43 protein-coding genes are annotated in these 50,022 nt (G+C 68.3%); 17 read left to right on the plus strand and 26 right to left on the minus strand.

Annotated features, from left to right (window positions below):
* Positions 1-164: 164 nt before the first annotated feature.
* The 10 genes from ACIIOY_RS24105 to ACIIOY_RS24150 form a co-directional block, all read right to left on the minus strand.
* Positions 165-1,106, minus strand: a complete 942-nt coding sequence (locus ACIIOY_RS24105; RefSeq protein ID WP_411037220.1) for a D-ribose ABC transporter substrate-binding protein — start codon at positions 1,104-1,106, stop codon at positions 165-167.
* 93 nt (positions 1,107-1,199) lie between these two features.
* Positions 1,200-2,027: a phosphogluconate dehydrogenase C-terminal domain-containing protein gene (locus ACIIOY_RS24110; protein WP_411037221.1), complete on the minus strand. Its 828-nt coding sequence runs from the start codon at positions 2,025-2,027 to the stop codon at positions 1,200-1,202.
* A 238-nt stretch (positions 2,028-2,265) separates the two neighbouring features.
* Positions 2,266-3,966, minus strand: coding sequence for a dihydroxyacetone kinase family protein (locus tag ACIIOY_RS24115; protein WP_411037222.1), 1,701 nt, complete (start codon positions 3,964-3,966; stop codon positions 2,266-2,268).
* Positions 3,967-4,107: 141 nt separating this feature from the next.
* Positions 4,108-5,781 (minus strand): glycerol-3-phosphate dehydrogenase/oxidase, encoded by a 1,674-nt coding sequence (locus ACIIOY_RS24120; RefSeq protein ID WP_411037223.1) that lies wholly within the window; start codon positions 5,779-5,781, stop codon positions 4,108-4,110.
* A 14-nt stretch (positions 5,782-5,795) separates the two neighbouring features.
* Positions 5,796-7,319: an FGGY-family carbohydrate kinase gene (locus ACIIOY_RS24125; RefSeq protein ID WP_411037224.1), complete on the minus strand. Its 1,524-nt coding sequence runs from the start codon at positions 7,317-7,319 to the stop codon at positions 5,796-5,798.
* Between the two features lie 67 nt (positions 7,320-7,386).
* Complete coding sequence (locus ACIIOY_RS24130; RefSeq protein WP_411037225.1) at positions 7,387-8,241, minus strand: DeoR/GlpR family DNA-binding transcription regulator; 855 nt, start codon at positions 8,239-8,241, stop codon at positions 7,387-7,389.
* 105 nt (positions 8,242-8,346) lie between these two features.
* Positions 8,347-9,294: a D-ribose ABC transporter substrate-binding protein gene (locus ACIIOY_RS24135; protein ID WP_411037226.1), complete on the minus strand. Its 948-nt coding sequence runs from the start codon at positions 9,292-9,294 to the stop codon at positions 8,347-8,349.
* Positions 9,295-9,411: 117 nt separating this feature from the next.
* Positions 9,412-10,452, minus strand: coding sequence for an ABC transporter permease (locus ACIIOY_RS24140; RefSeq protein WP_411037227.1), 1,041 nt, complete (start codon positions 10,450-10,452; stop codon positions 9,412-9,414).
* A gap of 12 nt (positions 10,453-10,464) precedes the next feature.
* The gene (locus ACIIOY_RS24145) at positions 10,465-12,006 is read right to left on the minus strand and encodes a sugar ABC transporter ATP-binding protein (protein WP_411037228.1); all 1,542 of its coding nucleotides are present in this window, start codon (positions 12,004-12,006) and stop codon (positions 10,465-10,467) included.
* On the minus strand, positions 12,003-12,653 hold the full coding sequence (locus ACIIOY_RS24150; RefSeq protein ID WP_411037229.1) for a DUF2291 family protein: 651 nt from the start codon (positions 12,651-12,653) through the stop codon (positions 12,003-12,005). The genes ACIIOY_RS24145 and ACIIOY_RS24150 overlap by 4 nt, the downstream gene beginning before the upstream one ends.
* Positions 12,654-13,430: 777 nt before the next feature.
* Here ACIIOY_RS24150 and ACIIOY_RS24155 point away from each other — a divergent pair.
* The 7 genes from ACIIOY_RS24155 to derI all read left to right on the plus strand — a co-directional run bounded on the left by ACIIOY_RS24155 (position 13,431) and on the right by derI (position 20,576).
* Positions 13,431-14,981: an FGGY-family carbohydrate kinase gene (locus ACIIOY_RS24155; RefSeq protein ID WP_411037230.1), complete on the plus strand. Its 1,551-nt coding sequence runs from the start codon at positions 13,431-13,433 to the stop codon at positions 14,979-14,981.
* Positions 14,982-15,006: 25 nt separating this feature from the next.
* A complete protein-coding gene (locus tag ACIIOY_RS24160) occupies positions 15,007-16,518 on the plus strand; it encodes a glycerol-3-phosphate dehydrogenase (protein WP_411037231.1) in 1,512 nt (503 codons plus the stop codon).
* Between the two features lie 8 nt (positions 16,519-16,526).
* Positions 16,527-17,462, plus strand: coding sequence for a sugar phosphate isomerase/epimerase family protein (locus tag ACIIOY_RS24165; RefSeq protein ID WP_411037232.1), 936 nt, complete (start codon positions 16,527-16,529; stop codon positions 17,460-17,462).
* A gap of 74 nt (positions 17,463-17,536) precedes the next feature.
* Positions 17,537-18,481 carry a sugar-binding transcriptional regulator gene (locus ACIIOY_RS24170; protein ID WP_411037233.1) on the plus strand — a complete coding sequence of 315 codons (945 nt, stop codon included), beginning with the start codon at positions 17,537-17,539 and terminating at the stop codon, positions 18,479-18,481.
* Between the two features lie 80 nt (positions 18,482-18,561).
* Positions 18,562-19,335, plus strand: a complete 774-nt coding sequence (locus tag ACIIOY_RS24175) for a DeoR/GlpR family DNA-binding transcription regulator (protein ID WP_411037234.1) — start codon at positions 18,562-18,564, stop codon at positions 19,333-19,335.
* Positions 19,332-20,102 carry a triose-phosphate isomerase gene (locus ACIIOY_RS24180; protein ID WP_411037235.1) on the plus strand — a complete coding sequence of 257 codons (771 nt, stop codon included), beginning with the start codon at positions 19,332-19,334 and terminating at the stop codon, positions 20,100-20,102. The genes ACIIOY_RS24175 and ACIIOY_RS24180 overlap by 4 nt, the downstream gene beginning before the upstream one ends.
* A 12-nt stretch (positions 20,103-20,114) precedes the next feature.
* Entirely contained in the window at positions 20,115-20,576 is a 462-nt protein-coding gene (derI, locus tag ACIIOY_RS24185) for a D-erythrulose-4-phosphate isomerase (RefSeq protein WP_411037236.1), read from the plus strand.
* Positions 20,577-20,660: 84 nt separating this feature from the next.
* Here the strand turns inward: derI and ACIIOY_RS24190 are convergent, their stop codons facing one another.
* The 9 genes from ACIIOY_RS24190 to ACIIOY_RS24230 form a co-directional block, all read right to left on the minus strand.
* Positions 20,661-21,083 (minus strand): hypothetical protein, encoded by a 423-nt coding sequence (locus ACIIOY_RS24190; protein ID WP_411037237.1) that lies wholly within the window; start codon positions 21,081-21,083, stop codon positions 20,661-20,663.
* 187 nt (positions 21,084-21,270) lie between these two features.
* Entirely contained in the window at positions 21,271-22,158 is an 888-nt protein-coding gene (mmsB, locus tag ACIIOY_RS24195; RefSeq protein WP_411037238.1) for a 3-hydroxyisobutyrate dehydrogenase, read from the minus strand.
* Between the two features lie 7 nt (positions 22,159-22,165).
* Positions 22,166-23,224 (minus strand): enoyl-CoA hydratase/isomerase family protein, encoded by a 1,059-nt coding sequence (locus ACIIOY_RS24200; protein WP_411037239.1) that lies wholly within the window; start codon positions 23,222-23,224, stop codon positions 22,166-22,168.
* A gap of 14 nt (positions 23,225-23,238) precedes the next feature.
* Positions 23,239-24,834, minus strand: coding sequence for a GMC family oxidoreductase (locus tag ACIIOY_RS24205; RefSeq protein WP_411037240.1), 1,596 nt, complete (start codon positions 24,832-24,834; stop codon positions 23,239-23,241).
* Between the two features lie 103 nt (positions 24,835-24,937).
* On the minus strand, positions 24,938-25,942 hold the full coding sequence (locus tag ACIIOY_RS24210; RefSeq protein WP_411037241.1) for a branched-chain amino acid ABC transporter permease: 1,005 nt from the start codon (positions 25,940-25,942) through the stop codon (positions 24,938-24,940).
* Between the two features lies 1 nt (position 25,943).
* Positions 25,944-26,831: a branched-chain amino acid ABC transporter permease gene (locus tag ACIIOY_RS24215; RefSeq protein WP_411037242.1), complete on the minus strand. Its 888-nt coding sequence runs from the start codon at positions 26,829-26,831 to the stop codon at positions 25,944-25,946.
* Between the two features lie 4 nt (positions 26,832-26,835).
* On the minus strand, positions 26,836-27,537 hold the full coding sequence (locus tag ACIIOY_RS24220; RefSeq protein ID WP_411037243.1) for an ABC transporter ATP-binding protein: 702 nt from the start codon (positions 27,535-27,537) through the stop codon (positions 26,836-26,838).
* A gap of 1 nt (position 27,538) precedes the next feature.
* Positions 27,539-28,324 (minus strand): ABC transporter ATP-binding protein, encoded by a 786-nt coding sequence (locus ACIIOY_RS24225; protein WP_411037244.1) that lies wholly within the window; start codon positions 28,322-28,324, stop codon positions 27,539-27,541.
* Positions 28,325-28,340: 16 nt separating this feature from the next.
* Positions 28,341-29,546, minus strand: coding sequence for an ABC transporter substrate-binding protein (locus ACIIOY_RS24230; protein ID WP_411037245.1), 1,206 nt, complete (start codon positions 29,544-29,546; stop codon positions 28,341-28,343).
* 176 nt (positions 29,547-29,722) lie between these two features.
* Between ACIIOY_RS24230 and ACIIOY_RS24235 the strand changes: the two genes are divergently transcribed.
* Positions 29,723-30,709 (plus strand): LysR family transcriptional regulator, encoded by a 987-nt coding sequence (locus ACIIOY_RS24235; RefSeq protein WP_411037246.1) that lies wholly within the window; start codon positions 29,723-29,725, stop codon positions 30,707-30,709.
* A gap of 83 nt (positions 30,710-30,792) precedes the next feature.
* Here ACIIOY_RS24235 and ACIIOY_RS24240 read toward each other — a convergent pair whose 3' ends face one another.
* From ACIIOY_RS24240 to ACIIOY_RS24270, 7 genes are all read right to left on the minus strand, one after another.
* Positions 30,793-31,476: a type 1 glutamine amidotransferase domain-containing protein gene (locus ACIIOY_RS24240; protein ID WP_411037247.1), complete on the minus strand. Its 684-nt coding sequence runs from the start codon at positions 31,474-31,476 to the stop codon at positions 30,793-30,795.
* Positions 31,477-31,606: 130 nt separating this feature from the next.
* A complete protein-coding gene (locus ACIIOY_RS24245) occupies positions 31,607-32,422 on the minus strand; it encodes a siderophore-interacting protein (protein ID WP_411037248.1) in 816 nt (271 codons plus the stop codon).
* Positions 32,419-34,425 (minus strand): Fe(3+)-hydroxamate ABC transporter permease FhuB, encoded by a 2,007-nt coding sequence (fhuB, locus tag ACIIOY_RS24250; RefSeq protein WP_411037249.1) that lies wholly within the window; start codon positions 34,423-34,425, stop codon positions 32,419-32,421. Before fhuB (ACIIOY_RS24250) ends, ACIIOY_RS24245 begins: the two co-directional genes overlap by 4 nt.
* On the minus strand, positions 34,415-35,281 hold the full coding sequence (locus ACIIOY_RS24255) for an ABC transporter substrate-binding protein (RefSeq protein ID WP_411037250.1): 867 nt from the start codon (positions 35,279-35,281) through the stop codon (positions 34,415-34,417). Before ACIIOY_RS24255 ends, fhuB (ACIIOY_RS24250) begins: the two co-directional genes overlap by 11 nt.
* A 47-nt stretch (positions 35,282-35,328) precedes the next feature.
* On the minus strand, positions 35,329-37,722 hold the full coding sequence (locus ACIIOY_RS24260; protein ID WP_411037251.1) for a TonB-dependent siderophore receptor: 2,394 nt from the start codon (positions 37,720-37,722) through the stop codon (positions 35,329-35,331).
* A 216-nt stretch (positions 37,723-37,938) separates the two neighbouring features.
* Complete coding sequence (locus tag ACIIOY_RS24265; RefSeq protein WP_411037252.1) at positions 37,939-38,910, minus strand: FecR family protein; 972 nt, start codon at positions 38,908-38,910, stop codon at positions 37,939-37,941.
* Between the two features lie 96 nt (positions 38,911-39,006).
* Entirely contained in the window at positions 39,007-39,519 is a 513-nt protein-coding gene (locus tag ACIIOY_RS24270; RefSeq protein WP_411037253.1) for an RNA polymerase sigma factor, read from the minus strand.
* A gap of 493 nt (positions 39,520-40,012) precedes the next feature.
* Between ACIIOY_RS24270 and tolA the strand changes: the two genes are divergently transcribed.
* The 9 genes from tolA to ACIIOY_RS24315 form a co-directional block, all read left to right on the plus strand.
* On the plus strand, positions 40,013-40,795 hold the full coding sequence (gene tolA / locus ACIIOY_RS24275; RefSeq protein ID WP_411037254.1) for a cell envelope integrity protein TolA: 783 nt from the start codon (positions 40,013-40,015) through the stop codon (positions 40,793-40,795).
* 341 nt (positions 40,796-41,136) lie between these two features.
* Positions 41,137-41,640, plus strand: a complete 504-nt coding sequence (locus ACIIOY_RS24280; protein ID WP_411037255.1) for an RNA polymerase sigma factor — start codon at positions 41,137-41,139, stop codon at positions 41,638-41,640.
* Positions 41,641-41,727: 87 nt separating this feature from the next.
* Positions 41,728-42,684 (plus strand): FecR family protein, encoded by a 957-nt coding sequence (locus ACIIOY_RS24285; RefSeq protein ID WP_411037256.1) that lies wholly within the window; start codon positions 41,728-41,730, stop codon positions 42,682-42,684.
* Between the two features lie 157 nt (positions 42,685-42,841).
* A complete protein-coding gene (locus ACIIOY_RS24290) occupies positions 42,842-45,247 on the plus strand; it encodes a TonB-dependent siderophore receptor (protein ID WP_411037257.1) in 2,406 nt (801 codons plus the stop codon).
* Positions 45,248-45,260: 13 nt separating this feature from the next.
* On the plus strand, positions 45,261-46,145 hold the full coding sequence (locus ACIIOY_RS24295; RefSeq protein WP_411037258.1) for an ABC transporter substrate-binding protein: 885 nt from the start codon (positions 45,261-45,263) through the stop codon (positions 46,143-46,145).
* A complete protein-coding gene (gene fhuB, locus ACIIOY_RS24300) occupies positions 46,145-48,127 on the plus strand; it encodes a Fe(3+)-hydroxamate ABC transporter permease FhuB (RefSeq protein ID WP_411037259.1) in 1,983 nt (660 codons plus the stop codon). Before ACIIOY_RS24295 ends, fhuB (ACIIOY_RS24300) begins: the two co-directional genes overlap by 1 nt.
* Positions 48,124-48,840, plus strand: a complete 717-nt coding sequence (gene fhuF / locus ACIIOY_RS24305; RefSeq protein ID WP_411037260.1) for a siderophore-iron reductase FhuF — start codon at positions 48,124-48,126, stop codon at positions 48,838-48,840. The genes fhuB (ACIIOY_RS24300) and fhuF overlap by 4 nt, the downstream gene beginning before the upstream one ends.
* Positions 48,841-48,880: 40 nt before the next feature.
* Positions 48,881-49,681: an ATP-binding cassette domain-containing protein gene (locus tag ACIIOY_RS24310; RefSeq protein ID WP_411037261.1), complete on the plus strand. Its 801-nt coding sequence runs from the start codon at positions 48,881-48,883 to the stop codon at positions 49,679-49,681.
* Positions 49,682-49,737: 56 nt separating this feature from the next.
* On the plus strand, positions 49,738-50,022 hold a 285-nt coding region (locus tag ACIIOY_RS24315; protein WP_411037262.1), incomplete at its 3' end, for a hypothetical protein.

The following is a 50,022-nucleotide window of genomic DNA, read 5'->3' on the forward strand; positions in this document are numbered from 1 at the left end:
GGGGGGGGGGGGGGGGGGGGGGGGGGGGGGGGGGGGGGGGGGGGGGGGGGGGGGGGGGGGGGGGGGGGGGGGGGGGGGTGTGGGGGGGGGGGGGGGGGGGGAGGGGGGGGGGGGGGGGGGGAGGGCCCCCCCCCCCCCCCCCCCGCGCCCGCGGTCCTCGAAGACTATTCCTTCAGCGCGAAGGTCTCGAGCTTGTCGGCATTGTCGGCGGTGATCAGCACGCAGTCCATCAGCTGCTTTTCCTCGGCCGGCGCCTTGCCGGTCGTGATGTAGTCGTGCGCCTGCTGGACGGCGAGCTGCGCCTGGGCGTAGGCGGGCTGCAGGACGGTCGCCTTGATGCCGCCGGCCTTGATCGAGTCGCGCACGTCGTTCGAGCCGTCGAAGCCGACGACGATCACGTCCTTCTTGCCGGCCGCCTGCAGGGCCGCGATGGCGCCCATGGCCATTGTGTCGTTGCCGGCGATCACGCCCTGGATGTCCGGATTGGCCTGGAGGATGGTCTCCATCTTGGAATAGGCCTCCGTCTGGCTCCAGTTGGCCGACTGCTGGGCAACCATCTTCATGTCCGGATATTCGTCAATGACGTCGTGGTAGCCCTTGGAGCGGATGCCGGCATTGGTGTCGGATTCCTTGCCGACCAGCTCGACATAGTTGCCCTTCTCGCCCATCAGCCGGACGAACTCCTCGGCGCCGAGCTGCGCGCCTTGATAGTTGTTCGAGACGATCTGCGAGACGGCGACGCCGCTGGCGTTGATCTCGCGGTCGATCAGGAAGGACGGGATGCCGGCGTCCTTGGCCTTCTGGACGGCCGCAACGGACGCGTCCGCACCGGCATTGTCGAGGATGATCGCCTTGGCGCCGCGGCCGATGGCCGTGTCGATCAGCTGCGACTGCTTGTTGGCGTCGTCGTCGTGGACGAGCACCAGCGCCTCGTAGCCCAGCTCCTTGGCCTTTGCCTCCGCGCCGACGGCCTCCGCCTTGAAGAACGGATTGTCGTGGCTAGGCGTTATGATGGCGATGAGATCGGCGGCGAAAGCCGGCATGGCGACGCCTGCGGCCATGACGGCGGCAAAACCGATCGTGATCAGTCTACGGGTAACCTTCATCTTTTCCTCCCGGTTAGGCACCGGTCCCGGCCATTCCTCCATTGAACATGGCCGGCCCGGTGCAATCTCTCGTGCGGCGCCCGGCGCCGCGCATCAGGTGATGCGGCGGATGCTCGCCGCGATTTCCTCGGGCTCGAAGACGCGCTTCCAGTCGTCCTTCATGAGCACCGGCTTGCCGAACTCGATCGCCTTGTTGCAGGCATCGGAGAAGACGCCCGGCGTCTCCTCGAAGATCACCGCGCCGAGCACGTTCATGTGGCCGAGCAGGAAGTCGCGGGCGGCTTCCTTCGGCACGCCGCGCCTGACGCATTCGTCCATCGCCTCGCGCATGACGACGAGCAGCGAGGCGCAGACCGTCTCGGAAAGACCCGGCTCCAGCAGCGCCATCTGCTCGACCGTGACGCGGTGCGAGCGCATGACCGGCGCCCAGATGATCCTGGCGATCTCCTCGCCGAGGGCATAGGCCTCCTCGGGGCCTTGCATGAGAGCCGACACGATGTGCTGCCTGGCGGCGATGCCGCCGAAGAAGTCGCGCTTGGCGGACGGATCGGTCTCGTCGTTGAAGATCGGCGGATGGCAGGGATGCGTGACGAAATAGGTGAGGTCCGCGCGCTCCGGCAGGTGGCCGGCGAAGGGGGCCGCGGCATCGAGCGCGACGACCATCGTGCCGGGCTTCAGCCTGTCGGCGATGCCGGCCGCGACCTTGCCTATCGCCGTATCCGGGACCGCGAGGATGACGACGTCGGCGCCGTCAAGGCCGGCTTCGGCCGACACGCATTCTATGCCGAGATCGTCGGCAAGGCGCGCCCTGCCCGCCTCGCTCACCTCGATATGCCGGACATCGAAGCGCGAATCCTTGAGATTCCTGGCGAGCCGATAGCCCATTTTGCCACCGGCACCGAACAGCGCGATCGATGTCATCGAGACCTCCCTGAATGCGGCGGCCGGACCCAACGTCGCCCAGCCGGAAACTTTCCTCGCCGGTCGGCCGGCGTGGGCCTATATTTCCTAACTGGTATGACATGTCAATAATTATCTGATCGTCACAGTGTGGATGTCCAGGCGGAACTGAAAACGTTCCGCTCTGCGGGCACGGGGTGTCCGGGCCGGGGAACGACCATGGAAAGATGTGCTCGATTGTCGGCGGCTTCGGTGGATGTCAGAGCCGGTCGGCGACCGTCCTGGCGATCAGGGCGAGCGAGACGGCGCCGGCGTCGGGATGGCCGATGCTGCGCTCGGCCAGCGGGCGGGCGCGGCCGAGCCGCGGCGCGAGCGGCGCCGTCGCCTGCGCGGCCGCCTCGCAGACGGCGCTCGCCCTCCGCCAGGCCTCCTTCAGGGAGAAGCCGTCCGCCCGCGCGGTCTCCAGCGCGGCGACGAAGGGCACGAAGGCATCGACCAGCGTCTTGTCGCCGGGCCTGGCCCCGCCGAGACGCATGACGTCGTCGAGCGCGGCGCGCGCGCCGCGGACGACGGCGGCGTCGTCCAGGGCCCTTTCGTCGGAAAGGGCCGAACTCCAGGACCGGAGCAGCAGGCCCCAGATGGCGCCCGAGGTCCCGCCGGCCCGGTCGGCCCAGGCATCGCCTGCCGCCGCCAGCGCGCTCCGGGCGCCGGCGCCCTCCGCGACGGCCCGGCGGATCGCCTCGCGGGCGGCACTCGCGCCGCGCCGCATGCCCTGGCCGTGGTCGCCGTCGCCGGCGACGGCATCGATCCGGCCGAGATCGTCTTCCGCCTCGCCAAGGGCCGAGACCATGGCGTCGAGGATGCCCGCAAGGCAGCGGGCGCCCTCCCGCGCGGCGGGCGACGCGGCCCCGAAGACCGGTGCCTCGTCCCCGTCGCCCGCCGTGACGGCCGCCGGCTCCGTGCGGAAGGTCTCGCCGCGGCGGAAGACGGGCGTGTCGCAGGGAGCGAGCCAATAGCGCTCCAGTTCCTCGTCGAGCCACATGACCGTCAGCGAGCAGCCCTGCATGTCGAGGCTGGTGACATATTCGCCGACCTCCGGCGCGGCGGGCTCCACGCCGGCGCCCTGAAGCTCGCGTTCGACCGCGCCCCAGAGCACGAAGAGCTCCTCGTACTTGGTGGCGCCGAGGCCGTTGAGCAGCACGGCTGCGCGGCGCGCGCCGGCCGGCCGCTCGGCGAGCACGGTTTCCACCAGCAGCCTGGCGAGATCGCTCGCCGGCACGATCTGCGCGTCGCGGATGCCGGGCTCGCCGTGGATGCCGAGGCCGAGCGCCATCTGCCCCCTCGGCACGGTGAAGAGCGGTTCGCGCGCGCCCGGCAGCGTGCAGCCGCCGAAGGCGACGCCAAAGGAGAAGGTGCGGGCGTTGGCATGCCGCGTCACGCGCTCGACCGCGTCGATCGGCAGGCCCGCCTCTGCCGCCGCGCCCGCCACCTTGAAGACGACGAAATCGCCGGCGATGCCGCGGCGCTGGAGCTGCCGGTCCGCCGGGGCGCTCGCCACGTCGTCCGTCACGGTGACGATGCGCACGTCGATGCCCTCGGCCCGCAGCCGCTCGGCCGCGACTCCGAAGTTGAGCACGTCGCCGGCATAGTTGCCGAAGCCGAGCAGGATCCCGCCGCCATGGTCGGCGTTGCGGCAGACGCGGGCGACCGCCGCCGTCGAGGGCGAGGCGAAGATCTCGCCGGCCACCGCCGCATCGGCCATGCCCGGGCCGACATAGCCGGCAAAGGCCGGATAGTGGCCGGAGCCGCCGCCGACGATGACCGACACCTTGCCGCGCGGCACCGCGGTGGCGCGCACCACGCCGCCCTTCACCAGCCGCACATACCGGCCGTAGACCCGGGAAAAGCCCGCCAACGCGGACGACGCGAAGGTTTCGGCATCATCGACGATCTTGGTCATGGCTTTCCTCCCAGGGCGATGCGCCTGGGAAGATGCAACATGGATCGGGCCGAGAAAAGGGCAAAGGTTTGCCGCCCGATCCAGATATGCAGCGCGTCCCTTGCGCGTCCGTGCGGGCACGCGGCGCTCCTGCGAAAGGCATCAAAGGCTCGCGCGGTGGAAGGCCGTCAGCTGCGCGGCGACGGCGGCGACCTCCTCCGCCCGCCGCGCCTCGTCCCAGCCGAGCGCCGCCGCGGCGACGGCGGCGATCTCGTCAAGGCCCGCAGCCGTCAGCCTGCCCTCGATGGCGAGCGTCGTGCGGCGCATGACGATGTCGGAAAGATGCTCGACCATTTCGTTGCGCGCGATCCAGTCGATCTCGGCACGGCCGTAGCCCTCGACATGGGCGAGCGGCGCATCGCCGCCTGCCTCGATGTGGGCGAGGATGGCATCGGCGGTCGTCCCGTAGCGGGCAAGAAGCGCCTCGACGCGAGCTGCGGGCAGGCCGCTCTTCGCCGCCCGCTCCGTGACCCAGGCGCGCCTTGCCGCCGCGTCCGCCGGAAAGTCCCGCCCGCCGCCGATCGGCAGCATCTGCGTGCTCGTCCTGCGGCTGCGCCCCATGCGGGAGAGGATCGTGTCGGCCACCTCCTCGGCAAAGCCGCGGAAGGTCGTCCACTTGCCGCCGACGAGCGAGATGACCGGGAACGGCCGGCCTTCAGCGGGCTCGGCCACGGGCGCGGAATGGTCGCGGCTGATGAGGCCCGGCTGGCTGGCGTCAGAGGCCGGCAGCGGGCGGATGCCGCTATAAGCATAGACGATCTGGCCGCGGTCGAATGCAAGGCCCGGCAGGAGCGAGCGGAGGCTGGCGAGGAAATAGTCGATCTCCTCCTCCTCGCAGCGCACCGTCTCCGGATCGTCGGCCTTGATGTCCGTGGAGCCGACCAGCGCGAGGCCGAGATAGTCGTAGACGAGGCAGATGCGCCCGTCGTCCGCCTCGAAGTAGATCATGCGGCCCTTGAGGCTTTCGACGAGTTCGGGATGCCGCAGCAGGATATGCGAGCCCTTCGTGCCGCCGATCAGCCTGCCGGGAACGCCGAGCGTGGCGTTGACGCGGTCGATCCAGGGGCCGGCGCCGTTGACCACGATGCCGGCGCGGACCGGCCGTTCGGCCCCGCGCGGGCCGCGCAGGCGCAGCACCCCCTCCTCCCGGCCGAGCAGCGTCGTGCCGTTCATGGCGCGCGATTGCGGGCTGGCGTCGAGGCCGTCGCGCACCAGCTCGAAGACCAGCCGTTCGGGCCGGCTGATCCTGGCGTCGTAGTAGATGCCGCCGGCGACGATGCGGGGCGTGATCGCCGGCATCTCCCGGAGCGCCTTGCGACGGAACATGAAGCGGTGCTTCGGCATCACCCGGTGGCGCGCGCCGTAGAGGTCGTAGAGCGCAAGGCCGATCTTGATGAGCACCGCGCCGCGGCTGCGGGGCGCCGTTGTGGAGCCGAACAGCGTGCGAAGCGCCGCGAAAGCGCCCTTCATCAGCGAGAAGGAGGGGATGAAGGTCGGCAGCGGCTCGACGCAGTGCGGCGCATTGCGCAGGAGCAGGTTGCGCTCCAGCGTCGACTGGGCGACGAGGCCGAGCTCGCCGGTTTCCAGATACTTGATGCCGCCGTGGATGAGGCGCGAGGGCGCGGCGCTGGTGCCGGAGCCGAAATCGGCCTTGTCGACGATCAGGCATTTCAGGCCCTGGAGGCAGAGATCGCGGAAGAGCCCCGCCCCGTTGATGCCCGCGCCGAGGATGATGACGTCGAAGGTCTCGACGGTGCCGGCTGTCGCTTCTGTCATGGGAGATATTCCTGCTATTGCGCCGCGCCGCCGAGACGCCGGAGCGCCGGCCAGAGCGGTTTCATGGCCTCGGCGAGATCGAGGAAGACCCGGTACTTCTCGTCATAGGCGCGCTGCCGGTCGGGGTCCGGCCGGTAGGTGGCCTCGATCGACGCGAGGTCGCGCGGATCGTCGGTGGGCGATGCGAAGAGGCCCGCGCCCGCCCCGGCGCACAGCGCCGCGCCCCAGGCGGCCGCCTCCTCCGTGCGCGTGACGGTGACCGGCAGGCCGAGGATGTCGGCGAACAGGCCGGCCATGGCCGGGTTGCGCGAGACGCCGCCCGTCAGGCGTGCGGCGGCCGGGGCGAAGCCGTCGCGCAGCGCATCGACATGGACGCGGTGGTTGAAGGCGATGCCCTCCAGCACCGCGCGCACCAGGTCGCCCCGGTCGTGCCAGGCGTTGAGGCCGTAGAAGCCGGCGCTGGAGGCCCCGCCGAAGGGCGAGCCGAAGAGATAGGGATGGAAGAAGACGCCGGAGGCACGCCGGCGCGCGGCCTCGAACGCGCGGCCGACGATCGCGTGGATGCTCTCGCCGGAGGCCTCGGCCTGCCGCGCCTCGCCGGCGCAGAACTGGTCGATGAACCAGTCGTAATTGGCGGTCGAGGCGGGCGAGATGGACATGTTGTTCCATTCGCCGGGAAGGATGCCGTTGCGGCAGAACCAGCGGCCGTCGACCCTGGGCGCGCGCGACACCGTCTCGTTGATCGAATAGGTGCCGGCGATGACCGCCACCACGCCCTCGCCGTAGCCGCCCATGCCGAGCGCGGAGGCGGTGACGTCGTGCAGGCCCGCCATCACCGGCGTGCCTTCGACAAGGCCGGTGAGGCGCGCGGTTCCGGCCGTCACCCCGCCGACGGCCTCGGTCGATCCCGCCATCGGCGGCTGGCGGCCGGCGAGCCGCTCCAGCCCGAAGAGGCGGAAGGCGTCCCCGGCATAGTCCTGCGTCCTCACATCGGTGAAGGAGGTGCTCGCCTCCGTGCGGTCCGTGCCGATCGTGCCGCAGAGGCAGAAGCGCAGCCAGTCCTTCGCCGCGATGAAATGGGCGATGCGGTCATAGCGCTCCGGCTGGTGGTCACGGACCCAGCGCAGGATGGCGGAGGGCGCGGAGGCGTGCGGCCGCTGGCCGGTCAGTTCCAGCGACAGCGCGCCGACCTCGTCCGCGTTCCAGGCGTCGGCGATCGCGTCCGCCCTGGTATCGAGCGAGACGATGGCGGGGCCGAGGGGCCTCTTGGCCCCGTCGAGCAGGTAGATGCCGTCGCCGTGGGCCGTCGCGGCAATCGCGGCGATGTCCGATGCCGGGCGGCCGCAGGCGGCGACGGCCTCGCGGATGGCGTCGGCCGTCGCGGCCCAGAGGCCGTCCATGTCGCGCTCGACATGCTGCGGCGCCGGGATCAGCTGGGGAACGCGCCGGCGCGCGATGGAGAGCACCGTTCCGTCCGCGTCGAAGATGACGGCCTTTGTCACCGTCAGGCCGCTGTCTATACCCATGATGCAGGGCATTCCTGCCTCCATTCTCGGGCGAATGGCGACCGGAACCGGCATCGGGGCATCCGCGGCGGCGGAAGCCTCAGCCGGACCGCTCCCCGTCCGCCACAACCACGTTGATCCCCTTCGAGCGCATGCGCGACAGGTGGGAGATCGGAATATCCTCGTCGACGACGACCGCGTCGAACTCGCCGAGCGTCGCGAAGTGGTGCAGCGCGCGCCGCTCGAACTTGGTGTGGTCCGCCAGAAGCACGCGCCTCGCGGAGCTTTCGAACATCGCCCGCTTGGTCGCCACCGTCTCCGGCGACTGGTGATAGACGACGTCGTCGACGATCGCCGACAGCGACATGAACACGGTGTCGGCCCTGAGGCGGCGGATCTCGTTGGTGGTGATGTGCCCCATGAAGGCGTTGCACCAATTGTAGAACTGCCCTCCGAGACAGATGAGGTTGAGGTCGCTCACCTCCTTCAGCTCGTTGATGAGGACAAGCGAGTTGGTGATGACCGTCAGCGGCACCTTGGCCGGCAGGAACCTCGTCATCTCGTGCACGGTCGTGGCGTCGTCCATGAAGATCGCCTGGCCCGGCTCGACGAACTGCATGGCCGCCCTGGCGATCGCCTTCTTCTCCTTCGCCTGCCGCGTGGCGCGGTAGGCGTCGGAGGATTCGATGAGGCTCGTCGGCGCCGCCGAGACGATGCCGCGCGTCTTGCGGAAGAGGCCGCGGCTGACGAGCTCGTCGACATCGCGGTGCGCCGTCATAAGGCTGATGCCGAAACGCTCGGTCAGGTCCTCTATGCGGATCGATCCTTCGGCGATCACCGTCTCGGCGATCATCTGGCGGCGCACGAGCTGGCGCGCATGCCGGCTGTCGCTCGGCAATTCTTCCGAAAGCAAATCCTTGACGTCGACTTTCCTGTTCACGTGAGACCCTGCCATGCTTCGAGGATAGAGGTTTCGTATCTCGTATCGGGCGGCAAGGAAAATGCCAAGCTGGACCGGGTTGAGGTCGGGAGCGCCCTCGACGGGCGCCCCCGGTCTTGCTTACTCGCTGAGAACGAACGGCGCGGTGTACTTGTCGACATTGTCCTTGGTGATCAGAAGGCAATCGAAGAGCTGCTTTTCGCTCGCCGCTCCCGTGCTGCCCGTCTTGATGACGTTGTCGGCCTGCTTGACCGCCTCTTCCGAGAACACGGCGACCGGCTGGAGAACGGTGTACTGCAATTCGCCCGCCTTGATGGCGGCGACCGCATCCGGCGAACCGTCGAAGCCGCCGACCTTCACCTGGTCGAGCTTGCCGGCCTCCTTGAGGGCGGCGATGGCGCCGAGCGCCATTTCGTCGTTGCCGCTGATCACGCCGATGATGTCGGGATTCGCCTGGAGCAGGGACTGCATCTTGGCATGGCCCTTGGTGCGGTCCCAGTCGGCCACTTCGCGGCCGACCTTCTCGAGGTCCGGATACTGCGTCAGGACGGTCTCGTAGCCGTTCGAGCGCGTCGCCGCGTTATTGTCGGCCGGCGCGCCGAAGAGCTCGACATACTTGCCCTTGTCGCCGACCGCCTCGACCCACTGCTGCGCGCCGAGCGCGGCGCCCTGGGCATTGTTCGAGACGAGCTGCGCCTTGGCAAGGCCTTCCTGGTTGATCTCGGCGTTGACGAGAAGGACCGGGATTCCGGCGGCGACGGCCTTCTTGACCGCGCCGATGGAACCGTCGGCATTGGCCGGATCGAGGATGATGGCGACCGACTTGTTGGTGATCGCCGTATCGATCAGGTTGCTTTCGGTGTTGGTGTCGCCCTTGTGCGCCGCGACGTTCGCCGTATAGCCGAGCTTCTCGGCGGTGGCCTTGGCGACCTCGCCTTCCGTGAACCAGTACGGGTTGGACGGATCGTTGACGATGATCGTCATCAGGCCTTCGGCCCACGCCGAGCTGAACAGCAGCGGCACGACCGCGGTTGCAGCGAAGAGTACACGCATTCCTTTTTTGAACATGATCTCACTCCCTTTGTTGAGTCCGGTTGCGCCGATTGTCGGCAATACTTTCCGCTGCCGGGCCACTCGATGGTCCGCCTCTCCCGGCCGCAGTCAGTTCCAGTCGGTCGCCGCTTCTCAGCGGCGGCCGTATTTGATGCTGTTCAACAGAACGGCGGTCACGATCACGGCGCCGGTGAAGACCGTCTGCCAGTAGGCCGAGACGCCGATGATCACGAGGCCGTCCGACAGGAAGCCGATGACGAAGGCGCCGAGCATGGTGCCGATCACCGTGCCGCGCCCGCCCGTCAGCGCCGCCCCGCCGATGACGACGGCGGCGATCGCCGTCAGCTCGTAGGTGGTGCCCGCGGTGGGGCCGGCCGAGGTGAGCTGCGAGGAGAGCACGAGGCCCGCGACCGCCGCGCAGATGCCGGAAAGCACGTAGACGGTGATCTTCACGCGCTTGACCGGCACGCCGGAGAGCTCGGCCGCGCGCTCGTTGCCGCCCGAGGCATAGAGCCATCGGCCGAACGCCGTGCGCGTCAGCAGGACATGGCAGGCGAGCGCGAAGACGAGGAGCACGATGACGCCGATCGGGATGCCGGCCAGCCGGTTGAAGCCGAGCCAGTCGAAGCCCGTGTTGCCGAGCTCCGGCCGGCCGCCGAGGTTGTTGTAGGTGAGGCCGTTGGTCATCAGGAGCGCGATGCCGCGGGCGACATAGAGCACACCGAGCGTGGCGACGAAGGCCGGCACGCGCAGATAGGCGATCAGGACGCCGTTGACCGCGCCGACGACGGCGCCGAGCAGGCAGGTCAGCACCACCACGACCCAGACCGACGGATAGAGGATCACGCCGAGCTGCGGCAGCGTGACGCCCTGCATGAGGAAGCCGGCGACGACGCCGGCAAGGCCGAGCGTCGAGCCGACGGAAAGATCGATGCCGCCGTTGAGGATGACCAGCAGCATGCCGATGGCCAAGAGGCCGAAGATCGCGACATGCGAGGCCATGATCAGGAAGTTGTTCACCGTGAAGTAGTTCGGCGACATCAGCGAGAAGACGACGACGATGGCGATCAGCGCGAAGAAGGCGCGGCCTTCGAACAGAAGCTCGACAAAGCTCTTCTTGCGCTTGCCGCCGCTCGCCGCTGCCTTCGTGTCGATTGCGGGTGTGACTGACATGCTTCAGCGCTCCTAATGGGCATGCACGGCTTCGCCCGAGGCGGCCATGATCTGTTCCTTGGTCGCGTCGGGACCGAATTCCGCGGAGATGCGGCCGCGCCGCATGACGACGATGCGGTGGGCGATGCTGAGGCACTCGCCGACCTCGGAGGTGGTGTATACGACGGCGAGCCCCTGCCTTGCGCCCTCGGCGAGCAGCCGGAAGACCTCGGCCTTCGCGCCGATGTCGATGCCGCGGCTCGGCTCGTCGAGCAGGATGACCTGCGGCTTGGTGGCCAGCATCTTGCCGATGACCACCTTCTGCTGGTTGCCGCCGGAGAGCGAGCCGATCGGCGCGCCGCCGCCGTCCGTCTTGATATGCACCGTGCGGATCGCCTCGCCGACGAGCCCCGCCTCGCGCGAGGCGGAGGTGAAGAGGCCGCGCGTGAAGGCGCTAAGGCTGGCGAGCGACAGGTTGCGGCCGACGGTCATGGTCTGCACGAGGCCGTCGCGCTGCCGGTCCTCCGGCACGAGCACGAGGCCGTCGCGGATGCAATCGGCGATCGACTGGCCGGTGATGTCCCTGCCCTTCAGCACGACCTTGCCGGCGGAGGGCTTGAGGCGGCCGGCGACCGTTTCCAGGAGCTCCGTGCGCCCTGCCCCCATGAGGCCGTAGATGCAGACGATCTCGCCGGAGCGCACCGAGAGCGAGAGGCCGTCGACCACCGAATAGCCGGCGCCGGCGGGATCGGGCACCGTCAGCCCTTCGATCGACAGCGCGACGTCGCCCTTCCCGTAGCCCACGGGCGGCGAGCCGAGGTCGAAATTGTCGCCGACCATGTGGCGGACGATCCATTCGAGGTCGATGTCCTTGCGCTCGGCATAGGCCGTCATGGTGCCGTCGCGCAGCACCACCGCGTGGTTGGTGATCTGCAGGGCCTCCTCGAGGTGGTGCGAGATGTAGACGATCGACACGCCGCGGGCGGTGAGGTCGCGGATGACCTTGAACAGCACCTCGACCTCGGAGGCGCTCAACGCCGAAGTCGGCTCGTCCATGATCAGGATGCGCGAATTGACCGACAGCGCGCGGGCGATCTCGACGATCTGCTGCTGGCCGAGGCGCAGGTCCTCGACGGGGGTGAGAGGATCGATGTCCTCTTCGAGTTCCTCCATCAGGAGGCGCGTCTGGCGCTCTTCCTCGGCGAAGTCCACGCCCGTCGCCGTCATGATCTCGCGACCCATGAAGATGTTGTCGCGGACGTTCATGTTCGGCGCGAGGCTGAGCTCCTGATGGATGATGGAGATACCGCGATCGCGTGCTTGGGAGGATGACGCGAACACGATGGGCTCTCCATCGAGGATGATTTCGCCGGAGGTCGGCTGCACCACGCCGGACAGGATCTTCATCAGCGTCGACTTGCCGGCGCCGTTCTCGCCGAACAGCGTCGTCACCTGGCCGCGATGAATGTCGAAGTTGACGCCCTTCAGCGCATGGATGCTGCCGTAGGACTTCGCCACGTTGCGCGCGGCGAGCACGACTTCCCCCTTCTGACCGGAGCCGGGATGCACGTTCATTGGACGTCGAGCCTCACGGGGGTGACGATCCAGCTCTTCGGGTTGACGAGCTTGAAGACGCCGACGACCGTCACGGTCTTGCCGGAAAGCGCCGCCGGGTCGATGCCGCCGAGGACGACCTTCTTGACCTCGTTGTTGATGGCCGAGCCGGCGTCCTGGTACTCGATCTGGTTCTTGAACTGGCCGAACTCGATCTGGCCGGTCGCATCGCGCAGGTCCGTGCCGTTGAGCGCCGGGCCGGTCTGCACGCGCACGGTCAGCTCCTCCGGCAGCCCCTCGACGGCGACGACGTTGTAGTTCGCCTTGCGCTCGCCGACGACGCCGGTGAACTTGACCGGGATGACCGGGCCGGCGGAGGTCGCTACGCCGTATTTCTCGCTCGCCGCCTTCCTGTCGGCCGCAATCGCCTGCGCCAGTTCGGCCGCATCGACGGCGCGCGCCTCGACGCTCTGCCTGATGACCGGGAACTGCTCGGCGCCGTAGGCTTCCGGCGAGAACTTCTGGACGCGCACGTCGTTCTCCGAGCCGATGCGCACGATCGTCGTGTCGAGCGCCATGGCGCCGACCAGCACGACGGCGGCGGCCACGCCGATCCAGCGATAGGACCGCGCGGGCTGGGGCGACTTCGATAGCGTGATGTCGGTCATGTCTGTTGGCCTTGCGATTGAACGGGGAAAGCTTCAGCGGGAGCGCCGGCAGGGAGCCGGCGAGGCGGGCACGCCCGCGGATCTCGGCACGCTGCCGCCGAGGGGCGCCGCTGCCTTCCGCACAGAACTTGTCATGACGACCTCCCATGGATCGCGCCGGCACCGGTCTCCTCACCTGCTGGCGCTGCATTGCACACATCTTCGCAATTGCGATATAAGCGTGTTATATGTCCCAACATATATGTTAAATTAACACGGGCTGTCAATCGACCTTTTTTCCTCGTGCAGGCCTCTTCCCGCACCTTTCCATTCCGATCCGACTGCAACCGACAGAAAGAAATCCCGCCCGGCCGTTTAAGTCTCCACGTGTACCGGCAACCTGAACAGCGGACGAAGATTTATATTAAGCATATGCCTTTAAATGATAAATTGTGAGATGCACTTTGCGCGCCGACCCGTAAAAGCTCGCCTCGCGGCCACAGCGGCGCAAGAACACCGCAGACGGCATCGCTTAAAACGGGTTTTCATCCCGGCCCATGCACAACACCATCATATCTGAAAAAAAATTCTTGGTGCGAAAAATTTTTCGAGACATGCGATAACTTTGTGTTATGTTCTTTCGTGCTTTTCGGGAGGTCCGTGTGCAGGTTCAGAAAAGGCTCGCCGCGGCGGTCCGGATCATGCACGCTTTCGAGAGAGGCTGTCGGGAGGATCGAATGCTCTGTTTCGGGTCAGGCAACGTGGCGCGGGCCGGCGCGGCAGCCGCGGGGGCGCGCGATGGCTGAGACGGCCGACCTGATCATCGGCATCGACGCCGGCACGTCGGTGATGAAGGCGGTCGCCTTCACGCTGTCCGGACGGCAGATCGCCAGCGCGGCCGTACGCAACACCTACAGGACCGGCGACGACGGCTCCGTCACCCAATCCCTCGACCAGACCTGGCTCGACTGCACGCGCGCGCTTGGCGGGCTCGCGGAAAAAGTGGACGGCCTTGCCGGCCGCACGGCCGCCATCGCCGTCACCGGCCAGGGCGATGGCACCTGGCTCGTCGGCTCGGGCAACCGGCCGGCGGCCGATGCCTGGCTGTGGCTCGACGCCCGCGCGGCGCCGACCGTCGAGCGGCTTGCAGCCTCCGAGGCCGACCGCAAGCGTTTCGAGGCGACCGGCACCGGCCTCAACACCTGCCAGCAGGGCGCGCAGCTCGCCCATATGGACCGGCATTTCCCGGACGTGCTCGCCGGCGCCGAGACGGCCATGCACTGCAAGGACTGGCTCTACCTGAACCTGACGGGCATCCGCGCCACCGACCCGTCCGAGGTAAGCTTCACCTTCGGCAATTTCCGCACCCGCCGCTATGACGACGACGTGCTCGCCGCCCTCGGCCTCACGCACCGGCGCGCCCTCCTGCCGGAGGTGATCGAGGGCACGCAGACCGTCCACCCGCTGACGGCGGAGGCCGCCGCGGCCTGCCGCCTCAGGGCCGGCACGCCCGTCTGCCTCGGCTATGTCGACATGGTCATGACGGCGCTCGGCGCCGGCGTGCGCAGCGAGGGCCGCAACGCCGCCTGCTCGGCCATCGGCTCGACCGGCGTCCACCTGCTCGCCAAGCCCGTTTCCGACGTGGTGCTGAACGCCGAGCGCACCGGCTACGTCATCGCCCTGCCCATCCCCGGCATCGTCACGCAGGTCCAGACGAACATGGGCGCGACGATCAACCTCGACTGGCTGCTGCAGCTCGGCGCGGACCTCCTCGGCGAATTCGGCGTCTCCGTCAGGCTCGACGAGATGATCGCCCGCGTCGACCAATGGTTCGCCGCCAGCAAGCCCGGCAACGTCCTCTACCATCCCTACATCTCCGAGGCGGGCGAGCGCGGCCCCTTCGTCAACGCGCGGGCGCGCGCCAACATCACCGGCCTTTCCAGCCGCCACCGCTACCCGGACCTCGTGCGCGCCGTCGTCGAGGGCCTCGGCATGGCGACGCGCGACTGCTACGCCGCCATGGGCGCCCTGCCGCCGGAACTGCGGGTCAGCGGCGGCGCGGCCCGCTCGGCGGCGCTGCGCGGCACGCTCGCCGCCGCGCTCGGCGCGCCTGTCCGCGTCAGCAGCCGCGAGGAGGCCGGCGCCGCCGGCGCCTCGATGATGGCCGCGGTCGCGATCGGCGCCTACCGCACGATGGACGACTGCATCGCCGACTGGGTGACGCCCGGGCTCGGCGCGGCCGAACACCCCGAGCCCGAAGACATCGACCGCATGACGCGCCTCTTTGCCGCCTATTCGGATGTCCGCCGGGGCATCGCGCCCGCCTGGGACATCCTGGCCGCGCGCTGAGGAAACGAATGCGAAGGAGATTGAGATGAACCAGCCCGAGCCCATTGACCTTTTCGTGATCGGCGGCGGCATCAACGGCGCGGGCATCGCGCGCGATGCGACCGGGCGCGGCCTTTCCGTCGTCCTCAGCGAGAAGGACGACCTGGCCGAGGGCACCTCCTCGCGCTCCGGCAAGCTGGTGCACGGGGGCCTGCGCTATCTCGAATACTACGAGTTCCGGCTGGTGCGCGAGGCGCTGATCGAGCGCGAGGTGCTGCTCAATGCCGCCCCGCACATCATCTGGCCGATGCGCTTCGTGCTGCCGCACAGCCCCGAGGACCGCCCGGCCTGGCTGGTCCGGCTCGGACTCTTCCTCTACGACCATCTCGGCGGGCGCAAGCGGCTGCCGGGCACGCGCACGCTGGACCTTGCCCGCGACCCCGAAGGCACGCCGATCCTCGACCGGTACACGCGCGGCTTCGAATATTCCGACTGCTGGGTGGACGATGCCCGCCTCGTCACGCTCAATGCGCTCGATGCCGCGGAAAAGGGCGCCGTGGTGCTGACCCGCTCGCCGACGGTCTCCGCCCGCCGCGAGGACGGCGCCTGGATAGTCACGACGAAGAACAGCGTGACGGGCGAGACGCGGACCTTCCGCGCCAGATGCGTCGTCAACTGCGCCGGCCCCTGGGTCTCGGACGTCATCAACCGCGTCGCCGGCTCCAACTCCACGCGCAACGTGCGCCTCGTCAAGGGCAGCCACATCATCGTGCCGAAGTTCTGGACGGGCGCCAACGCCTACCTGGTGCAGAACCACGACAAGCGCGTCATCTTCATCAATCCCTACGAGGGCGACAAGGCGCTGATCGGCACCACCGACATCGCCTATGAGGGCCGGGCCGAGGACGTCTCGGCCGACGAGGCGGAAATCGAATACCTCCTGAAGGCGGTGAACCGCTACTTCAAGGAGAAGCTGCGCCGGCAGGACGTCTTGCATTCCTTTTCCGGCGTGCGGCCGCTCTTCGACGACGGCAAGGGCAATCCCTCCGCCGTCACCCGCGACTACGTGTTCGATCTCGACGAGACCGGCGGCGCGCCGCTGCTCAACGTCTTCGGCGGCAAGATCACCACCTTCCGCGAGCTTGCCGAGCGCGGCCTGCAGCGCCTCAGGCATGTCTTCCCCGCGATGGGCGGCGACTGGACGGAGACGGCGCCGCTTCCCGGCGGCGACATGCCGAACGCCGACTACGAGACCTTCGCCAACGGCCTGCGCGACACCTATCCCTGGATGCCGCGCAAGCTGGTGCATCACTACGGCCGGCTCTACGGCACGCGCACGAGGAATGTCGTCGCCGGCGCAACGGGTCTCGAAGGGCTCGGCCGGCATTTCGGCGGACAGTTCTACGAGGCGGAGGCCCGCTATCTCGTCGCCACCGAATGGGCCGAGACGCCGGAGGACATCCTCTACCGCCGCACCAAGCACTACCTGCACCTGACGGACGCCGAGCGCGCCGCCTTCGCCGACTGGTTCAACGCCGCCCGCCTTGCCGCCGCCTGAGGACGACCATGCCGCTGACGCTCTCGCTCAACACCAATCCGCTGGTCAACCGCTTCGCCGATCCCGACGACCTGATCGAGACCGTCGCGCGGGACCTCAGCCTGCGCGACCTCCAGCTCACGCACGAGTTCATCAATCCGAGCTGGAACGCCGCGACGATCCGCCGGCTGACGCGGCAGATGGAAAGGGCGCTCCAGCGCACCGGCGTGCGCGTCACCTCCGGCATGACGGGCCCCTACGGCCGCCTCAATCATTTCGGCCATCCGGACGCGGACGTGCGGCGCTACTATGTCGACTGGTTCAAGACCTTCGCCGACATCATCGGCGACCTCGGCGGCGCCGCCGTCGGCACCCAGTTCGCCATCTTCACCTACAGGGACTACGACGACCCGGTCCGCCGCGAGGACCTGATCCGGATCGCCATCGACTGCTGGGCGGAGGTGGCCGAGCACGCCAGGGATGCGGGCCTCTCCTACGTCTTCTGGGAGCCGATGAGCATCGGCCGGGAGTTCGGCGAGACCATCGAGTCCTGCCTTGCGCTCCAGGACCGGCTGACGGCCGCGGACATGGCCATCCCCATGTGGATGATGGCCGACATCGATCACGGCGACGTCACCTCCGAAAACCCGGACGACTACGACCCCTATGCCTGGGCGCGCGCCGTGCCGAAGGTCTCGCCGATCATCCACATCAAGCAGAGCCTGATGGACAAGGGCGGACACCGGCCGTTCACCGCCGAGTTCAACGCCAGGGGCCGCATCCAGCCGGAACCCCTGCTCAAGGCCTTCGCCGAGGGCGGCGCGGTGGACAACGAGATCTGCCTGGAACTCTCCTTCAAGGAGCGCGAGCCGAACGACCGCGAGGTCATACCGCAGATCGCCGAGAGCATCGCCTTCTGGGCGCCGCATATCGATACCGGTGCGTCCGACCTCAAGCCGGGCTGACCGTCGCACGGCCCCTTGCTAAGACTTGGCGCGAAAGACCGCTTCCGGTTGCAGATGAGGACAGGACATCGCCGATGATCGACAACGAAGCTTCCCTCGCCGTGCGCGCCGCCTGGCTGCACTATGTCGGGGGGTTCACCCAGTCCGCCGTCGCCAAGCGGCTCGGCATCCCCTCGGTGAAGGCGCACCGGCTGATCGCGCGCGCGGTCGCCGAGGGCGTGGTGAAGGTCAGCATCGACGGCGAGATCGCCGAATGCGCCAACCTGGAGGTGGAACTGTCGACCCGCTACGGGCTCGACTATTGCGAGGTGGCGCCCGATACCGACGACGACCCGCTGGCGCTGACGACGCTCGGCCATGCGGGTGCGAGCTTCCTCCGGCGGGAACTGGAACGGGGCGAGGCTTCCGTCATCGGCTTCGGCCACGGCCGCACGCTTTCGGCCGCCGTCCGCCACCTGCCGAGGATCGGCGCGGGCCGCGCGCGCTTCGTCTCGCTGCTCGGCGGCCTTACCCGCAACTATGCGGCCAACCCCTACGACGTCATGCACCGTCTCGCGGAGAAGACCGGAACGCAGGCCTATGTGATGCCCGTGCCCTTCTTCGCCAACACGGAGGAGGACCGCGAGGTGCTGCTTTCCCAGCGCGGCGTCAGCGAGGTGTTCGACCTCGCCCGCAGCGCTGACCTCAAGATCGTCGGCATCGGCACCGTCGACAACCAGGCCCATCTCGTCAAATCGGGCATGCTCCAGCCGGACGAGCTTGAGGAGATCGCCGCGCTCGGCGGCGTCGGCGAACTGCTCGGCCACTTCTTCGACCGCAAGGGCCGCATCCTCGAGACAGCCGTGACCGCCCGCACGCTCGCCGCCTCCTTCTCGGAGAACGGAACGGACCGGATCGTCGCGATCGCCGGCGGCCCGGTGAAGACCGAAGCCATCCGCGCCGTGCTGCACAGCCACAAGCTCCACGGGCTGATCACCGACGAGCGAACCGCGCGGCAGCTCCTGCAAAGCTCCACATGAGGAAAATCACAAAATCACATATTTCATGTTATAATTCGCGGAGAATGATGTTATAGGCCGTCCGTGAGATGGAGGACGCGGTGAAACGGGAAGAGCGCAGGCAGGAGATCATCAATCTTCTGGTCGAAAGCCGGGCCGTCGAGCTCGACGACATCGCCGCGCGCTTCGGCGTCTCCAAGATGACCATCCACCGCGACCTCGACGACCTGGAGCGGGCGGGCGTGCTGCGCAAGGTGCGCGGCGGCGCGACGATCGACGCAGGCACCCGGTTCGAGAGCGATTTCCGCTTCCGCGTGCTGCAGGAGGCCGACGTGAAGCGCGCGCTGGCCGAGACGGCGGCGGACCTGGTCGAGCCCGGCATGACGGTGATGATCAACGACGGCTCGATGGCCTCCGTGCTCGGCGACGTGCTTGCGGAAAAGAAGCCGATCACCGTCATCACCAACAATGCGGCGATCATGGAGCGCGCCAGGGGCGTGTCCGGCGTGACGCTGATCGGCCTCGGCGGCGTCTATTCGGCCAAGTTCAACGCCTATTTCGGCATCGTCACGGAGGAGGCGCTGTCGCGGCTGCGCGCCGACATCGCCTTCATCTCGGCGCCGGCCGCCGAGGGCCGCCTCGCCTACCACATGGACGAGGCGGTGGTGCGCGTGAAGCGGGCGATGATGGCGGCGAGCCGCCAGACCTGCCTTCTCGTCAACAGCCGCCGCTTCGGCCACACGGCGCTGCACGTGCTCGCCGACCTTGCCGAATTCGACACGGTCATATCCGACAAACCCCTGCCCCACGACACGTCCGCCGAGCTTGCCGGCGGCAGGACCGCGGTGCGGATCGCAAAGGAGACGACGCCATGAGCCAAGCCCGGACGTTCTGGGTCGGCACGAGCTGGAAGATGAACAAGACGCTTGCCGAGGCGAAGGTCTTCGCCGAGGGCCTGAAGGCAGCCGACGGCGGGCGCGATCCCCGCATCCAGCGCTTCGTCATCCCGCCGTTCACCGCCGTGCGCGAGGTCAAGGCGCTGCTTGCCGGCACCTCCGTCAAGGTCGGCGCGCAGAACATGCACTGGGCCGACGAGGGCGCCTGGACGGGCGAGATCTCGCCGGTGATGCTGAAGGACTGCGGCCTCGACCTCGTCGAGCTCGGCCATTCCGAGCGGCGCGAGCATTTCGGCGAGACGGACGAGACGGTCGGCCTCAAGACGGAAGCCGCCGTGCGCCACGGCCTCGTGCCGCTGATCTGCATCGGGGAGACGCTGGCCGACCGCGAAGGCGGCCGCGCCACGGAGGTCCTCGCCCGGCAGGTGCGCGGCGCGCTCTCCCGGCTCGACGACGCGCAGAAGAAGGCCGGGATCCTGCTCGCCTACGAGCCCGTCTGGGCGATCGGCGAAAGGGGCATTCCGGCGACCGCGGACTATGCGGATGCGCGCCATGCCGAGATCGCCGAGGTGGCGGGCGATATTCTCGGCCGCCGCATTCCCTGCCTCTACGGCGGATCGGTCAACCCGCAGAACTGCGCGGAACTGATCGCCTGCCCGCACATCGACGGGCTCTTCATCGGCCGTTCAGCCTGGAAGGTTGAAGGCTATCTGGACATCCTGGTGCGATGCGCCGCCACGATCTGAAAGGAGATTTCCATGAAACTCGCCATTGCCGGTGACAGCGCGGGCGAAGGCCTCGCAAAGGTCCTCGCCGACCACCTGAAGGACCGCCACGAGGTGCACGAGGTCTCGCGCACCGACGCCGGCCCGGACGCCTTCTACGCCAACCTCTCCGACCGCGTCGCCTCGGCCGTCGCTGCCGGCGAATACGACCGGGCGATCCTCGTCTGCGGCACGGGCATCGGCGTGTCCATCGCCGCCAACAAGGTGCCGGGCATCCGCGCCGCGCTGACGCACGACACCTATTCGGCCGAACGCGCCGCCCTTTCCAACAATGCCCAGATCATCACCATGGGCGCCCGCGTCATCGGCCCGGAACTCGCCAAGGCCATCGCCGACGCCTTCCTCGCCCAGACCTTCGACGAGAACGGCCGCTCTGCCGGCAACGTCAAGGCGATCGACGAGGTCGACGCGAAGTACAACGCGGCCGGCAAGTAACGCCGGTCGCGTCCGGTCGCCTGGAAGCGGCCTGAAAAACGTGCTCTCTCCAATCCGGGGAGAGCCCCGGATTGAGCCTTTGCCTTATGGGCAGATGCCCCGCGCCTGGAGGCGCCGGTGATAGGCCATGCCCTGCTGGCGGGCATAGGCGATGGCCGCCACACGGCCACGCGTCCTCATTATCCGGCTCGCCTCGGCCTGCATTCTGCGGCGTTCGGCCGCCGGCAACGAATCCGCGGAACAGGCGACCCGCTTCTGCCGGACTTTCTTCTTCTGTTTCGGCTGCGCCTTCTTCTCCTCCGTGCGCGGCTTGACGACACGTTCCTTGGCGGACGATTCCGGCCTCTTGGCGACGCCCTTCTCGTTGGGAGCATGGTGTCCAGGCCCCTCCACGATCGTCGGAACCGACGATTGCGCAAGCGCCGCATGATCGGCTGCCAGGAGACAACCGCCCAGAACCGCCGCGCACACGGCGAGCGGAAAACGGAATGGCCTTTCGTACCCCATGCCTCGACTCCTTTGGTCTTCGTCGCGCCGGCGATCTATGCTCGAGAAGCACGCCGCACGAAACGCGGGCCAAAGACATGGCCCCGACGCCTGGTAGCTGATGTGGTCCGTTTCGCCGCAAGGTCAATCCCTGACCGAAGGCGCAGGGCGCCGTCCGGCATAGCACGTGGCCGCATGCGCGAGGGTATCAGGCTTCTTCCAGCCCGCGCAGCATCTCGATGATCGCCGAGAAGTCGCGGCCGCCCTGCCCCTGCCTGTCGAAAAGCCCGTAGAGCTGCGCCGCCAGGCCGCCGAGCGGCGTCGCCGCACCGGTCGAAAGAGCCGCCTCCTGCGCGAGCGTCAGGTCCTTCAGCATCAGCGCGGCGGCAAAGCCCGGCTTGTAGCCGCTGTTGGCGGGCGAGGCCGGAACGGGACCCGGCACGGGGCAATAGCTGGTCAGCGACCAGCATTGCCCCGACGAGGTGGAGGCGACGTCGAAGAGGGCCTGGTGCGAGAGCCCGAGCTTTTCGCCGAGCGCGAAGGCCTCGCAGACGCCGATCATCGAGATGCCGAGGATCATGTTGTTGCAGATCTTCGCGGCCTGGCCCGCGCCGGGGCCGCCGCAATGCACGATCCTGCGGCCCATGGCGGCAAGGATGGGCTGGGCTTGCGCGAATGCCGCCTCCGTTCCGCCGGCCATGAAGGTGAGCGTCGCCGCCGCCGCTCCGCCGGTGCCGCCGGAGACCGGCGCGTCGAGGGACGGGCAGCCGCGCCCGGCGGCGAGCGCATGCGCCCTGCGCGCGTTTTCCACGTCGATGGTGGAGCTGTCGACCAGCAGCGTGCCCGCCTCGACGAGGCCGCAAAGCTCGCCCCATACGGAGAGCACATGCGTCCCCTTCGGCAGCATGGTGACGACGCATTCGGCGCCGTCGACCGCCTCGGCAAGCGTCGCGGCGGCCGAAACGCCGGTCGCGGCCGCCGCCGCGCGCGAGGTTTCGGAAAGGTCGAAGCCGGCCACGGCATGGCCGGCCTTCACCAGGTTGGCCGCCATGGGGCCGCCCATATTGCCGAGGCCAACAAATGCGATCTTCGTCATGTCTTCCTCACCTCGTCCGGAACAGGGGTTCGCTCTCCGCAAGATAGGCCTCGATCGCCGCGTCGGGGACCGCATCGAGGCTTGCCGGCGACCATTTCGGGTCGCGGTCCTTGTCGACCAGAGCGGCACGCACGCCCTCGTAGAAATCGTGCTGCGTGAGCACATGCGCCGCGGCGGCGAACTCGCGCTCGAGGCATGCCTCCAGGCTGCGGCTCGCCCGGCCGAGCCGCAGCAGCCTCAGCGCCAGCTTGAGGCTGGTCGGCGAGCGGCGGCGCAGGACGGCGAGCGTCTCGGCCGCGAAGGGGTCGTGCTCGGCCTCAAGCGCCGCGACGATCTGCGCCACGGCGTCGAACCGGAACGTCCGGTCGATCAGCGCGCCGTTCGCCGCAAGCACGCCACCTTCGGCCGGCATTGCGAAGCCTGCGGCGGTCGCGACGACACGCTCGCGCGCCGCACCGGCCGGCAGCGCCGCAAGCGCCTCCATGAGGTCGGCGAGCCGCGCGGAGGGCACCAGATGATCGGCGAGCCCGGCGTGGATCGCGTCCGCAGCCCCCACCTCGTTTCCGGTGAGGCCCATCCACGTGCCCGCCTCCCCCGGCGCGCGGGGCAGGAGCCAGGTCGCGCCGACATCCGGGAAATAGCCGATGCCGGTCTCCGGCATGGCAAGGCGCGTGCGCTCGGTGACGATGCGCACGCTGCCATGGGCGGCGATGCCGACGCCCCCGCCCATGGTGATGCCGTCCATCAGCGCCACATAGGGTTTCGGATAGCGGGCGATCGCGGCGTTCAGCGGGAATTCCTCGCGCCAGAAGCGCAGCGCCTCCGGATCGCCGCGCCGGCCGAGGTCATGGATGATGCGCACGTCGCCGCCCGCGCACAGGCCGCGCTCGCCCTCGCCCGTCAGCACCACGCAGGTGACGGAGGCGTCCCCGGCATAAAGGGCGAGCGCATCCTTCATCGCGCGCACCATCGGCAGGGTCAGGCTGTTCAGCGCGCGCGGCCGGTCGAGGCGGACGATCGCCGCCGATCCCCTGCGCTCGAAGCGGATGTCCTCGTGTCGCTCCATCCTGCTCCCCTCCTTTACCGGTTGTCGGCGAGGATCATGTCCGCCGCCTTCTCGGCGATCATGACGGTCGGCGAGTTCGTGTTGCCGGAGGTGATCCGCGGCATGATCGAGGCGTCCGCGACGCGCAGGCGGCCGAGCGCGCGCAGCCTGAGCCGCGGGTCGACGACGCTCTCCGCGTCGCCGCCCATCCGCAGCGTGCCGACCGGATGGAAGATGGTGGTGCCGATGTCGCCGGCCGCCCGCTTCAGCTCCTCGTCGGTCTCGTAGGACGGGCCGGGCTTGTATTCCTCCGGCCGGAAGCAGGCGAAAGCCGGCTTGGCGACGATCTCGCGCGTCAGGCGGATGGCGCGCACGGCGATGGCGCGGTCGCCCTCGGTGGAAAGGTAGTTCGGGCGGATCTGCGGCTGCAGGGAGAAATCGGGACCCTTCAGGTGAACCGAGCCGCGGCTTTCCGGCCTGAGGTTGCACACGCTCGCTGTCATGGCCGGGAACGCGTGGACGGGATCGCCGAACTTGTCGAGCGAGACGGGCTGGACGTGATATTGCAGGTCCGGCGTCTCCTTGTCCGGGCCCGAGCGGGTGAAGATGCCGAGCTGGCTCGGCGCCATGGACATCGGACCGGAACGGCGCAGCGCATATTCCAGGCCGATCGACGCCTTGCCGAGAAGGCTGCTCGCCTTCTCGTTCAGCGTCGGCACGCCCGTCACCTTGTAGACGAGGCGAAGCTGGAGATGGTCCTGCAGGTTCTCGCCGACCCCCTTCGCCTCGGCGACGACCGGCACGCCAGCCTTTTGCAGCACGTCGCCCGGCCCGACGCCGGAAAGCTCGAGGATGTGCGGCGAGCCGATCGCCCCGGCGCTGAGGATCGTCTCCCGGCGCGCGCGGGCTTTCCGGGCGACGCCGTCGCGGTGGAACTCGACGCCCGTCACCTCCCCGCCCTCGATCAGCAGGCGGCTCACCTGCGCCCTGGTGACGACCTTCAGGTTGCCGCGGCTTCTCGCGGGCTTGAGGAACGCCTTGGCCGTGTTCCAGCGGATGCCCGAGCGCTGGTTGACGTCGAAATAGGCCGAGCCCTCGTTGTCGCCGCGGTTGAAGTCCTTCGTCGGCGGGATGCCGGCCTCTTCCGCGGCCTTGCGGAAGGCGTCGAGCACGGCCCAGCGCACGCGCGAGGTCTCGACCCGCCATTCGCCGCCGGCGCCGTGCATCTCGTCGGCGCCGCCATAGTGGTCCTCCGACTTGCGGAAATAGGGCAGCACGTCGTCCCAGCCCCAGCCATCGCAGCCCGCCTGGCGCCAGAGGTCGTAGTCGCGCGCCTGCCCGCGCATGTAGATCATGCCGTTGATCGAGGAGCAGCCGCCAAGCACCTTGCCGCGCGGATAGCCGAGCGCCCGGCCGTTCAGGCCCTCCTCCGGCTCCGTGCGGAAGCACCAGTCGGTGCGCGGGTTGTTGATGCAGTAGAGATAGCCGACGGGGATATGGATCCAGTGGTAGTTGTCGCTGCCGCCGGCCTCCAGGAGCAGGACGCGGTTGGCGCTGTCGGCCGAAAGGCGGTTTGCCAGCACGCATCCCGCGCTGCCCGCCCCGACGACGATGTAATCGAATTCCTCCATACCGGTCTCCATCCTTCGCCGTTCCCGCGCTCGACGGGAGCCGCAGGCCGTCACGGTCCTGATTGTCGCAAGCGGGGCCGGCCGACCGGCGGCCCCGGCACCCTTATCGCCTGTGCTCGAAGCCCAGCCGCCGCCCGAGGCGGGAAGCATAGAACTCTCCGACGAGGCCGCGGCGGAAGAGCAGCACGCACACCATGAAGACCACCCCCGTCACGATCGTCACGGGGAAGTCGGAGGTGGCGAGATAGTTCTGCAGCGTCACGACAAGCCCGGCGCCGAAGACGGGACCGACGAGCGTGCCGATGCCGCCGAGCAATGTCATCAGGATCACCTCGCCGGACATCTGCCAGGTGACGTCGGTCAGCGTGGCGAACTGGAAGACCAGCGCCTTGACGCCGCCGGCAAGCCCGGCAAGCGCCGCCGACATCACGAAGGCGCCGAGCTTGTAGTACTGCACCGAGTAGCCGAGCGAGACGGCGCGCTGCTCGTTCTCGCGGATCGACTTCAGGATCATGCCGAAGGGCGAGTTGACGAAGCGCCAGATGACGAGGAGGCCGATCACGAAGACGGCGAGCGTGAAATAGTACATGTTGGTGGAGACCGAGAGGTCCACGAGGCCGAACAGGTGGCCGCGCGGCACGCCCTGGATGCCGTCCTCGCCCTTGGTGAACTCCGCCTGCAGGCAGAAGAAATAGAACATCTGCGAGAGCGCCAGGGTGATCATCGCGAAATAGATGCCCTGCCGGCGGATGGCGAAGAAGCCGATGACGAGGCCGAGCGCGGCCGCGCCGGCGACGCCGAGGAGAACGCCGAGCTCCGGGGTCCAGTGCCATTCCTTGACGGCATGCGCCGTGAAATACGCCGCGCCCCCGAAGAAGGCCGCATGGCCGAAGGAGAGCAGCCCCGTATAGCCGATCAGGAGATTGAAGGCGCAGGCGAAGAGGGCGAAGCACAGGAGCTTCATCAGGAAGACCGGATAGAGGAAGAGCGGCGCGACGGCGAGCGCCGCAAGCCCCGCCACCAGGAAGCCGATCCGGATCGCGTGCGCCGTGGCGCTGCGGGCCCCGGCCCGTTCGCTGCGGTCGGTCGTTTCAACCATGTCCGCCATGTCAGGCATCCTTCCCGAAGAGGCCGGCCGGCCGGAGCAGGAGCACGATGGCCATGATGACGAAGATCACGATGTTCGAGGCTTCCGGATAGAAGACCTTCGTCAGCCCCTCGGCGATCCCCAACACGTAGCCGGTGACGATCGCGCCGAGGATCGAGCCCATGCCGCCCACGACGACGACCGCGAAGACCACGATGATGAGGTTCGTGCCCATCAGCGGCGAGACCTGGTAGATCGGCGCGGCGAGCACGCCGGCAAAAGCGGCGAGCGCCGCCCCGAGGCCGTAGGTCAGGGTCAGAAGCAGCGGCACGTTGATGCCGAAGGCCTGCACGAGCATGGTGTTCTCGGTCGCCGCCCGCAGATAGGAGCCGAGCTTGGTCTTCTCGATCAGGAGCCAGGTGCCGAGGCAGGTGGCGAGCGAAACGGCGACGACCCAGCCGCGATAGTTCGGCAGGAACATGAAGCCGAGATTGGTGCCGCCCGCCAGCAACGGCGGCACCGAATAGGGCTGGCCCGCCGCGCCGTAGAGGTAGCGGAACGTGCCTTCGATGGTCAGCGCCAGGCCGAAGGTGAAGAGAAGCCCGTAGAGCGGGTCGAGGTCGTAGAGCCGGCTCAGCATCGTGCGCTCGACCAACGCCCCGAAGAGGCCGACGACAAGCGGCGCGACGAGGAGCGCCACCCAGTAGTTGACGCCGAGATATTGCAGGAGCAGCAGCGCCGCGAAGGCGCCCAGCATGTATTGCGCGCCGTGCGCGAAGTTGATGACGCGCAGGAGGCCGAAGATGACGGCAAGGCCGAGGCTCAGCATCGCATAGAACGAACCGTTGATCAGCCCGATCAGCAACTGGCCGAGGAACGCCTGAAGGGGAATGCCGAAGATCGTCGTCATGGCATCAGACTCCCAGCACCTTGTGAAGCATGGTCATGCGGTCCGGCAGCTCCGACACCGGGAAATCCGCCACCATCCGCCCATGGTCCATCAGATAGAAGCGGTCGGCGACCTTGCTGGCGAAGCGGAAGTTCTGCTCGACGAGCAGGACGGTCATGCCGCGCGCCTTGAGTTTTCTAAGCACCTCGCCGATGCGCTGCACGATCACCGGCGCAAGGCCCTCCGTCGGCTCGTCGAGGATCAGGAGACGCACGCCGGTGCGCAGGATGCGCGCGATCGCCAGCATCTGCTGCTCGCCGCCGGAGAGCTTCGTGCCGGGGCTCGTCCGCCGTTCCAGGAGGTTGGGGAAGAGCTCGTAGATCTCGTCGAGCGGCATGCCGCCGTCCGCCACCACCGGCGGCAGCAAAAGGTTCTCCTCGACGGTGAGGCTGGCGAAGATGCCGCGCTCCTCCGGCACGAAGCCGATGCCGGCATGGGCGGTGCGGTGAAGGGGGACGGAGAGCATGTCGCGGCCGGCAAAGCGGATCTCGCCGCGGCGCTCGCGGATGATGCCCATGATCGTGCGAAGCGTCGTCGTCTTGCCGACGCCGTTGCGGCCGAGGATGGTGATCGTCTCTCCCTCTCCCACCACCATGTCGACGCCGTGCAGGACATGGCTCTCGCCGTACCAGGCATGCAGGTCGGCGACCTGAAGAAGCGCTCCCATGTCAGGCTTCCTCCGTGCCCATGTAGGCGGCGCGCACCCGCGGGTCCTCGCTCACCGTCCGGTAATCGCCTTCCGCGAGGATTTCCCCGCGCTGGAGGACGGTCACGTGGTCGCAGATGTCGGCGACGACCTTCAGGTTGTGCTCCACCATCAGCACGGCCCGCTCGCGCGCCACGGCGCGGATGATGCGCGCCACGACGGCGACGTCCTCCCCGCCCATGCCGGCCATCGGCTCGTCGAGCAGCAGGACCTTCGGGTCGAGCGCCAGCGTGGTCGCGATCTCCAGCACGCGCTTGCGCCCGTAGGAGAGGTCCGCCGCCATCACGTCGCGCGCCTCGGAAAGGCCGACGGCGGATATAAGCTGGTCCGCGCGCTCGTTCAGCCGGTCGAGCGCCGAAAGCGGCAGCCAGAACTGCGTGGCGAGCCCGTTCGGCCGCTGCAGGGCGACGCGCACGTTGTCCAGCACGGAAAGATGCGGGAAGACGGCGGAAATCTGGAACGACCGCACGAGGCCCATGCGGGCGACGCGGTCCGGAGCCATGCCCGTTATGTCGGTCCCGAGCAGGGTGATCGTGCCGCTCGTCGGGGTCAGGAACTTGGTCAGGAGGTTGAAGACCGTCGTCTTGCCCGCGCCGTTCGGCCCGATCAGGGCATGGACGCGCGCATGGTGCACGTCGAGGTCCACGTTGCTCACGGCCTTGAAGGCGCCGAAGTTCATGCCGAGGCCGCGGGCGGACAGCACCACCCGCGGATCCTCGTTGCTCTGTTGCGCGGCGAGCGTCGTCACTGTCGCGGGCCGCCGCTTACTGCGAGACCAGCGGGCAGCCGCTCTTGGCCGGATCAATGAAGGCCTCGTCGCCCGGAATGGTCGCGAGCACCTTGTAGTAGTCCCATGCCACGTCGCTCTCGCCGGGCTTCTTCACCTCCATGAGGTACATGTCGTGGATCATGCGGCCGTTGGCGCCGACCTTGCCGTTCTCGGCGAAGACGTCGTTGACCGGCATTTCGTGCAGGGCCTTGGCGACGGCCTCCGTCTCGTCGGTTCCGGCCTTCTCGATCGCCTTGAGATATTGCGTGACGGCGGAATAGGTGCCGGCATGCACCATGTTGGGCATGGCGCCGGTGCGGTCGAAGAAGCGCTTGCCGAACTCGGCCGCCTCGGGCGTGCGGTTCCAGTAGAAGCCTTCCGTCAGCGTCAGGCCCTGGGCCGCCTCCAGGCCGAGGCCGTGCACCTCGGCGAGCGTGAAGAGCAGCGCGGCGAGCCGCTGGCCGCCGGCGACGATGCCGAACTCGGCCGCCTGCTTGATCGAGTTGGACGTGTCGAGGCCGGCATTGGCAAGGCCGATCACCTTGGCGCCCGAGGACTGCGCCTGGAGCAGGAAGGACGAATAGTCCGTGGTCGCCAGCGGATGGCGCACGGAGCCGGAGACCGTGCCGCCGTTCGCCTTGACGAAGTTGGCGGTGTTCTCCTCGAGCGAATAGCCGAAGGCATAGTCCGCGGTCAGGAAGAACCAGGTGTCGCCGCCTTCCTTCACCAGCGCCCCGCCCGTGCCGACGGCGAGCGAATAGGTGTCGTAGGCCCAGTGGAAGCCGTAGGGGCTGCATTGGGCGCCCGTCAGCTCGGTCGTGGCCGCGCCGGTGACGATGTCGATCTTCTTCTTCTCCTTGGAGATCGCCTGGACCGCGAGCGCGACGGAGGACGTCGTCAGCTCCATGATCGCGTCCACCTGCTCGGTGTCGTACCACTGGCGCGCGATGTTCGAGGCGATGTCCGGCTTGTTCTGATGGTCGGCGGTGATGACCTCGACGGACGCGCCGAGCACCTTGCCGCCATAGTCCTCGACCGCCATCCTGGCCGCCTCGAAGGAATACTTGCCGCCGAAATTGGCGTAGACGCCCGACTGGTCGTTCAGGATGCCGATCTTGACCACGCCGTCGGAAACGTCGGCATGGGCCGCCGTCGAGCCTGCGAGCAGCACGGCCATGGATGCAATCAATCTGGTGCGCATGGTTTCTCCTCCCAGAGAATATGAAAAGTGCAATCTGTTCAAAAATGCCCGGACGCTCTCCTCAAAGCATCTGGCCTGCCGTGCAGTTTCCGGAATTTCGACGTTGACACAAGGGCGGACGGCTGGCTATTTGCGAACAAAGCCTGTTCATTTTTGAACAGACGGAGCCATAAGCCGTGCATCCGCAGTTTACCTGGGACGACCTGCAGTTCTTCCTTGCCGTGGCGCGGACCGGACACCTCTCGGCGGCGGCGCGGCAGCTGCGCACGAGCCACGCCACGGTCTCGCGCCGCATCGACCGGCTGGAATTCGCCCTCAAGGTCAAGCTCTTCGAGCGCAATGCGCGCGGTTACATCCTCACGCAGATGGGGCAGCGCTTCGTCGAGACCGCCGAGCGCATCGAGGGCGAGACGGAGCGGCTGCAGGCCGACATCGCCTCGGGCGCGACCTCGCAGCGGGGCGTCGTGCGGCTGAGCGCGCCGGAGGGCTTTTCCAACTTCTTCTTCGCCGAGCGGCTGCCGGCCTTCGTGCGGCAATATCCGGCGATCTCGCTGGAACTGGTGACGATCCAGCAGATCATGTCGCTGTCGCGCAAGGAGGCCGACGTCGCCGTCACACTCGATCCGCCGAAGGCCGGACCCTACTTCGCCGAGAAGATCCTGGACTACAGCCTGCATGTCTACGGCGCCCGCCCTTACCTTGCCGCGATGCCGCCGATCCTGACGCGCGACGACCTCCTCGCCCATCCCTTCATCGGCTATATCGAGGACATGATCTTCGCCCCGGGCCTCGATTATCTCGGGGACGTGCACCGCGGCATCAAGCCCGCGTTCCAGAGCTCCAGCATCTTCGCCCAGCTGACGGCGACGCGCAACGGGCTCGGCCTGTGCGTGCTGCCGCACTTCATCGCCGCGCGCTACCCGGAGCTCGAGATCGTGCTGCCGCAGGCCGTGGAGCTCAGGCGCAGCTACTGGCTGCTCTGCCACAGGGACATGCGCGACGTTCCGCGCATCCGCAGCGTCATCAGCTATATCGGAAACACCGTCCGCTCCAACGCCTCCCTCTTCATGCGCAACCTACGGGCCGAATCCGCGGCAGGCGTGCAAGATGCAGGCCCCACGGAGCCCCGCACGGCCGCTTCGGGACCATTGCCTGCCGAATAGCGTGCCGGCGCGGCCTACCGCCGATCGGCCTGCTTCATCGCCTGCACGGCAAGCTTGGGCGCGAGGATGCGCGTATCGCGGCTCTAGAGGAGCGCGGCCACCCTCTCGGCCGTCGCCCTGGCCGAGAAGGGGTTCTGGCCCGTGACCAGGCGCCCGTCCGCGACGACATGGGAAACGAAAGGCAGGAGCGCCTTCGCGTACAGGGCGCCGCGCCGCTTCATCTGCTCTTGCGCATTGTAGGGCATCTTGCGTGCGACCCCGGCCAGGACCTCCTCCGTCCAGGAAAAGCCCGTTATCCGCCGCCCCGCAACCAGCAGCCTGCCGTCGGAAAGCCGGGTGTTCAACAGGCCGCAATAGCCGTGGCAGACCGAGGAGACGATCCCGCCCTGCTCCCAGATGGCGCGCGTGATCCGCTGCAATCCCTCGTCGTCGGGAAAATCCCACATGACCGCATGCCCGCCCGTGAAATAGATGGCGTCGTAATCCGCCGGGGCGATCTCGTCGGGCCGCGCGGTCGAGGACAGCAACGCCATCCGCGCGGGATCGTCGAGCCAGGCCTTCGCCGAGGCGTCGAGAAGCGGCCATTTGAGGGCGCGCGGCTCCAGCGGCGACACGCCGCCTTTGGGGCTGACGATGTGCTGCTCATAGCCGTGCGCCTCGAACACGTCCCATGCATGCGTCAGCTCCGACAGCCAGAGGCCGGTCGGATGCGACGGATCGTCATAGTGGGCGACGTTGCTGACAATGTGGAGAACACGTTTCGCCATGCTCAGGACCTCCTCGCGCTGGAACCGCGAGCAGTCTTACCCTTGAAGCAGACTTCAAGGTCAAGGCAAATCGAGGCCGCCGACGAAACGAGCCGACCCCGTGATCTCGAAACGGGCCTCCGCCGCCCTCCTACTCCCCATGGTCATAGCTGCCTTCGGCCATGCCGCGCTTCCAATAGTTCAGGATATAGGCCCTTTCGGCAGGAAGACCGCATTCGCGCCTCGCGAACGCGCGGATGCGGCGCGAGATCGCGGCCTCCGCGCCGACCCAGAGATAGGCGTCGCGAAGGGCCTGCGCGCCCAGCGCCAGCACGGCCGGCGCCAGGAGATCCTGCGAGGCGTCTCCATGGAGCCAGGTCAGCGTCATGGCAGGCGGCACGCGCAGCGCCTGCTCCTCCCAGGCATCGGGGACCATGATGAGCAGATCGCCGGCGGCTGTCTGCGGGAGGCGATCCAGTATGAACGCGATCGCGGGCAGCGCCGTATGGTCGCCCGCAAGCACATATCGCTTCGGCTCGGCCTCCAGGATGCGCGCGTGCGGCCGCCAGAGGCCGACTTCCTCTCCGATGCGCGCCGCCGCCGCCCATCGCGACGCGACGCCCTCGTCGCCATGCAGCACGAAGTCGATGTCCATGCTGTTTTCGGCATAATCGAACTTGCGGACGCTGTAGGTGCGCACATAGGGGCGGCGCTCCGGGGGCGGATAGACCGCATGCCCGCGCGCATCGGCCGTCGGCCACTCCTGCCTGTCGAGGTCGCCGCGCGGGATCAGCGCATGGACATGCGGCCCCATGGAGCGCGGATGGCAATCGAACCGCGACAGGTCGTCGACCTGGACCGAGACCCGCTGCATGCGCGGCGTGACGCGCTCGCTGCGGAGCACGGTGGCGATACGGAAGTTCTCCGGCCGGACGATCGGCGCGGCGCTGGTTTCGTCGTTGGTCAACGCTCCCTCCTCAGGAGAAGCAGAAAGAAAGGGCCGGCCAGGAAGGAGGCGAAGAGCCCGGCGGGTATCTGGTAGGGAAAGATCACCGAGCGCCCCGCCCAATCCGCCGCGATCATGACGACCGCGCCGGCAAGGCTGCTGGCGAGGAGATGGTCGGCCGGGCGGTTAAAGCCGGCAAGGCGCGTCAGGTGCGGGGCGAGCAGCCCGACGAATGTCAGCGGCCCCACGGCAAGCGTCGCCGCCGCCGTCAGCCCGGCGGTGACGGCCAGCAGGCCCAGCCTGACGGCGGCGACGCGCATTCCCAGCGACGATGCCACGCCTTCCCCGAGGGGCAGGATGCCGAGCGGGCGAACCGCCAGCGCGAGAAGCGCCAGCAGCAGCACGCCGACCCCGGCCGTGACGACGGCGCGCATCTGCGTGACCGCATAGGTCGAACCGACCATCCAGCCCAGCAGCATGGCCATCCTCGGATCGCCGCTCGCCATCAGCACGGCCGCCAGGGCGCTCAGCAGCGTGCCGAAGGCGATGCCGACGAGAAGGAGGCGATCGGGCGCGAACCGTGTCCGCCGCCCCGATGCAAGGATTGCAAGAAGGCTGAGGAAGGCGCCGCAGGTCGTCGCCGCAAGCTGCCAGGCGTGGGAGGGTGCCGGCACGAGGAACAGGAGGGCGATGAGGCCGAGCGCCGCGCCCGAGGAGACGCCCAGGATCTCGGGGCTCGCCAGCGGGTTGGCGGTCATGCGCTGGATCACCACGCCGGCGGCCGCCAGCATGGCCCCCGCCATGCCCGCCGAAACGACGCGCGGCCACCGCCAGGGCAGCATGTCCTTCAGGGCCTGCCCCGTCAGCCACGCCCATCCGCCAGGCCCCCGGCCGAACGCGAGGGCGCAAAGGAATAGCAGGACGGCGAGGACAAGAAGGGCGGCAAGGGCCAGGTCCGGCCGGTGAAGCCGGCGAGGTCCCTCGGCCTGTTGCGCCCGGGGCAGGCCCTCGGCCCCCATGCGCGGAAGCAGCCAGAGAAGCAGCGGCGCACCGAGGAGCGCCGTGGCCGCGCCGGTCGGTATTTCCCGCGGAAGCGGCGCAAGCTGCACCATCTGGTCCGTCACCCAGAGCAGGCCGGCCCCGACGAGAGGAGCCGCCCGCAGCTGGGCGGCCATGGTGCGCGCGCCGGCGGCCCGGGCGATGGCGGGCGCGGCAAGGCCGATGAAGGCGATCATGCCCGCGGCGCTCACGACGGCCGCCGAAAGGCCGGTCGCGACCAGCAGCGTGGCCACCCGGAGCGGCGCGACGCCGATGCCCAGCGAACGGGCGCTCTCGTCGCCGATCGACAGGAGGCGGAGCGGGCGCAGGAGCGCGGCGGCAAGAAGCCCGGCGATCGAAAGGCGCAGCAGGAGACCGCCCGACGCCTCCCAGCCGTTCTGGACGAGCGAGCCCGAACCCCAGAGGAAGACGCCCGTCAGGTAGTGCTGGTTGAAGAGAACGAGGACGCCTGACGCCGCGCCGGCATAAAGGCTCGCGAACACGCCGGCGATGATCACCCGTGTCGGCGAAAACTGCCGGCTCCAGCCCACCGCCATGACGAGGAGGAGAGCGGCAAGCGATCCTGCGAACGCCACGCCCTCCGCCCCGACGGTGCCGGCCGCCGCCGGATACCAGAGCGTCACCACGACGAGCGCCAGTTGGGCGCCGGCAGCCACGCCAAGCGTGCTCGGCTCTGCAAGCGGGTTGCGCAGCACCGCCTGGTAGAGCACCCCGGCAAGGGCGAGCCCCGCCCCGGCCAGCAGGCTGATCGCCATGCGGGGAAACAGGCTGTCCCGCGCAAGCAGCACCGCGATGTCGCCGGAGCCATCCGGATCCGGCAGCCGTCCCCATTCCGCGACAGGCAGCAGGCGCGCGAGCGTAGCGACCGACAGAGCCGCACCGAGCGCCATCAGGGCGGCGGCAAGCACGATGGACCGATCGAGGGCCGGCTTGCCGGGACGACGAAGCACGCTCTCAACCCGCATCGAGCGCGCCCCGGTCGATAAGGCCGTCCACGATGCCGGCGAAGCGGTGGGCGGTCGGCAACGCGCCGTACATCTCGAGATAGGGAACCGGAAGGACGCGCGCCGCGCGCACGAAGGGAAGGCTGCGCCAGATCGCGCTTTTCTCGAGGGTGCCGATCGCCGTCTTGGCGATGGGGCTTTCGATATAGAGGAAAACGCCGTCCGGCATGCCGGCAAGGCTGTCGATCCCCTTGCTGGCGATGCCCCAGGGGCTCGTCTCGCCGCCATAGGCGTTGCGAAGGCCGACACGGCGCATCACGCCATCGAAAAGGCTGTTGCGGCCGTAGAGGATGACGTGCCGCCCGTCGAGGAGCGGGCTCGCCAGGAACACCGGGCGCAGGCGCCTTGCCGCAACCTGTGCCGCGAGCCGGTCGAGGCGGGAGCGATGGGCGGCGAGGAACGCCTCCGCGGCCGCGCCCGTGCCGGTGAGGCCGGCGATCTGCCTGAAGGAGGACGCGGCGCCCTCCTCCGTCGAGCCCGCCACGCCGTAGACCGGCGCCGAAATCACCGGCGCGATCCTCTCCAGGAGTTCGACGGACGGGCCTATGCCGAAAGAGCGGACCATGACGTCGGGTTTCAGGGCCTGCAGCATCTCCAGGTTCGGTTCATAGTAGAAGCCGACGTCCACGGCGTGGCGCAGGAGCGGCAGGTCGCCCTCGACCTTCCTGTAGCCGTCGAGGCCGGCGACGCCCGCCGGCGCGATGCCGAGCGTCGTCAGCATCTCCGTCGAGGGCGCATCGAGCGCGACGATCCGCCGGGGCGCCGGCGCGGCGCGGGCCCCGCCCGCCGTCGCAAGGACGCCGCCAAGCCATGCCAATGCCTTGAGGGCCTCCCGGCGCCGGGCCAGGCCCGCGGACGTCGCGTTCACCATCGGTACTTGAGTGTGGCGTTGATGGTCCTGCCCTGGCCGTAGTAGCATTGCATCGCGTTCTGGCAGTAGCCCACATATTCCTTGTTCAGGAGGTTCGTGGCGGTGACGCGCAGGTCCAGTCCGTCGAGCCGGCTATCCAGCTTGCCGAAGTCGTAGTTGAGCGCCGCATCGACCAGGACGTGGCCGCCCACCTCGAACAGGTTGTCGGCGTCGCCATACGACTTGCCCTGATAGCGAAGACCGCCCGCAAGCCCGAGGCCGGCGAGCGCGCCGTCCTCGAACCGATAGTCCAGCCAAACCGAGGCCTGGTGATCCGGCACCATCACCAGCTGCTTGCCGAGCAGGGACTCTGCGCCCGGATTGGCCCTGGTAATCTCGGAATCCGTGTAGGCATAGGAGGCGATGAGGTTCAGGGCCGGCGTCAGCGCGGTCTTCGCCTCCATCTCGAAACCGCGCACGCGTGCTTGCCCGGCTTGCAGCAGGCCCGTGCCGCCCGGCGTGCGATTGGGAGCCGTGACGTTCTCCTGGTCGATCTGGAAAGCCGAAAGCGTCACGAAGGTATCGCCGTCGACGCTCTGGTACTTCAGGCCCGCCTCGATCTGCTCGCCCTCGAGCGGCGCCAGCGGCCCGCCCGTCGTGCTCACGCCGTCGATCGGATCGAACGACGTCGAATAGGAGACATAGGGCGCAAAGCCGTTGTCGAAGAGGTAGGTAAGGCCGATCCGGCCCGTCAGCTTGCCGTCGTCGTAATCGAAGCTCGAGACGTTCAGCCCCTGGGGCGAACTTCCCCTCATCCAGTCCTGCCGAAGGCCGGCCGTGACGATCCAATTGTTCCACCGCATCTGGTCTTGCGCGTAAAGGCCGACTTGCCGGCGCTCCATGTTGTAGGCGATGCGCGGGATGAGCGTGGGGACAGCAGCGCCGTAGACCGGGTCATAGAGGTCGAAGGTGCCGCCATAGATGTTCGAAGCGAAACGATAGCTGTCGTCGAGATGGAGGTAATCGAGACCGAGGAGAACCTTGTGCTCGACCGCCCCGGTCTCGAAACGCCCCTCCAGGTTCGTATCGACCGTAAAGGTATCGGCTGCCCCGATGCCGCGGGTGGCGACGCGCATCACCTCTCCCGGAGCGACCAGCGCTGCCGCAGGGCTCGCCTTGGTATCGATGTCGACGCTATTGAATTGCAGGTTCTGGCGCAGCGTCCAATCCGTGTCGAATTCATGCCTGAAGTTGTAGCCGACAGCGTATTGTTCACGCTCGTAACCGTCGTAGCCCGGTTCGCCGGCGTAGCGGCTCGGCGGCAACTTGCCGAGCGGACTGGGCAGCAGGGTGCCGGCCGCCGGCAGGCTCATGTAGTCGGAGATCGTGTCGTCCTTCTGGTACTGCCCGTAGACGGTCAGCGACGTCGCTTCCGTCGGCCGCCAGGTCAAGGCCGGGGCGATGAACTGGCGCTCGTCGTGGCCGAAATCGATCCGCCCGCCCGCGTCCCTGGCGAGACCTGTCAGGCGATAGAGGAACTGGCCGTCCTCGTCGACCGGGCCGGAAAAGTCGAACATCCCCTGCTTGCGATCATGGCTGCCGCCCTGGACGGCGATCTCGCGCAGCGGCGTCTCGGTCGGCATCTTCGTGGTCATGTTGATGAGGCCGCCCGGAAGATTCTGGCCGTACAGGACGGAAGAAGGCCCCTTGAGCACATCGATGCGCTCCAGGCTGTAGGGCTCGATCCGCGCAAGGGCGGCGCTATAGGCACCGTAGGGCAAACGTGAGCCGTTGAGGTTGTAGCGCACGTAAAAGCCGCGCGACTGGAGGACGTCGTTGCGGCTGTCGCTGTCGCCGAAAGTCGCCACGACGCCCGGCGTGTATCGCGTGGCTTCGGTGACGTTCTGCGCGCCCTGCCGGTCGATCTGGTCGCGGGTCACGACATTGACGGACTGCGGCACCTCGATCAGCGGCGTATCGGTCTTGGTCGCCGTCACGCCGGAAGTGGCGACGTAGCCGTCGGTCAGCCCCGCTGCCTGGCCGTCCACGGTGATCGTCTGGAGGACCGTGGATCCGTCGGCGACCGTCGCTGCGCCTACCGTCGAACCGCCGCCGAGTATGGCGACCGTGTTCGCGCCCGTGAATGCGTAGGAGAGCCCCGAGCCGGCGAGCAGCCGGGAAAGCGCCTGCTCCGCCGTCATCGTGCCCGTGACGGACGGCGCCATCGCGCCGGATGCAATCGAGGTCTGGTAGGCGATCTGGAGGCCGGTCTGCCTTGCGAGCGTGCGCAAGGCCTGATCGAGGGGCTGAGCGGGGATGTCGAAGGCATGCGTGCGCGCCGCCTGAGCGGCGGCGACCTGCGGCGGGAGGACGAACGGAACCGCCCCGGCCCAAAGCGCCGTCGTCACAACCACCATCGCAGTCAGGCGCGCACGGCACGCGGTTCCCCTTCTGCACCATGTTCCGGATTTCTTACGCATGCCATCCCCACAGACCGAAATTCAAGACGGAAGGAGACCGGCCGCGGCCGCCGCGGGCAGCAGGTTCGATCCCCTCTTTTCGTGTCTATGACGCGCAGGCCGGACCGGCACCTAAAGAGCGGCGACAAAGTTTTTCGAGAAAATCTACGTGATGAGCACCAGGACGCCCGGGATGCGGCGCACCGTCCGGCCCTGCGTGCGTGCAAGCGCATAGACCGCTTCCAGCGCTTCGGACGTGGAAAACATCGCGGTCACCGGAACATTGGAGGACGCACCCGGTGCATAGGCGATGCGCTCAGGCAGGTAGCGCCCCAGCTCGGCCATCGCGCTTGCGAACGGACGTCCCTCGAAGATGACCTTGCCGTTTCTCCAGGCAAGTTCCCTTTCCACATCCACCCGCGTTACCGGCCCAAGGCGTCCGCCCGCCGAGTAGCTGGCCTGCTCGTTGGAGGCGATGTCCAGCCGGTCGGCGCCATCGGTCGAAGACGGGGACGAGACGAGAACGCTGCCCTTTGCCACCGTGACGGTGGCCAGGTCGTCGATCGCCCTTACGGAAAAAACGGCGCTGCCGGCCTCGGTGCGGCCGCCGAAGGCGGAAACGCTGAAGATCGCGCCCGAGGACTTGCCCACGCTGAACTCGGCCTCTCCGCCCAGCAGCTCGACACGGCGGATCGCCGGGCCGAAATCGACGGCGAGCGCGCTGTCGGTGTTCAACGTGACCACCGTTCCATCGGGAAGCTCGTGCCTTGCCTGCTCGCCGACCGCCGTGCGCAGGTCCGTCCGCCACCAGCGTTGGAGACCCGGCAGGGCAAGGGCCGCCACCCCGGCCGCAACCGCGGCGCCGGACCCCAGCAGAAAAGCGCGCCGTCCGGCGGAAGGGGGACAATGCATGGCCGGCGCCCGATCGGCATGATCCTCGCGCAGGCCGCCGAGATCGCTCCAGAAGAGCCTTTCGCGCCGGAACGCCTCCGCATGCCGCGGGGACAGATCGCGCCAGGCCTTGAAGCGCTGCAGATCCCCCTCGCTGACCCGGCCGGACGTCAGGCGCACGATCCAGTCCCGCGCATCGAGATCGATGCGCCGATCCTCGTCAAATCTGTCCCGGTTCTCGTCCATGCTGAGACTTGCCAAAGGTTCACGCAGGCGGCGCTTCCGGCCGCCTTCGTCTTATAGACGCGCGAAACGGAATTTTACCTAAAGAAATCGGCTTGGTCAGATGCCCAGGTCATCACGAACCGTGGCGAGCTTCTCCAGGGCGCGGCGGATATGATAGTAGACGGCTTCCTCGCTCATCCCGAAGCGTTCGGCAAGCCGCCGGTGCGAGATGCCCTCCAGCCGGTTCATCAGGAAGATCCTGCGGGTCTTTTCCGGAAGGGTGTCGAGGGCCGCCTGGACCGCGCGGAGGTTCTGCCGGCTGATCAGGTGGCGTTCCGGCGAAAGGTCGTCGATACCCTCGCCGAGGAGATCCGCCAGCTCCCCGTCGAGCGTCAGGCGGCGGCGCTCCTTGCGCAGATAATCGGTGGTGGCGTTGTGAGCCACCCGGCTGACGAAGCCCGCCGTGTTCGCGATGTTCTCCGAAGCGCCGCGTTCAAGCTTCATCCAGGTGTCCTGGATCAGGTCGTCGGCAACCGCATTCGAGCCCGTCCGCAGCCGCGCCGACGCCGAAAGCCGCGGCTTCAGCGCCAGGAAAGCCTCAAGGAATCGCGTGAGCTTGCTTTTTTCCACACCGGGCATCCGGAAACCGTCAACACCAAGCCTCGTATTGCCCAAATGGAAAACGCCTTCAACGACAATAGGTTATAAACGTTCTAAACGGGCAGAGAAACCTTCCTTCGACAATCATGTTTAGTGCTTGATTTTCTTGCCGTTGCGCAGCGCGCGGCCATCTGCCCCCGTGCGGGGCTGCGTGAAATTTGAAGGGGAGAGTTGCATAATTGCGACAACGGGCCGATGGCCGGCGGCCATCCGCAGTTGCGGCAACGACCGCGGCCATGGAGCGGAGAACGAAACTTTGCGCGCCCTTAAAAACATGATATTTCAAGTCATGATTTAAGCGAGCCCGGCTCGAAGGCATGTACCGGCGGCATCCCGCCGCCGGAAACTCTCTTGATGTGCAATTCCCATGACGACAGCGAAAGCGGTCATTTTCGCAGGATCGGTCCAGCCGGAACGGAGGACGTTCCCCCGGCCTGCCCGGCCCCGGCGGATGCGGACGGCCTTGCCGCCGGCTTCCGCGCTGCTGCTGTCCCTGGCCGTGCACGCCGGCGCCGCGGCGGCGATCACCCTCCTGCTCGCACCGGTCGAGCCGTACATGCCGGAGCCGCAGCCGATGGCGATCATGGTCGCGTTCGTGGCCGACCCGGACTTGCAGGAGGACAAGCCGCAGGAGGTGCGCAAGGGCGACCGCGCCTCGCTCGCGCCGGACGACGCGGCCCCGGAAAAGAACGATCTCGACATTCCCGACGAGGCAGCCAAGCCCGACACGCTCCTCGAGCTCGAAGAGCTGCCGGACTCCGTTCCCGTCCCGGTGCGCCGGCCGAAGCCGGAGCGACGGACGGCCGAGAAAAAGGCCCGCGACAAGACGAAGCTCGCAACCGCCAAGGGCCTCGAGGACGAACCTCGGCCCGATATCCCCATCGGCGAGGACCTGCGGATGGCCGGCGAGGTGGATGCCACCCTCGCCTTCGCGGCCTCGCGCGGCGTGCGCCGGAACGTCGACGCGCAGGAGCGGTGGCTGGCCCGCCTGTCGACGCATCTCGAACGCCGCAAGCGTTATCCGCGCTCGTCCCTCTCCCGCCGGGAAGAGGGCATCGTCCATGTCCGCTTCGCCGTCGCGCCCGACGGCAAGGTGCTGATGCCCGAGATCGTCCGCTCCTCCGGCATCTCCGCGCTCGACGAGGAAGTCATGGCCCTCCTGGAGCGCGCCGCCCCGCTGCCAAAGCCTCCTTCCGACATCAACACGCTCGTCACCGTGCCGGTCGATTTCACGATCAAGCGCTGACAGCCATTTCCGTTTCCCCTTGTGTGGCATTCGCGCAACATGCAGCCAGGAATTTGCTTGCGCGCAATCCGCCGGGTTTATCCGCCGGGACAGGCTATCCGCCCGAATAATATGAGCTTTCCAAGAAGGTTTTGACGGCAGCGCGAAAGGATCGCTCCCTTCCCGCTCCCGGCACCGCAATTCGTTGATCTTGTGCGCAAATCGGTGTTGAGCCAAACGGTTGGTGACGACCAACCAGTGAGGCGAGAAATCGCGTTGAACCCGCATCGACGACACTCCTGCGATGCCCCGGCCGTTCGGACGACGCGCGGCACCGGCCGCAAGGCGGAGGATATTTCCCGATGAGCTGGGACATCCAGAAGCTCTTCCGGCGCCACGCGAGGGAAATCGCCCGGTCCCTGCGCCGCCGGGGACTGAACGCCGAAACGGCCGCCGACATCACGCAGGACACGTTCCTGCGCGTGCTCGTCTCGCCGCCCCCGGAAAACAGGGCGGCCCACAATCCGGCCGCCTACCTCTACCGGATTTCCCGCAATCTCAGGATCGACCACCAGCGCCGCGAGCGCCTGCTCGTCCGCGTGGACCTCGCCGAGGGCGATTTCGCCGCCATCGCCGACCCTTCCCCCTCCGCCGAGACGATCGTCTACGACCGTCAGCGGCTCGCCCTGACCGAGGCGGCGCTGGCCGAGCTTCCGGAAAGGACGCGCCGCGCATTCGAGCTGCACCGCATGGGAGAACTGACCATCTCCGAAACGGCGCAGGCGCTCGGCCTTTCCACCACGCGGACGTGGGTCCTGATCCGGAACGCCTACGAACATATCGATGCGCGCCTGCGCGGCATCTGATAGAAGCCCGGCGGGAAAATTCGCTCCTCCCATTCGTAAAACGAACATGAGCGTCTCCACCGGGACGGATCCGCAACGAGGACAGGCATGAACGAGGCGCCCGATGACCGGCAGCTGTTTCGCGAAGCGGCCGATCTCGCCATCCGCCTCCAGGGCGATCCGGAAAACCCCGTTTCGGTCGGCCTGGTGCGGGCATGGATCGCACGCAGCCCCGCCCACCGGCAGGCCTGGGCGCGCGTTGCCGAGATCCACGGCATGGCGGGGCAGGTCCTGGCGGAGCGCTACGACGGGGCCGATCGCCCGCCGCGGGGCGTCACGCGCCGCACGCTGATGATCGGCGCCCTGGCCGGAACGGGCGCGCTCGCCGCCGGCTCCCTGGTCCTTCCCGACCTGCTGGTCGAGCTGAGGGCGGACTACGTCACCTCGACCGGCGAGATCCGGCGGATCGAGCTTGCCGACGGCAGCGTCGTCACGCTCGGGCCGGCAAGCGCGATCGGGATCGACTACGCGCCGGCACGCCGGACCGTCCGGCTTCTCGCGGGCATGGCCTATTTCGACGTCGCGGGCGATGCCGCGCGTCCGTTCTCGGTCCTTTCGGGCGAGGTCACGGCCACGGCGCTCGGCACCGCCTACGACGTCTCCGACGATGCCGGGATCGTCTCCGTTTCGGTCAACCACGGAAGGGTTGCCGCCGCCATCGCCGAGGGACCGGCCGGCGAGGAGCTCGGCGCCGGAGACTGGATCGTCTTCGACCCCGCAACGCACGGCATAGCCGGCCGCGGCAGGCGGGATGCTTCGCAGATCGCCGCCTGGCGCAGCGGCATGATCGTCGCCGAGCAGGAAACCGTCTCCGCGCTGGTCGCTCGGATTTCCCGCTGGCATCCCGGCAAGGTCGTCGTCGCCGATCCCTTCCTCGGCGCCCGCGTCGTCAGCGGCGTCTTCGACCTCGGCGATCCGGTGCGCGCGCTGGAGGCCGTCGTGCGGCCCTTCGGCGCGCGCGTGCGCAGGATCACCCCCTTCATGACCGTCATCTCCCGCGTTTAGAACAAAAAAGGGAAAAAAACCGATCCCCGTTCGTAAAGCCCCAATAGGGGCGCATGACCGGCAGGCAATGAGCCCTCCAAACGGTTCAGGACGGAGCGGCATTTCGATGGGACGGGAATATCGGTGGAACGGGCTTGCAGGCCTTGGCCAAAGGACCTTGCTTGCGGCCCTGCTGGCGACAGAGGCCTTCACGGCGGCACTTCCGGGCGGCAGGCCCGCCTTCGCGCAGGCGCAGACCTATTCCATTCCGGCCGGCCCGCTTGCCGGCGCACTCGCCGCCTTCGGCCGCCAATCGGGAACCCAGATCGCCTATGAAGCCGCCATCGCCAGCGGCAAGACCTCGCCCGGCCTTTCGGGACCGGCGACGCGCGAGCAGGCGATCGCCCGCCTGCTCGCCGGAACGGGCCTCGTCTATTCCTTCACCGATTCCACCTCGATCCTCATCACCGAAGCACGCGCCGACGCGGCGGGACTGCCCGCGGACGGCGCGACCCTTCTGGAGCGCATCACCGTTGAAGGCACCGGCGAGACGGCCTGGGGGCCGGTCGACGGTTTCGTCGCCACGCGCAGCGCGAGCGGCACCAAGACGGACACGCCGCTGGTCGAGACGCCGCAGTCGATCTCCGTCGTCACGCGCGAGCAGATCGAGAAGCAGGGCGCCCAGCGGCTCGAGGACGCGCTGACCTATACGCCGGGCGTCAGCGTCGGCAGCTACGGTTTCAACCCGGAGCAGGACTACGTCTTCATGCGCGGCTTCCAGGTGCCCTTCTTCCTGGACGGCACGCGGCAATACCGAGACTATATCGTCGGCGCGCAGCTCGGCGTCGAGCCGTACGGCCTCGAACGCATCGAGACCGTGAGAGGCCCGGCGTCCGTCCTCTACGGGCAGATCTCCCCCGGCGGCATCGTCAACCAGGTCGTCAAGCGGCCGAGCGCCGATCCCCTCAGGGAGGTCCAGCTGACGCTCGGCGATCCGCGCCGGCTGCAGGCCGCGTTCGACTTCAGCGGGCCGATGGACGAGAACGGCACGGTTCTCTATCGGCTGACCGGCCTCGGACGCTCCGCCGACGGGCAGATGGACTTCCAGGGCGACGACCGCCTCTTCATCGCCCCGGCGCTGACCTGGTCTCCCGACGCGGATACAACCCTCACCCTGTTCGGCCAGTACCAGCGCGACAAGGATGCGCTCCGTCCCGTTCCGCTGCCGCCCTACGGCACGATCTTCGACAGCGTCCACGGCACCGTCCCGCGCGACCGCTTCCTCGGCGAACCCGGTTTCGACGGCTTCGACCGGTCGCAATATTCGCTGGGCTACGAATTCGAGCATCGCTTCACCGACACCTGGAGCGTGCGCCAGAACCTGCGCTACACCCATGTCGACCAGACCGAGGACTACACGCTCGTCGCCTACGACTACGGCTCGTTCGCCCTCGACGGGCGCACGGTCGACCGCACGGGCTGGCACGACGTCAACGAGATCGGCACGCTCGGCATCGACAACCAGCTCATCGGCGAGTTCGACACGGGCGACCTTGCCCACAAGCTGATCCTCGGCCTCGACTATTCCCGCTCCCGCAGTGACTGGTATTTCGCCTCGGCCACGCTCGATCCGATCGACGCCTTCGATCCGGTCTACGGCTCGCCGATCGGGCCGCTCCTGCCGGGCATTTCCGAGCTGAAGACCGCCAGCCAGCTCGGCCTCTACGCGCAGGACCAGATCGCCTGGAACAATTGGCGGCTGACGTTCGGCGGGCGCTACGACTGGGCCGAGGGCATCACCACCGACCGCCTGTCCTCCGTCAGCACGACGCAGAAGGACGAAGCCTTCACCGGCCGCGTCGGCCTCACCTACCTCTTCGACAACGGCCTTGCGCCCTATGTCAGCTATTCCACGTCCTTCGACCCGGAAATCGGGCTCGACGGCAACGGCGACCCCTTCAAGCCGACGACCGCCCAGCAATACGAGGTCGGCATCAAGTACCAGCCCGCCGGCGGCGAGAGCTTCTTCGCGCTCTCGCTCTTCGACCTGAAGCGCCAGAACATCCTGACGCCCGATCTCGACCCGCCGGCCAACAACCCCTGGGCCCAGACCCAGACCGGCGAAGCGCGGGTGCGCGGCCTCGAAGCCGAGGCGAAGATCAGCCTCACAGACCGCTTCGATCTCGTCGGCGCCTACACCTATCTCGATTCCGAGATCACCAAGAGCAACAAGCCCGATCTCGGCAAGCCGCTCTTCCTGACGCCGAGGCATCAGGTCTCGCTATGGGCCAACTATACCGTGGAGGACGGCGCTGCGGCCGGCCTCGGCGCCGGCATCGGCGTGCGCTACCGCGGAAAGGTCTGGGGCTCCAACCACGAGATCGAGGTGCCCTCCTACACGCTCTTCGATGCGAGCCTCACCTACGATTTCGGCAAGAAGTACCCCGATCTCGCCGGCCTCGACCTCACCGTCAGCGCGCGCAACCTCTTCGACAGGAAATACATCTCGACGTGCTCGTTCTGGGAGGGCTGCTTCTACGGGGAAGGCCGCAACATCACGGCGACGCTGAAATACAGGTGGTGAGGACCGCCGCTTGATGCCGACGGTACGGCATTGCAGCCGTCGCGGCTTCTGCCGGATGCTGGGCGCGGCGGCGCTGGCCGCCGCGCCCGCCGGCCGTTCGCACGCGCATTCCGCACAGGCGCCGCTCCGCATCGCCGCGCTCGAACACCGCATCGTCGAAACGCTGCTCGCCATCGGCCTCTCACCGCTGGCGATGCAGGACCCGGCGACCTATCGCCGCTGGGTGGTCGAGCCCCCGCTGCCGGACGGTGTCGTCGACCTCGGGACCGAGGCCGAGCCGAACGTGGAACTGCTCGCCGACCTTCGCCCCGACCTCATCCTCACGCCCGAGGAGCGGCCCGACCTCGACCGCCTCGCCATGATCGCGCCGCTTCGGGCGCTGACCATGACGCCGGCCCCGGGCATCCGGGAATACGCGCATTTCGAGACCGTCCTCCTCGACCTCGCACGCCTCTTCGCCCGCTCCGCCTCCGGGCATGCCGCCGTGTCCGGCGTGGAAGCGGACATCGCCGGCGCGCGGCGGCGTCTTATACGCCGCGCCGGGCAGCCGGTATTCCTCGTGACCTTCGTGGACAACCGGCATGTCTGGGTCTACGGCCGGTCGAACCTCTTCCAGGACGTGCTCGACCGGGTGGGCCTCGTCAATGCCTGGGCCGACGAAGGCACGTTCGACGTCGTCGGCATCGACAAGCTGGCGGACCGGAAGGACGCCCGGCTCGTCTTCATCGAGAACAATGCGCCGGGCGTGCCGGCCGACCTCGCCGCAAGCCCGCTGTGGCGGGCGCTGCCTTTCGTGCGCGCCGGCCGCGTCGCCGGCATCGCGTCGGTGACCCCGTTCGGGGCCCTGCCGACGGCCGGGCGCTTCGCACGGCTGCTCGCCGCCGCGGGTGACCCGTGATGCGGGCGGCGCGACTGTCGGGCGCCGCGCTTCTCGGCGTTCTTCTTGCCCTTCCCGCCGTGGCGCTGACCGCCGCCAACCTCGCGGGCCAGCTCCCCGTCGCCCTCTGGCCCGGCGCGGCCTTTTCGCCCGATGCGGGCGACATCCGCCAGATGCTGTTCCATTACGACAGCCTGCCGCGGATCGTCGTCGCGCTCGCCTCGGGCGCGGCCCTCGGCATGGCCGGAGCGGTGCTGCAGCACGTCTTCGCCAATCCCCTCGCCGAGCCGGGCACGCTCGGCCTTTCCGCCGGCAGCCAGCTTGCGCTCGTCGTCCTGCTGCTCGCCGTGCCGGAGGCCGGCGTCTTCGCGCGGGATGCCGCCGCGCTTGCCGGGGCCGCCCTCGTCATGGCGCTGATGGCGGCTCTCTCGCTGCGGCGGGGAACCTCGCCGATGACGGTCGTTCTGGCGGGGCTGACCATCGGCCTGACGGCCGCCGCCGCCGCCAATGTCCTTATCCTCTTCAACGGCCGCTACCTGACGAGCCTCTTCATCTGGAGCTCAGGCTCCCTGGTGCAGAACGGCTGGGCCGTCGCGGCCTCGATGCCCGTCAAGCTCACGCTCCCCGCCGTCGCGCTCCTGCTGCTGATGCGGCCGCTCACCGTGCTCGCGCTCGGGCCGGATGCGGCGCAGGCGCTCGGCCTGCCGTCCGCGCTGGTGCGCGGCCTTGCCCTTTCCGCCGCCGCGGTGCTTGCCGCCATCGTCACGGCAGCCGTCGGCGTCTTCGCCTTCCTCGGACTTGCCGCGCCCGCGCTTGCCCGTCTTGCGGGCGCGCGCACGCTGCCGCAGCAGCTCGCGGGCTCGACGGCGGCCGGCGCATTGCTGCTCCTCCTCGCCGATGCCGCCGTCACGGCCTGTTCGGGCGCCGCCGAAGGAATACCGACCGGTGCGGCGACGGCGCTGGCCGGCGCAGCCTTTCTCCTGCTTTTCGCGCGGCGCCCGCTTGCCGCCCGGCCGCCCGTTCTCAGGCAGGGCATGCCGGCGCGGACGAACCTTGCGCTGACCCTGGCGGCCGGGGTGGCCGCCTTTTCCGTGATCGTCCTGCTCGCGGCGACCCTGGGCCGGACGGCCGAAGGACCGGTCTTCGTCGACCTTTCCGATCCCGGCCTGATCCTCGCCCTGCGCCTGCCGCGGATCCTCGCCGCAGCCGCCTGCGGCGTGCTCCTGGCCGCGGCCGGCGTGGTGATCCAGAGGCTGACGGCCAATCCGCTCGCCGCGCCCGAGCTTGCCGGCGTCAGCGCGGGCGCCGCCTGCGGGGTGATCGCCGCCATGGTCCTGTCGCCGGCTGCGGGGCCGGGCGTCCAGGCGCTCTACGGCTCAGCCGGCGCGCTCGGCGTCGTCGTCCTGCTCCTCGCCCTCGTCCGCCGGAGCGGGTTTTCCCCCGAACGCGTCGTCCTCGTCGGCCTGACGCTCGCCACGGCGATGTCCGCGCTCGTCTCGATCCTGCTTGCGAGCGGCGATCCCCGCTTCTCGCGGCTGCTCGTCTGGATGGCCGGCTCGACCTACGGCGTCGGCATGGACCGGGCGGTCTTCGTCTCGGCGGCGGCCGGCGTCACCCTTGCCGCGGCGGTTCCGCTCCTGCGCTTGCTCGACATCCTGCCGCTCGGCGAGCCCGTCGGCCGGGCGCTCGGCATGAAGATGGCCGCGGGCCGGCTGGCCATGCTCCTCCTGGTCGCCGGCGCCACCGGCACGGCGACCCTCGTCGTCGGCCCGATAACCTTCGTCGGCCTGCTGGCGCCGGTGATCGCGCGGGCGGCCGGCGCACGCCGGGCGGCCGGCGAAATCCTCGGCGCCGCGCTTGCCGGCGCCGCCATCCTCGTTTTCGCCGACTGGCTCGGCCGGCAGGTCGCCTTCCCCCGCCAGATCCCCGCCGGCCTGCTGGCCGCCGTCACGGGCAGCCCGGTGCTCGTCTGGCTGCTCTGGCGGAACAGGGGCGCGCGATGATCGCCTCCCTTGCCGGGGCCTTCGCACCGCCCTTCCAATGGTACGGCGGCCATCTGGAGCTTGCGGGCGGAGACGATGCCGATGCGGTCCGCCCGCTCGACATGCCGCGGATCGCAGCGCTTGTCGCGCGTTTCGAAACCCCGTTCAGCGCGGCCGACCGGCGCGCGGCGGTCTCGCTCTGGTCGCAGTACTATTTCGCCGCCCTCATCGTTCCGACCGTGGCCGTGGCCGCACGGCTCGGCCGCACCCTGCCCGTCGAAATTACGCGCGTCCGCTTGCGGGCCGCGGAGGACGGAACGCCGGCCGCCTTCCTTCTCGCCAGCGACGGGGAGCCGATCGACGAGGCAGGCCCGGCGCCGCTGTCGGTTCTGCTTGAGAATCATCTCATACCCTTTATAGAGACGATGTCGTCAGCCTTCGGCGTGACCGCGCGGCTCCTGTGGAGCAACGCGGCCACGGTCCTCGAATGGTCCCTCTTCCAGGCCGGTACGGACGGCGCGGCATCGGGAAGGGTCCTGCAACACGGCCTTGCGATGCTGAAAGCGCAAACATTGCCGGACGGAAGACGCAACCCGCTGTTCGGGCAGGTCCGCTATCCTCTGGAAAACGGCGTGCCTGTCCGGCGCCGCCGGGTCTGCTGCCTCCGCTACCTGCTGCCCGGCGAGGAGGCCTGCGGCAGCCTCTGTCCCCTGCCGGACATCCGCAAGGCCTGAAACCGCAATGCCGTCCCATCCACCCGGACCGATCGTGACCATGCAAACGCTGCCAGACGCACCTTCCGCGCCCCTTTTCGAGCTCGATGCCGTATCCTTCTCGACGCCGCAGCGCACGCTCATCGAGCCGCTGACCCTGACGATCCCCGAGCGCAAGGTCATCGGCCTGATTGGCCACAACGGGTCGGGCAAGTCGACGCTTCTGAAGATCCTCGCCCGCCAGCAGCCCGCGACCGGCGGCACCGTCCGCTTCAAGGGGCGCGCGCTGCCGGAATGGGGCGACCGCGCCTTCGCCCGCAGCCTCGCCTACCTGCCGCAGCAGACGCCCCCCGCCTCCGGCCTGCTCGTGAAAGAGCTCGTCGCCATGGGGCGTTACCCCTGGCACGGCGCGCTCGGCCGCTTCGGCAGGGAAGACCGCGAGAAGGTGGAAGAGGCGATCGAGCTGACCGGCATCGCACCCTTCACGGACCGCCTGGTCGACACGCTCTCCGGCGGCGAGCGCCAGCGCGTGTGGATCGCCATGCTGGTGGCGCAGGACGCCGGATGCCTGCTCCTCGACGAGCCGATCTCCGCGCTCGACATCGCCCACCAGATCGAGGTCATGTCCCTTGTCCGCACGCTCTCGCACGAAAAGCGCCTGGGTGTGATCGTCGTGCTGCACGACGTCAACGTCACCGCGCGCTTCTGCGACGACGTCATCGCGCTGCATTCGGGAAAGCTCATCGCCCGCGGATCGCCCGGAGAGATCATGACGGCAGGGGAGCTGAAGCGCATCTACGGCGTGGACATGACAGTCATGGCCCACCCGCACACCGGCACCCCCGTAGCGCTGCCCTGCTGAGAGTCCGCCAAGCCCCCATGCGGTCCCAGGTATTCCGATACGCCGCCTGATACATCTTGGCGGCTTTTGCGAAGCTGGTTCTGCCTTCATTTGCTGATGCCGTGCAGGGCAACTTCAACGTGGTGAGAGAACCGGTGCAGAAGGTGATCATCGCACCCTCCCCCGACGGGTCTGCGGACCTGACGACCCACGGCCGTCTCGCGACGATCCTCGCTTCGATGAAGGAGTTCCAGGACTACAGCGCCTCGATGCGCGCAGGGCATCATCAGAAGGAGAAGATCGACTTTGCGGTTTTTACCGCCAAGGATCTGGAGGATAGAAACACGAAAGCCCCGTTGGGT

This window comes from Shinella agrisoli, assembly GCF_046557955.1.
In the GTDB taxonomy this organism is placed as follows: Bacteria; Pseudomonadota; Alphaproteobacteria; order Rhizobiales; family Rhizobiaceae; genus Shinella.

Excerpts from the sequence above, each read along its gene's own strand:
- ACIIOY_RS24215 (WP_411037242.1), bottom strand. The coding sequence starts at position 26,831 with ATGACGACGATCTTCGGCATTCCCCTTCAGGCGTTCCTCGGCCAGTTG.
- ACIIOY_RS24205 (WP_411037240.1), bottom strand. The coding sequence starts at position 24,834 with ATGGAGGAATTCGATTACATCGTCGTCGGGGCGGGCAGCGCGGGATGC.
- ACIIOY_RS24230 (WP_411037245.1), bottom strand. The coding sequence starts at position 29,546 with ATGCGCACCAGATTGATTGCATCCATGGCCGTGCTGCTCGCAGGCTCG.
- ACIIOY_RS24310 (WP_411037261.1), top strand. The coding sequence starts at position 48,881 with ATGCAAACGCTGCCAGACGCACCTTCCGCGCCCCTTTTCGAGCTCGAT.
- ACIIOY_RS24120 (WP_411037223.1), bottom strand. The coding sequence starts at position 5,781 with ATGACAGAAGCGACAGCCGGCACCGTCGAGACCTTCGACGTCATCATC.
- ACIIOY_RS24170 (WP_411037233.1), top strand. The coding sequence starts at position 17,537 with ATGATCGACAACGAAGCTTCCCTCGCCGTGCGCGCCGCCTGGCTGCAC.
- ACIIOY_RS24200 (WP_411037239.1), bottom strand. The coding sequence starts at position 23,224 with ATGGAGCGACACGAGGACATCCGCTTCGAGCGCAGGGGATCGGCGGCG.
- fhuB (WP_411037249.1), bottom strand. The coding sequence starts at position 34,425 with ATGCGGGTTGAGAGCGTGCTTCGTCGTCCCGGCAAGCCGGCCCTCGAT.
- ACIIOY_RS24220 (WP_411037243.1), bottom strand. The coding sequence starts at position 27,537 with ATGGGAGCGCTTCTTCAGGTCGCCGACCTGCATGCCTGGTACGGCGAG.
- derI (WP_411037236.1), top strand. The coding sequence starts at position 20,115 with ATGAAACTCGCCATTGCCGGTGACAGCGCGGGCGAAGGCCTCGCAAAG.
- fhuF (WP_411037260.1), top strand. The coding sequence starts at position 48,124 with ATGATCGCCTCCCTTGCCGGGGCCTTCGCACCGCCCTTCCAATGGTAC.
- mmsB (WP_411037238.1), bottom strand. The coding sequence starts at position 22,158 with ATGACGAAGATCGCATTTGTTGGCCTCGGCAATATGGGCGGCCCCATG.
- ACIIOY_RS24165 (WP_411037232.1), top strand. The coding sequence starts at position 16,527 with ATGCCGCTGACGCTCTCGCTCAACACCAATCCGCTGGTCAACCGCTTC.
- ACIIOY_RS24295 (WP_411037258.1), top strand. The coding sequence starts at position 45,261 with ATGCCGACGGTACGGCATTGCAGCCGTCGCGGCTTCTGCCGGATGCTG.
- ACIIOY_RS24130 (WP_411037225.1), bottom strand. The coding sequence starts at position 8,241 with ATGGCAGGGTCTCACGTGAACAGGAAAGTCGACGTCAAGGATTTGCTT.
- ACIIOY_RS24150 (WP_411037229.1), bottom strand. The coding sequence starts at position 12,653 with ATGACCGACATCACGCTATCGAAGTCGCCCCAGCCCGCGCGGTCCTAT.
- ACIIOY_RS24210 (WP_411037241.1), bottom strand. The coding sequence starts at position 25,942 with ATGGCGGACATGGTTGAAACGACCGACCGCAGCGAACGGGCCGGGGCC.
- ACIIOY_RS24180 (WP_411037235.1), top strand. The coding sequence starts at position 19,332 with ATGAGCCAAGCCCGGACGTTCTGGGTCGGCACGAGCTGGAAGATGAAC.
- ACIIOY_RS24280 (WP_411037255.1), top strand. The coding sequence starts at position 41,137 with ATGAGCTGGGACATCCAGAAGCTCTTCCGGCGCCACGCGAGGGAAATC.
- ACIIOY_RS24135 (WP_411037226.1), bottom strand. The coding sequence starts at position 9,294 with ATGTTCAAAAAAGGAATGCGTGTACTCTTCGCTGCAACCGCGGTCGTG.
- ACIIOY_RS24190 (WP_411037237.1), bottom strand. The coding sequence starts at position 21,083 with ATGGGGTACGAAAGGCCATTCCGTTTTCCGCTCGCCGTGTGCGCGGCG.
- ACIIOY_RS24160 (WP_411037231.1), top strand. The coding sequence starts at position 15,007 with ATGAACCAGCCCGAGCCCATTGACCTTTTCGTGATCGGCGGCGGCATC.
- ACIIOY_RS24110 (WP_411037221.1), bottom strand. The coding sequence starts at position 2,027 with ATGACATCGATCGCGCTGTTCGGTGCCGGTGGCAAAATGGGCTATCGG.
- ACIIOY_RS24285 (WP_411037256.1), top strand. The coding sequence starts at position 41,728 with ATGAACGAGGCGCCCGATGACCGGCAGCTGTTTCGCGAAGCGGCCGAT.
- ACIIOY_RS24265 (WP_411037252.1), bottom strand. The coding sequence starts at position 38,910 with ATGGACGAGAACCGGGACAGATTTGACGAGGATCGGCGCATCGATCTC.
- ACIIOY_RS24240 (WP_411037247.1), bottom strand. The coding sequence starts at position 31,476 with ATGGCGAAACGTGTTCTCCACATTGTCAGCAACGTCGCCCACTATGAC.
- ACIIOY_RS24125 (WP_411037224.1), bottom strand. The coding sequence starts at position 7,319 with ATGCCCTGCATCATGGGTATAGACAGCGGCCTGACGGTGACAAAGGCC.
- ACIIOY_RS24140 (WP_411037227.1), bottom strand. The coding sequence starts at position 10,452 with ATGTCAGTCACACCCGCAATCGACACGAAGGCAGCGGCGAGCGGCGGC.
- ACIIOY_RS24105 (WP_411037220.1), bottom strand. The coding sequence starts at position 1,106 with ATGAAGGTTACCCGTAGACTGATCACGATCGGTTTTGCCGCCGTCATG.
- ACIIOY_RS24115 (WP_411037222.1), bottom strand. The coding sequence starts at position 3,966 with ATGACCAAGATCGTCGATGATGCCGAAACCTTCGCGTCGTCCGCGTTG.
- ACIIOY_RS24145 (WP_411037228.1), bottom strand. The coding sequence starts at position 12,006 with ATGAACGTGCATCCCGGCTCCGGTCAGAAGGGGGAAGTCGTGCTCGCC.
- fhuB (WP_411037259.1), top strand. The coding sequence starts at position 46,145 with ATGCGGGCGGCGCGACTGTCGGGCGCCGCGCTTCTCGGCGTTCTTCTT.
- ACIIOY_RS24155 (WP_411037230.1), top strand. The coding sequence starts at position 13,431 with ATGGCTGAGACGGCCGACCTGATCATCGGCATCGACGCCGGCACGTCG.